Annotated in this window: 53 protein-coding genes and 1 pseudogene (2 of these 54 cut by a window edge); 17 read left to right on the top strand and 37 right to left on the bottom strand. The window is 68.2% G+C overall.

The genetic code is table 11. From position 1 onward, the window contains the following. The 5 genes and pseudogenes from C507_RS0105675 to C507_RS0105655 form a co-directional block, all read right to left on the bottom strand. Positions 1–140: the start of a sulfite exporter TauE/SafE family protein gene (locus C507_RS0105675; protein ID WP_026318872.1), read on the bottom strand. Its footprint begins 799 nt before the window's first position; the window shows 140 of its 939 coding nt (coding positions 1–140); the start codon lies at positions 138–140; its stop codon lies beyond the left edge, outside the window. Positions 141–362: 222 nt separating this feature from the next. After that, the gene (locus tag C507_RS0105670; protein ID WP_018698699.1) at positions 363–1,166 is read right to left on the bottom strand and encodes a hypothetical protein; all 804 of its coding nucleotides are present in this window, start codon (positions 1,164–1,166) and stop codon (positions 363–365) included. Further along, the gene (locus C507_RS0105665; protein WP_026318871.1) at positions 1,090–2,268 is read right to left on the bottom strand and encodes a hypothetical protein; all 1,179 of its coding nucleotides are present in this window, start codon (positions 2,266–2,268) and stop codon (positions 1,090–1,092) included. The genes C507_RS0105670 and C507_RS0105665 overlap by 77 nt, the downstream gene beginning before the upstream one ends. Before the next feature lie 244 nt (positions 2,269–2,512). Beyond that, positions 2,513–3,178, bottom strand: a complete 666-nt coding sequence (locus tag C507_RS0105660; protein ID WP_018698698.1) for a ribonuclease HII — start codon at positions 3,176–3,178, stop codon at positions 2,513–2,515. 104 nt (positions 3,179–3,282) lie between these two features. Then, a pseudogene (locus C507_RS0105655) lies at positions 3,283–4,356 on the bottom strand (PA0069 family radical SAM protein); the annotation flags it as partial. Positions 4,357–4,744: 388 nt separating this feature from the next. Between C507_RS0105655 and C507_RS20465 the strand changes: the two are divergent. Continuing rightward, a complete protein-coding gene (locus C507_RS20465) occupies positions 4,745–5,320 on the top strand; it encodes a glycosyltransferase (protein ID WP_018698696.1) in 576 nt (191 codons plus the stop codon). A 367-nt stretch (positions 5,321–5,687) separates the two neighbouring features. Then, the gene (locus tag C507_RS22265; protein WP_018698695.1) at positions 5,688–7,661 is read left to right on the top strand and encodes a cellulose binding domain-containing protein; all 1,974 of its coding nucleotides are present in this window, start codon (positions 5,688–5,690) and stop codon (positions 7,659–7,661) included. Between the two features lie 153 nt (positions 7,662–7,814). Here the strand turns inward: C507_RS22265 and moaB are convergent, their stop codons facing one another. Further along, positions 7,815–8,384 carry a molybdenum cofactor biosynthesis protein B gene (moaB, locus tag C507_RS0105640; protein WP_026318870.1) on the bottom strand — a complete coding sequence of 190 codons (570 nt, stop codon included), beginning with the start codon at positions 8,382–8,384 and terminating at the stop codon, positions 7,815–7,817. Between the two features lie 92 nt (positions 8,385–8,476). Here moaB and C507_RS0105635 point away from each other — a divergent pair, with 92 nt between their 5' ends. Both C507_RS0105635 and C507_RS0105630 read left to right on the top strand, forming a co-directional pair. Further along, positions 8,477–9,124: a ceramidase domain-containing protein gene (locus tag C507_RS0105635; protein ID WP_018698693.1), complete on the top strand. Its 648-nt coding sequence runs from the start codon at positions 8,477–8,479 to the stop codon at positions 9,122–9,124. Between the two features lie 94 nt (positions 9,125–9,218). Beyond that, the gene (locus C507_RS0105630) at positions 9,219–11,516 is read left to right on the top strand and encodes an NADP-dependent malic enzyme (RefSeq protein ID WP_018698692.1); all 2,298 of its coding nucleotides are present in this window, start codon (positions 9,219–9,221) and stop codon (positions 11,514–11,516) included. A gap of 58 nt (positions 11,517–11,574) precedes the next feature. Here C507_RS0105630 and C507_RS0105625 read toward each other — a convergent pair whose 3' ends face one another. After that, entirely contained in the window at positions 11,575–12,591 is a 1,017-nt protein-coding gene (locus C507_RS0105625; RefSeq protein WP_018698691.1) for a KpsF/GutQ family sugar-phosphate isomerase, read from the bottom strand. Between the two features lie 328 nt (positions 12,592–12,919). Here C507_RS0105625 and C507_RS0105620 point away from each other — a divergent pair, with 328 nt between their 5' ends. Both C507_RS0105620 and C507_RS23015 read left to right on the top strand, forming a co-directional pair. Then, on the top strand, positions 12,920–14,137 hold the full coding sequence (locus C507_RS0105620; RefSeq protein WP_018698690.1) for a lytic murein transglycosylase: 1,218 nt from the start codon (positions 12,920–12,922) through the stop codon (positions 14,135–14,137). Between the two features lie 576 nt (positions 14,138–14,713). Next, a complete protein-coding gene (locus C507_RS23015) occupies positions 14,714–15,721 on the top strand; it encodes a hypothetical protein (protein ID WP_156829170.1) in 1,008 nt (335 codons plus the stop codon). A gap of 10 nt (positions 15,722–15,731) precedes the next feature. Here the strand turns inward: C507_RS23015 and C507_RS0105615 are convergent, their stop codons facing one another. The 9 genes from C507_RS0105615 to C507_RS0105575 all read right to left on the bottom strand — a co-directional run bounded on the left by C507_RS0105615 (position 15,732) and on the right by C507_RS0105575 (position 24,397). After that, a complete protein-coding gene (locus C507_RS0105615; protein ID WP_018698689.1) occupies positions 15,732–16,343 on the bottom strand; it encodes a LysE family translocator in 612 nt (203 codons plus the stop codon). Between the two features lie 185 nt (positions 16,344–16,528). Further along, positions 16,529–18,025, bottom strand: coding sequence for a 2-hydroxymuconic semialdehyde dehydrogenase (locus C507_RS0105610; RefSeq protein ID WP_018698688.1), 1,497 nt, complete (start codon positions 18,023–18,025; stop codon positions 16,529–16,531). Then, positions 18,022–18,705, bottom strand: coding sequence for a class II aldolase/adducin family protein (locus tag C507_RS0105605; protein ID WP_018698687.1), 684 nt, complete (start codon positions 18,703–18,705; stop codon positions 18,022–18,024). The genes C507_RS0105610 and C507_RS0105605 overlap by 4 nt, the downstream gene beginning before the upstream one ends. A 29-nt stretch (positions 18,706–18,734) precedes the next feature. Beyond that, entirely contained in the window at positions 18,735–19,592 is an 858-nt protein-coding gene (locus C507_RS0105600) for a VOC family protein (protein WP_018698686.1), read from the bottom strand. Positions 19,593–19,641: 49 nt separating this feature from the next. Then, on the bottom strand, positions 19,642–20,514 hold the full coding sequence (locus C507_RS0105595; protein WP_018698685.1) for a VOC family protein: 873 nt from the start codon (positions 20,512–20,514) through the stop codon (positions 19,642–19,644). 67 nt (positions 20,515–20,581) lie between these two features. Then, on the bottom strand, positions 20,582–21,565 hold the full coding sequence (locus C507_RS0105590; RefSeq protein ID WP_018698684.1) for a TRAP transporter substrate-binding protein: 984 nt from the start codon (positions 21,563–21,565) through the stop codon (positions 20,582–20,584). Continuing rightward, a complete protein-coding gene (locus C507_RS0105585; RefSeq protein ID WP_018698683.1) occupies positions 21,562–22,527 on the bottom strand; it encodes a 3-hydroxyacyl-CoA dehydrogenase family protein in 966 nt (321 codons plus the stop codon). The genes C507_RS0105590 and C507_RS0105585 overlap by 4 nt, the downstream gene beginning before the upstream one ends. Further along, positions 22,524–23,798 (bottom strand): TRAP transporter large permease, encoded by a 1,275-nt coding sequence (locus C507_RS0105580; RefSeq protein ID WP_018698682.1) that lies wholly within the window; start codon positions 23,796–23,798, stop codon positions 22,524–22,526. The genes C507_RS0105585 and C507_RS0105580 overlap by 4 nt, the downstream gene beginning before the upstream one ends. Continuing rightward, positions 23,798–24,397, bottom strand: coding sequence for a TRAP transporter small permease (locus C507_RS0105575; protein ID WP_018698681.1), 600 nt, complete (start codon positions 24,395–24,397; stop codon positions 23,798–23,800). Before C507_RS0105575 ends, C507_RS0105580 begins: the two co-directional genes overlap by 1 nt. A 259-nt stretch (positions 24,398–24,656) precedes the next feature. On the opposite strand from C507_RS0105575, the gene C507_RS0105570 reads away from it, so the two are divergent. Then, positions 24,657–25,355 carry an FCD domain-containing protein gene (locus tag C507_RS0105570; protein WP_018698680.1) on the top strand — a complete coding sequence of 233 codons (699 nt, stop codon included), beginning with the start codon at positions 24,657–24,659 and terminating at the stop codon, positions 25,353–25,355. 19 nt (positions 25,356–25,374) lie between these two features. Here the strand turns inward: C507_RS0105570 and C507_RS0105565 are convergent, their stop codons facing one another. The 6 genes from C507_RS0105565 to C507_RS0105540 form a co-directional block, all read right to left on the bottom strand. Further along, positions 25,375–25,773, bottom strand: a complete 399-nt coding sequence (locus C507_RS0105565; protein WP_018698679.1) for a hypothetical protein — start codon at positions 25,771–25,773, stop codon at positions 25,375–25,377. A 61-nt stretch (positions 25,774–25,834) separates the two neighbouring features. Beyond that, positions 25,835–26,671, bottom strand: a complete 837-nt coding sequence (locus C507_RS0105560; protein WP_018698678.1) for an HTD2 family dehydratase — start codon at positions 26,669–26,671, stop codon at positions 25,835–25,837. Beyond that, complete coding sequence (locus C507_RS0105555; protein WP_018698677.1) at positions 26,668–27,993, bottom strand: MmgE/PrpD family protein; 1,326 nt, start codon at positions 27,991–27,993, stop codon at positions 26,668–26,670. The genes C507_RS0105560 and C507_RS0105555 overlap by 4 nt, the downstream gene beginning before the upstream one ends. Before the next feature lie 391 nt (positions 27,994–28,384). Then, entirely contained in the window at positions 28,385–29,311 is a 927-nt protein-coding gene (locus tag C507_RS0105550) for a dimethyl sulfoxide reductase anchor subunit family protein (RefSeq protein ID WP_018698676.1), read from the bottom strand. After that, positions 29,311–30,078, bottom strand: a complete 768-nt coding sequence (locus C507_RS0105545) for a 4Fe-4S dicluster domain-containing protein (protein WP_018698675.1) — start codon at positions 30,076–30,078, stop codon at positions 29,311–29,313. Before C507_RS0105545 ends, C507_RS0105550 begins: the two co-directional genes overlap by 1 nt. Continuing rightward, positions 30,075–32,891, bottom strand: coding sequence for a molybdopterin oxidoreductase family protein (locus C507_RS0105540; protein ID WP_018698674.1), 2,817 nt, complete (start codon positions 32,889–32,891; stop codon positions 30,075–30,077). Before C507_RS0105540 ends, C507_RS0105545 begins: the two co-directional genes overlap by 4 nt. Before the next feature lie 132 nt (positions 32,892–33,023). Between C507_RS0105540 and C507_RS0105535 the strand changes: the two genes are divergently transcribed. Beyond that, positions 33,024–33,941, top strand: coding sequence for a LysR family transcriptional regulator (locus tag C507_RS0105535; RefSeq protein ID WP_018698673.1), 918 nt, complete (start codon positions 33,024–33,026; stop codon positions 33,939–33,941). On the opposite strand, the gene C507_RS0105530 is transcribed toward C507_RS0105535, so the two are convergent. The 5 genes from C507_RS0105530 to C507_RS0105510 form a co-directional block, all read right to left on the bottom strand. Beyond that, entirely contained in the window at positions 33,917–34,435 is a 519-nt protein-coding gene (locus tag C507_RS0105530; RefSeq protein WP_018698672.1) for a winged helix-turn-helix transcriptional regulator, read from the bottom strand. The two genes, C507_RS0105535 and C507_RS0105530, sit on opposite strands and share 25 nt — an antisense overlap. 124 nt (positions 34,436–34,559) lie before the next feature. Beyond that, on the bottom strand, positions 34,560–35,879 hold the full coding sequence (locus C507_RS0105525) for a TRAP transporter large permease (protein ID WP_018698671.1): 1,320 nt from the start codon (positions 35,877–35,879) through the stop codon (positions 34,560–34,562). A gap of 17 nt (positions 35,880–35,896) precedes the next feature. Then, positions 35,897–36,484: a TRAP transporter small permease gene (locus tag C507_RS0105520; RefSeq protein ID WP_018698670.1), complete on the bottom strand. Its 588-nt coding sequence runs from the start codon at positions 36,482–36,484 to the stop codon at positions 35,897–35,899. Continuing rightward, positions 36,481–37,524: a TRAP transporter substrate-binding protein gene (locus C507_RS0105515; RefSeq protein ID WP_040400721.1), complete on the bottom strand. Its 1,044-nt coding sequence runs from the start codon at positions 37,522–37,524 to the stop codon at positions 36,481–36,483. Before C507_RS0105515 ends, C507_RS0105520 begins: the two co-directional genes overlap by 4 nt. Positions 37,525–37,801: 277 nt before the next feature. Further along, complete coding sequence (locus tag C507_RS0105510; RefSeq protein ID WP_018698668.1) at positions 37,802–39,247, bottom strand: aldehyde dehydrogenase; 1,446 nt, start codon at positions 39,245–39,247, stop codon at positions 37,802–37,804. A 459-nt stretch (positions 39,248–39,706) separates the two neighbouring features. On the opposite strand from C507_RS0105510, the gene C507_RS0105505 reads away from it, so the two are divergent. Together C507_RS0105505 and C507_RS0105500 are read left to right on the top strand one after the other, a co-directional pair. Then, the gene (locus tag C507_RS0105505; protein ID WP_018698667.1) at positions 39,707–40,141 is read left to right on the top strand and encodes a hypothetical protein; all 435 of its coding nucleotides are present in this window, start codon (positions 39,707–39,709) and stop codon (positions 40,139–40,141) included. 367 nt (positions 40,142–40,508) lie between these two features. Then, positions 40,509–40,859, top strand: a complete 351-nt coding sequence (locus C507_RS0105500; protein WP_018698666.1) for a hypothetical protein — start codon at positions 40,509–40,511, stop codon at positions 40,857–40,859. A gap of 78 nt (positions 40,860–40,937) precedes the next feature. Here the strand turns inward: C507_RS0105500 and C507_RS0105495 are convergent, their stop codons facing one another. The 7 genes from C507_RS0105495 to C507_RS0105465 all read right to left on the bottom strand — a co-directional run bounded on the left by C507_RS0105495 (position 40,938) and on the right by C507_RS0105465 (position 48,816). Beyond that, positions 40,938–42,656: a thiamine pyrophosphate-requiring protein gene (locus C507_RS0105495; RefSeq protein ID WP_018698665.1), complete on the bottom strand. Its 1,719-nt coding sequence runs from the start codon at positions 42,654–42,656 to the stop codon at positions 40,938–40,940. A 17-nt stretch (positions 42,657–42,673) separates the two neighbouring features. Continuing rightward, positions 42,674–43,165, bottom strand: coding sequence for a MarR family winged helix-turn-helix transcriptional regulator (locus C507_RS0105490; RefSeq protein WP_018698664.1), 492 nt, complete (start codon positions 43,163–43,165; stop codon positions 42,674–42,676). Between the two features lie 293 nt (positions 43,166–43,458). Beyond that, complete coding sequence (locus C507_RS22260; protein ID WP_018698663.1) at positions 43,459–44,958, bottom strand: energy transducer TonB family protein; 1,500 nt, start codon at positions 44,956–44,958, stop codon at positions 43,459–43,461. Position 44,959: 1 nt separating this feature from the next. Further along, positions 44,960–45,430 (bottom strand): TonB system transport protein ExbD, encoded by a 471-nt coding sequence (exbD, locus tag C507_RS0105480; protein WP_018698662.1) that lies wholly within the window; start codon positions 45,428–45,430, stop codon positions 44,960–44,962. Positions 45,431–45,441: 11 nt separating this feature from the next. Beyond that, the gene (exbB, locus tag C507_RS20450; protein ID WP_018698661.1) at positions 45,442–46,179 is read right to left on the bottom strand and encodes a tonB-system energizer ExbB; all 738 of its coding nucleotides are present in this window, start codon (positions 46,177–46,179) and stop codon (positions 45,442–45,444) included. Positions 46,180–46,374: 195 nt separating this feature from the next. Next, positions 46,375–46,701 (bottom strand): heme-degrading protein HmuQ, encoded by a 327-nt coding sequence (hmuQ, locus tag C507_RS0105470; protein ID WP_018698660.1) that lies wholly within the window; start codon positions 46,699–46,701, stop codon positions 46,375–46,377. A gap of 33 nt (positions 46,702–46,734) precedes the next feature. Beyond that, a complete protein-coding gene (locus tag C507_RS0105465; RefSeq protein WP_018698659.1) occupies positions 46,735–48,816 on the bottom strand; it encodes a TonB-dependent hemoglobin/transferrin/lactoferrin family receptor in 2,082 nt (693 codons plus the stop codon). Positions 48,817–49,038: 222 nt separating this feature from the next. Here C507_RS0105465 and hemP point away from each other — a divergent pair, with 222 nt between their 5' ends. The 4 genes from hemP to C507_RS20445 are packed head-to-tail and all read left to right on the top strand — an operon-like array spanning position 49,039 to position 52,136. Continuing rightward, positions 49,039–49,230: a hemin uptake protein HemP gene (gene hemP, locus C507_RS23650; protein WP_169508949.1), complete on the top strand. Its 192-nt coding sequence runs from the start codon at positions 49,039–49,041 to the stop codon at positions 49,228–49,230. A gap of 16 nt (positions 49,231–49,246) precedes the next feature. Then, positions 49,247–50,212 (top strand): heme/hemin ABC transporter substrate-binding protein, encoded by a 966-nt coding sequence (locus C507_RS0105460; protein ID WP_156829169.1) that lies wholly within the window; start codon positions 49,247–49,249, stop codon positions 50,210–50,212. Further along, positions 50,209–51,303 (top strand): FecCD family ABC transporter permease, encoded by a 1,095-nt coding sequence (locus C507_RS0105455; RefSeq protein WP_018698657.1) that lies wholly within the window; start codon positions 50,209–50,211, stop codon positions 51,301–51,303. Before C507_RS0105460 ends, C507_RS0105455 begins: the two co-directional genes overlap by 4 nt. Before the next feature lie 5 nt (positions 51,304–51,308). After that, entirely contained in the window at positions 51,309–52,136 is an 828-nt protein-coding gene (locus C507_RS20445; RefSeq protein ID WP_018698656.1) for a heme ABC transporter ATP-binding protein, read from the top strand. On the opposite strand, the gene C507_RS20440 is transcribed toward C507_RS20445, so the two are convergent. The 3 genes from C507_RS20440 to C507_RS0105435 all read right to left on the bottom strand — a co-directional run bounded on the left by C507_RS20440 (position 52,085) and on the right by C507_RS0105435 (position 54,015). Next, the gene (locus tag C507_RS20440) at positions 52,085–52,522 is read right to left on the bottom strand and encodes an RrF2 family transcriptional regulator (RefSeq protein WP_018698655.1); all 438 of its coding nucleotides are present in this window, start codon (positions 52,520–52,522) and stop codon (positions 52,085–52,087) included. The genes C507_RS20445 and C507_RS20440 overlap by 52 nt on opposite strands. A 195-nt stretch (positions 52,523–52,717) precedes the next feature. Then, positions 52,718–53,149 (bottom strand): OsmC family protein, encoded by a 432-nt coding sequence (locus tag C507_RS0105440; RefSeq protein ID WP_018698654.1) that lies wholly within the window; start codon positions 53,147–53,149, stop codon positions 52,718–52,720. Positions 53,150–53,247: 98 nt separating this feature from the next. Further along, complete coding sequence (locus tag C507_RS0105435; RefSeq protein WP_018698653.1) at positions 53,248–54,015, bottom strand: GntR family transcriptional regulator; 768 nt, start codon at positions 54,013–54,015, stop codon at positions 53,248–53,250. Positions 54,016–54,114: 99 nt separating this feature from the next. Between C507_RS0105435 and C507_RS0105430 the strand changes: the two genes are divergently transcribed. The 3 genes from C507_RS0105430 to C507_RS0105420 all read left to right on the top strand — a co-directional run. After that, positions 54,115–54,402: a UxaA family hydrolase gene (locus C507_RS0105430; protein WP_018698652.1), complete on the top strand. Its 288-nt coding sequence runs from the start codon at positions 54,115–54,117 to the stop codon at positions 54,400–54,402. Positions 54,403–54,414: 12 nt separating this feature from the next. After that, the gene (locus C507_RS0105425; protein ID WP_018698651.1) at positions 54,415–55,596 is read left to right on the top strand and encodes a UxaA family hydrolase; all 1,182 of its coding nucleotides are present in this window, start codon (positions 54,415–54,417) and stop codon (positions 55,594–55,596) included. Between the two features lie 199 nt (positions 55,597–55,795). Then, positions 55,796–56,145: the beginning of a Bug family tripartite tricarboxylate transporter substrate binding protein gene (locus C507_RS0105420; protein WP_018698650.1), read on the top strand. The gene runs 613 nt beyond the window's last position; 350 of the gene's 963 nt are visible here — the first part of the coding sequence; its start codon is at positions 55,796–55,798; its stop codon lies off the right edge, out of view.

The following is a 56,145-nucleotide window of genomic DNA, read 5'->3' as shown; positions in this document are numbered from 1 at the left end:
CCGGAAAAGATCAGGAGCGGGGTGAGGAGAAAGCCGCCGCCGACGCCGAAGAGGCCCGAAATGAACCCCACGGCCGCACCCATCGCGAACACCGTGAACACGTTCACGGGCAATTCCGCGATTGGGAGGTAAATCTCCATAGGGTTCGCAGTGTTGCCGTCGAAACGGTGGAACTTCGGGAGGGCCGGCCGGCAGGTCGCGGATGCAGTTAAGCGCCCGGCCGGCAAGCGTTGTCAATGTCCGCGCACCATAATGGCGCGATTGGCGACGATTCGATAGCGCGACGGCGTCGCACCGTCCGGCGCGTGTTGCCGGGCCTGCGTCCCGCCCACCCGCACCGGGCAGGCGGCGGGGCGCAGGATTCAGTCTTCGCGCGGGCGTGCCTGCCGCCGGTAGCGCTCCAGGATGGCCTCGCGTTCCGTCATCGCAGGACTGCGCTTCGGCGCCTGCGGCGCGGCGGACGCACGCTCGGACGGCGCATCGGCTGCCTCCGCGCGGCGGTTGTCCTGGTCGACGGGATGGCGCGGCGCGGTGGGCACCTCGATGGCCGGCGCCCCGGCGCGCGGCCGCGCGAGCTTGGCCTCCAGCCGCTCCATGGCGTCGGCAAGCGCCTTCATGGCACGCACGTTGAGCTCGTGCGTTTCCAGCCTGAGCGCGAGCTCCTGCAAGTGGCTCTCGAAGCCGATCATGCGCTCCGCCATCTTCGGCAGATCGGAGACCGGAGCGGTCAGATCGCCGAGCATCCGCGACAGTGCCGAATGCTGTTCGGCGATCGAGGTCTCGAGGCTGGCCAGCCGCGTTTCGGCGGCATCCAGCGATCCGAGGACCGGAGAGAAATCCACCGGAGCAGCCGCGGCCGCCGCGATTGCATCGAGGCGTGAATCGAGGCTGTCGAAGCGGTCCGCCAGCGCGCCCAGCTTGCCGCCGAGGTCCTGCGCTTCCATGCGGTCGATCCGCTCGAACAACTCGTCGATCCGCTCCGAGGTCGCCCGCGCGACGTCTTCCGACCGGTTGGCGGTCTCCAGCGCCATGCGGCGGTCCTCCGCCGCTGCCGCCGCCTCGTCGGCGCTCGTCCAGCCCGCGGGCCCGTCATTTTCGGCAACGTCCGTGGCCAATTCCAGGTCGGTCTCGGCCTGGGAGGCAAGGTGGGCGTCGAGGGGCGGCAAGCAGGCTCTCGTTGGAGACGTCCTCGTTGTCGCCGTCGGTGCCCCAGGTCTCGATTTCCTCCGCCTGGGACGCATCGTCGGCGTCTCCGATCCAGGCGTCGTCGAGGGGCGCCTCTGCGGCGGCTTCGTCAAGCGGGATTTCGGCCGGAAGGCTGTCGTGGGCGACCTGCGCGTCGCGCGCTTCGATCGTCTGCGGCTCGCGCAGGCCGTCGTCAAAGGCAGGCGCCTCCGCGGCCACCATCCCGTCTGGAGTAGGCTCCGCGCTTTCTGCCGCCGTGCCGGAGACCCGGGCGCGCAGGGCGGCGAGGCGCTGGCGGAGCGAGGATTCGCCGGTTGCCGGCCCGGCCTCGGGGGCGGTCGGCGTTGCGTTCCGTGCGGTGGACGCCTTGGGCCAGGCGATGTCGGCCCAGCGCGCGTCATGCGGCTCCCCGGTCGCCGGGGCGTCGAGCGCGGCTTGCGCCTTCAGCGCCCAGCTGTCGACGCTGTCCGGCTCACGCGTCTCCTCGGCGGCTGGCGCGGCGTCCGGCGCGTTCGGATCGGCACGCCAGTCGGCGTCCCACCGCTCCGCGCGGGCATCGGCCTCGGGAGATGCGACTGTCTCCAACGGTGATGTTTCGCCCGACGCGGTTCGTCGAACGATACGGCGCGCCGGGGCTGGAGAGCTCTGGGCCGGATCCGGCCGGCTCTTGCGGAACTCGGCGATGCGCCGGGCGATCTCGCGAAAATCCGCGCCCTCGGCGAACGCCAGATCGTCCGCTTCGCGCGACGTGTCCTGTGCGTCCGCACCCGTGAGGGAGCGGTCGGCCTTTGTGGAAATGGGGGGAGGCGTCATCCAGTCCCGCGAATTGAGAGCCGAAACAAGTCGGTCGACCGTGGCGGCGATGGTGTCGACGTCGCGGTCCAGCGAACCGGCCGGCAACCAGCTGCCGGCAGCGTCGCTGCGGGAGCGGTTTTGACCCTTCTGGGCCGGGGTGGTCAAGCGGGAGACGTCGAGGTGCGGCGACGGCGACCGGGCGGCGCGCGCTGCCGGCGTTTCGGCGGGGGCGCGGGTCTTGTCCGGGGCTGGACGGCTCGATTTCGGCAGGCGGCTGAGGGCGGGCATCGGCAAGCTGCTCCGGCAATAGTCTGCTGCCCGAAGCGGCGGGAATCCGTGGATTGTCCGGGTTCGGGCTATCCCCTCTTTTCGGCCCGTCATGGTTAACGCCGGGTGAAGGTGATCGATCGGATCGTGGCGATGTCAGGGTGCCGCCGGCAAGGGCGCGACGGCCGCGAACGGCCGTCACGGGTGCCGTGTTCTCCACAGGGAAGATCGCCGGACGGCCGCCCCGTCTGGCGATCGACAGGGATCAGCCGGGTACGCCCTCGGCCCCGTCGAGGCCGAGCAGCAGACGGATCGGGCGGAAGGACCGGCGATGGTGAACGGTCGGGCCGAAGCAGGCCAGAGCCGTCTGGTGGTCCTTGGTGCCGTAACCCTTGTGGCGCTCGAAGCCGTAGTCGGGGAAGGACAGCGCCATGTGCTGCATCAGCCGGTCGCGGGTGACCTTGGCGACGATGGAGGCGGCGGCGATGGCCGTCGATTTCGCGTCGCCGTCGATCACCGCCTCGCCGGCGCAGGCCAGCCCCTTCGGTACGTCCTTGCCGTCGACGAGGGCGAGCCGAGGCCGCTCGCACAGGCCGGCGACGGCGCGCGTCATCGCCCACAGCGTCGCCTCGCGAATGTTCATGGCATCGATGCGGCTGGACGAGGCGAGCACCACGGACACGTCCGCCCGGGCAACGATCTCGGCATAGAGCGCGTGGCGTACCTGGGGCGAGAGCACCTTGCTGTCGGCCACGCCGCGGACGCTCACGCCGTGGGGAAAGGTCACGGCGGCGACAACCACCGGGCCGGCCCAGGGGCCCCGTCCGGCCTCGTCGACGCCGCACACCGGACCGCCGGCGCGCTTGCGGGCGGCGCGGTCAAAGGCGGGGTTGGGGCGGGGCGGCTTGGTCGGGGCGGCTGCGGCAGGCATCTCGGGCGGCGTCTGATTCGAGCAGGCCCCCATCTTGCCCGCCGCCGCCCGGATCGGAAACCCGGGCCGCCGACGATTCCCGCCGGCCGCCCCGGACCGCGGGCTCAGAACAGGCTGAGCTGGCAGCCGTCGCCCAGGGGCGGCTCGAAGAGATCGGTGCGCAGGCGCCGCCTCTCCGTGTTCAGCTTGAGCCGCTTCGCCGCCAGTTCGAACCGCCGCCCGAGCGTCCAGGCGTAGGGGCCGTCGCCCTTCATCCGCTTGCCGAAGGTGGCGTCGTAGTCCTTGCCCCCGTGCATGGAGCGGATGATCGAAAGGACCCGCCGGTAGCGGTCCGGATAATAGCGCAGCAGCCAGTCCTTGAAGACCTCGGAGACCTCCAGCGGCAGCCGCAGGAGCACATAGCCGGCCTCCTTCGCACCGGCCGCCGAGGCGCGCTCCAGGATGGTCTCGATCTCCGCGTCGTTGAGGGCCGGGATCACGGGCGCGACCATGACGCTCGTCGGGATGCCCGCCGCCGACAGCCGCTCCAGCGCCTCGATCCGCTTCTCCGGGGTGGCGGCGCGCGGCTCCATGGTCCGCGCGAGCTTGCGGTCCAGTGTCGTCACGGAGATCGCCACCTTGGCGAGGCCCTTGCCGGCCATCCGCTCGAGGATGTCGATGTCGCGCAGGACCAGCGCCGACTTGGTGACGATGGCCACCGGGTGGTTGGTCCGCTCCAGAACCTCGAGGATCTCGCGGGTGATCTTGTAGTCGCGCTCGATCGGCTGGTACGGGTCGGTGTTGGTTCCGATGGCGATGGTGCGGGGCTGGTAGCGCGGCTTCGCCAGCTCGCGCTCGAGTACGGCCGCCGCGCCCGGCTTGGCCGTCAGCCGGGTCTCGAAATCCAGTCCAGGCGACAGGCCCATATAGGCGTGGGACGGCCGGGCGAAACAGTAGGTGCAGCCGTGCTCGCAGCCCCGGTAGGGGTTGATGGAGCGGTCGAAGCCGATATCGGGCGAGTCGTTGCGGGTGATGACCGTGCGCGGCGTTTCCAGCCGCACCTCGGTCTTCAGGGCCGGCAGGTCGCCGAGACTGTCCCAGCCATCGTCCAGGATTTCCGTTTCGATGGGCTCGAACCGCCCGGCCGGATTGACCGCCGCGCCGCGGCCGCGCCGGCGGGCGCCGTCGATCCGGGCGCCGAAGGGGGCTGCCCCTTCGTCGTCGAGAAGGGGGGAGAACGGGGCGGGCTTCGCCGCCAGCGGCTGTCGCAGGGGGGCATTCATGGCGCCACCTCTCCGTTACCGGCGCCGCTGCTTTCCCGCAGCCTGCGCCTTCTGTCTGATCACTGTTTGTTCTCTTGTCGGCCCGTCCCATCCGCTCTCGCTTGGGATCGCATCGGGTCCGGGCATGGATGGAACAATACAGGAACAAACAGGTTCCGCAAGGGAAATGTTCCTATTCGCCGTACCCGACCGGCTGCGGGCCGGGCGCCGGCTGCGCAACAAGTGGCGCGTATTCGGCCTCCGGCGCGCAATTTGTGGACGCAACGCCCTCGCCTTGTGCGCCGCACCATGGTAAGGACTGCGAATGCTGAGCGTCATTATTCCGACACATAACAACGAATTCGCGCTCGCTCGCTGCCTCGCCGCGCTCGTGCCGGGGGCGGTGGACGGGGTTGTCGCAGAGGTCATCGTGGCCGACCGGGCCTCCGATGACGGCACCGCGCAGGTCGCCGACGCGGCCGGGTGCCGATGTCTCAGCCTCGACGCGGACCGCGACGAACGCGTGGCGGCGGCGCTTGCAGCCGTGGAGCGCGGACGCTGGGTCCTGGTGCTGGAACCGTCGGTGGCGCTGGAGCCTGGCTGGCAGAACGAAGTCGGAGGCTTCGTCGAGGCCACCGAGCGGGCGGGCCGCGCGGCCGATCGCACCGCGGTCTTCCGCTTCGGTTTCGACGAGTTTGCCCGGCCCCGCCGGATTTCCCAGGCGGTGGTCTCCCTGCGTTCCCGCCTCCTGGGCCTGCCGGTGCCGGAACAGGGGCTTTTGGCGACCCGCAAGGTGATGGCCGACGCGCTTGCCGACGGGGGGCGCGCACCGTCGCTCGAGGCCGTGGTGTCCTGGCGCCGGCTGTGCGTCCTGCGCTCGCGCGCGCTGGTCCATCCCTGATTCGGGCCGTTCCGAGCCCGCTTTACCCTCAAAATTTCCGATGATCTGACCGCGTGCCGGCCGGTGTCTGCCGCGCGCGCTGCGCAGGCTTGAGCCACCTGTGCGCGATTGTGCGCAGACTTGCGCAGAGATGCGCAGGTTCGCGCGCCGCGTGCGCGCTCGCGCAGGCCGAAACGGCGTCTCCCGCCGGGGCCGATGCGCCCCTGAAATTCCGGGGTGAGCCAGACGGCCGCCCCGGCGCGGACGGGCCGTCTCCCGGTCTTGAGTGCCCCATACAGGCCATATTCGGCGGCAAGCCATAAGGGGGTCAGTAGTTCGCGGGGGTCGTCCATCCGGGCCAGGCCACCGGCAGTGAGGGAAATGGGCAATGACGACCAACGGGGCATTCGGCGACTTTCTTGCGGCACTCCTCGCCTTCGAATCGGGATGGGATCGGGAGCGCTACGAGACGGGTGAGATCGCCGACTGGCAGCTCGACAGCTGGGCCGGTGGCGCGGTCGGCGACTATTTCCCCGACTATGCGAGCTGGGGCGACCTGACCGACGCCGAATGGGAGGCGATGGCCTACCGCTCCACCAACTCGCTCGGCTTCGTCGGCTTCCAGTTCGGCGAGGCGCTGCTCATCGACCTCGGCTACTACGAGGACGATGTCTACTACGGCAACGGCGCGGCCACGAACACGTGGGACGGCACCTGGACGGGCAAGAACGGCGCCACGTCGCTGGACGCCTTCATGACCAAGGAGGTCCAGGACCAGGCGATCCTGGATGCCTTCGGCTACAATCTCAGCGTCATCGAGAACGGGCTCGCCCAGAGCGGCGAGAGCCTGAACGACTATCTCGGCGAGACCTTCACCTACTATGACAACGGCGCCCCGATGGAGGTGACGCTGACCCTCACCGGCGTGCTGGCCGCGGCGCACCTGCGCGGCGCCTGGGGCACGCTGTCGCTGCTGCAGAGCGGCACGGTCTCCACCGACGAGTACGGCACCTCGATCCTCAAATATGTCGAGCAGTTCGGCGGCTACGAGTCGCCCACCGTCGAGGCGCTGATTGCCGGCTACGAGACCGGCGCGGACGTGGATACCGGCGACGGGCAGGGCAGTGGCGACGACACGGGCGACGGCAGCGGAACCGGAGACGCCGGTGGCGATGGCGGCACCGACGACGGCGGCACGGATGACGGTGGCGGCGCCGTGGTCGATGCCGGCGACGGGTTCGGCAGCGCGGGCGTGACGGCCGCCACCGCCGACGTGGTGATCAACTGGTCCTGGGGCGCCAACGCGGTGATCTCCGACTTCGATCCGGAAAGCTCCACGGTCTTCGTGGCGTGGATCGGCGCGGACCAGCTCGAGGTCGTCGAGACCGATGCGGGCGTGCAGTTCTCCATTCCCTCCAACCAGCAGACGATCCTGCTGGAGGGCGTGTCGCTCGCCGACCTGTCGGAGGCGAACTTCACCTTCCTCGACGCCACCGCCGGAAACGAGGTCTTTGCCGCCATCGCGGCGGCAGGCGGCGCCACAGGTGGGGACACGGGCGGCGATGATGGCTCAACTGGCGATGGCTCCACCGGCGATGGGGGCACGGGCGATGGATCGGATGGCGATGCCGGTTCGGGCGATGGAACCGGCGGCGACACCGGGACCGGCGATGGCACGGACGCTGGCGGCGGGGACGACGCGGGCGACGGCACGGGAGTCGGGACCGGTACGGGCACCCCGATGGTCTATGCCTTCACCTGGAACTGGGGCGCCCGCGAAGTCATCGACGACTTCGATCCCGAGGCCGACCAGATCGACCTGTCGGCGCTGTGGACCAGCTACGAGTCCTTCACCATCGGATCGGACGCAGACGGCAACGCCGTCATCGACCTGACGGCCATCAACAACCAGACCATCACGCTCGCGGGCGTTGACGCGGAGGCCCTTTCCGCCGGCACCTTCGTTGGCGTCAGCGGCGCCTGGCCCGGCGTCACGGGTGGGACGGGCGATGCCGGCGGCACGGACGATGGCGACGCGACCGGCGGATCCTCCGGCGACGATGCCCCGGACGGCGGCGTGGAGGCCGGGGCGGGCGTCGCGGTCGGCCTGGTGCTGGTCGATTCCTGGGGCGACACCTTCCACTTCAGCGCAACGGTCGAGAATGTCGGTGAGGCGGCGCTGGAAGACTGGTCCTTCGAGCTCGACACCGACATGGAGCTGGTTTCCAGCTGGGGCGTCGAGGCGGCGGAAAACGACGAGGGCTATGCCCTGTCGAATGTCGGCTGGAACGGCGACCTGGCCGGCGGCCAGTCGGCGGAAATCGGCTTCATCGTCAGCGGCGATCTCGACCTGCTGGTCTGAGGTCGCCCCACTCTGCCGCCACGCCGTTGCCGGCGTGGCGGGCCTTCCGTCAGCGACCCAACCCGGGGATGTCGATTGAGCGAGGCCCTTGCCATCTGCCGTTCGGACCGCCGCCTGCCCTCGTGGCGGGGCATGGCGGTACGCGCCGGGTGGTCAGGCGCTTCGGCCGCCCCCTTCCGTGGCGCCCCGGCGCAGGGACTCCGACAGGCGCGGCATGATCTCCACGAAATTGCAGGGCATGTGCCGGTAGTCGAGCTGGGCCTTCAGGATGCCGTCCCAGGCGTCGCGGCAGGCGCCCGGCGAGCCCGGCAGAACGAACACGAAGGTGGCGTTGACCAGCCCGGCGGTGGCCCGCGACTGGACCGTCGACGTGCCGATCTTGTCGTAGGACAGCCGGTGGAAGACGGCCGAGAAGCCTTCCATGTGCTTGTCGAAGAGCGGAGCGATCGCTTCCGGCGTCACGTCGCGCCCGGTGAAGCCGGTCCCGCCCGTGGTGATGACCACGTCGATCTCCGGATCGGTGGTCCAGCGGCGGACATGGCCGCGGATCTCGGCCGTGTCGTCCGGGCACACCGCGCGGTCCGCCAGCCAGTGACCGGCCTCTCCGATCCGCTCCGCCAGGGTGTCGCCCGACTTGTCGGTCTCGATGGTGCGGGTGTCCGATACGGTCAGAATGGCGATGGACACCGGTATGAAACTTCGTGTCTGGTCGAGACGGGACATGGTCGGATCTCCACGCGGCAAGGAACGTCGGAGGGGACCATGGCGCCGCGCGGCCCGGTTCACAAGCGCGGCGGGGCAGGGGAAGGCGGGCTGTGAACGAGGCGCTGGATCTCTACTGCGAGCGTTTGGGATCCGGCTTCTGGGCCGAGCCGCTGAACGCGGTGACCAATCTCGCCTTCCTGGTGGCCGCCGCGCTGGCGATCCGGGCCTGGGCCGGACGCAAGGACGACCTGCCGGTCCTGCTGCTCGCCCTGCTGACGGGCGTGATCGGCATCGGGTCCTTCCTGTTCCACACCTTCGCCACCGGATGGAGCGCCATCGCCGACGTCGCGCCCATCGCGCTGTTCATCTACGGCTTCTTCTTCCTGGCCATGCGGCGTTTCTTCGGGCTGGGGATCGGCTGGGCGTTCGCGGCGACCGGTCTCTATTTGGCGGCCAGCGTCGGCGCAGTGCCGCTGCTCGAACCGGTCTTCGGCGGGTCGGCCGGCTACATTCCTGCGCTTCTGGGCCTGGTGGGCACCGGTGCGATCCTGGCGGGGCGCCGCGATCCGCGCGCGGTGGGCCTCTTGTGCGCGGCGATGGTGTTCTGCGCCTCGCTGGCGTTCCGGATCGTGGACGAGCCCTTCTGCGCCGTCCTGCCGTTCGGCACCCACTTCATGTGGCATGTGCTGAACGCCGCAGTCCTTTACATCGCGATGATGACGGCGCTCGATCGGCCCCGGCGCCGCAAGACGGTTTGAAACGCCGGCGCGTCTTGGGCTAATGCCTGAGGCGACAGGGGCGGGCGGATCGTTTGCGCCACGCGATGCACGGCCCGGCGCCGAAGGAGACAGCATGTCGCAGATGAAGCCGTCCAGCGAGACACTCGACGAGTCCGCGCTCAAATATCACCGGGTGCCGCGGCCGGGTAAGCTCGAGATCCAGCCGATCAAGCCGCTCGGCACCCAGCGCGATCTCTCTCTGGCCTATTCTCCCGGCGTCGCGGCCCCCTGCCTGGAGATCGCCAAGGACCCCACCACCGCGCTGGATTACACCGCCCGCGGCAACCTGGTGGCCGTCATCTCCAACGGCACCGCGGTTCTGGGCCTGGGCGCCATCGGCGCGCTCGCCGGCAAGCCGGTGATGGAGGGCAAGGCGGTCCTCTTCAAGAAGTTCGCCAACATCGACGTCTTCGACATCGAAGTGGAGGAGCGCGACATCGAGCGCTTCTGCGACGTGGTGGCAGCGCTGGAGCCGACTTTCGGCGGCATCAACCTGGAAGACATCAAGGGCCCGGACTGCTTCGAGATCGAGGACCGGCTGAAGGCGCGGATGAAGATCCCGGTCTTCCACGACGACCAGCACGGCACGGCGATCATCGTCGGCGCGGCGGCCACCAACGGTCTCGCCATCGCCGGCAAGAAAATCGAGGACGTGAAGATCGTCTGCTCGGGCGCCGGCGCGGCCGCGCTCGCCTGCCTCAACCTGCTCGTGTCCCTGGGCGCCGACCGGAAGAACATCTGGGTCTGTGACATCGACGGCCTCGTCTACGAGGGCCGGGACGCCGGCATGGACCGCTGGAAATCGGTCTACGCGCAGCCCACCGACAAGCGCACCCTGGACGAGGTGATCGACGGGGCCGACATGTTCCTTGGCCTGTCCGTCGGCGGGCTGCTCAAGCCGGAGATGGTGGCGCGGATGGCGGACAAGCCGCTGGTCATGGCGCTCGCCAATCCGACGCCGGAGATCATGCCGGACGTCGCGCGCGAGGCGCGCCCCGACGCGATGATCTGCACCGGCCGGTCGGACTTCCCCAACCAGGTCAACAACGTCCTCTGCTTCCCCTATCTCTTCCGCGGCGCGCTGGACGTGGGGGCGACGGCCATCAACGAGGAGATGAAGCGGGCCGCGGTGAGGGCCATCGCGGATCTCGCCAAGGAGGAACCGTCGGAGGTTGTCGCCAAGGCCTATGGCGGCGAGACGCGCACCTTCGGCCCCGACTATCTCATCCCGTCGCCCTTCGATCCGAGGCTCATCCTGCGCATCGCGCCCGCCGTGGCGAAGGCGGCGATGGACACCGGCGTCGCGGTCCGCCCGATAGAGGACTTCGACGCCTATACCGACCGGCTGACCCGTTTCGTGTTCAAGACCGGCGTGCTGATGAAGCCGCTGTTCGCCGAGGCGAAGTCCCGCCGGCAGCGCATCGTCTATGCCGAGGGCGAAGACGAGCGGGTGCTGCGCGCCGCCCAGATCATCCAGGAGGAGGGGCTGGCCGAGCCAATCCTGATCGGCCGGCCGAAGGTGATCGAGAGCCGGGCGGAGCGCTACGGCCTCAGGCTGCGCCCCGACACCGTGGAGGTCATCAATCCGGAGGACGATCCGCGCTTCCGCGACTACTCCGATCTCTATTTCAGCCTGGTCGGGCGCCACGGCGTTACCCCGGACGGCGCCCGCACCACGGTGCGCTCCAACTCCACCGTCATCGGCGCGCTGGCGCTGAAGCGCGGCGAGGCGGATGCGCTGATCTGCGGGCTGGAGGGCCGGTTCGACGACTACCTGACCCATATCCAGGGCATCATCGGCTGCGCGCCGGGCATCGATTCCTTCGCGGCGCTGTCGATCCTGATCGGCCAGACCGGGACCTATTTCCTGGTGGACACGGCCGTCGCCGACGATCCCTCGGCGGAGGAGATCGCGGAGATGACGCGGCTTGCGGCCCGCCAGGTCCGCCGCTTCGGCACCACGCCCAAGGCGGCGCTGCTCTCCCACTCCAACTTCGGCTCGCGCGATTCCGCCTCGGCGCTGAAGATGCGCAAGGCGGTGGAGATCCTCTGGCGCACGGCGCCGGACCTGGAAGTCGACGGCGAGATGAACGGCGAGGATGCGCTGTCGGAGCTGGTGCGTGGCCGCTCCATGCCGTCCGGCCGGCTGACGGGGGAGGCGAACCTGCTGGTGTTCCCGAACCTGGACGCCGCCAACATCGCCATGACGCTGCTGAAGGAAATGACCCAGTCGCTGCACATCGGCCCGCTTCTGCTGGGCGCGGCGCAGCCGGCCTACATCGTCTCGCGCTCCACGACGGCGCGCGGCGTCGTCAACATGACGGCGGTGGCGTCGGTGGAAGCGGCAAGCCGGGAAGCGGTGGCGAAGTAGGCCGCTTGCGGTCCAGTCCCGGGCCGGGCGCGGATGGCGCCCGCCGGAGGGCGGTCGGTCAGGCGACGCCGGAACGCAGGAGATCGTGCAGGTGGAGGATGCCCACCGGGCGCGACCCTTCCACCACGAACAGCGCGGTGATCTGGGAGGCGTTGAGCCGCTCCAGCACGGTGCCGGCCAATTCGCCCGGCTCGGCGGTCTTGGGGCCGCGGCTCATCACCTCGTCGACGGTCTTGCCGAGAAGATCGGAGCCGAGATTCCGCCGCAGATCGCCGTCGGTGATGATACCCACCAGGTGCCCGAGCTCGTCGACGATGCCGAGCGTGCCGAAGCCCTTGCCGGTCATCAGCACGATGGCCTCGCTCATGGGGGTCCCGGAGGGGGCAAGCGGCACGGTCGCGCCGGAATGCATGACGTCGCGCACGTGCTGCAGCCGGGCGCCGAGCTTGCCGCCGGGATGGAAGACCTTGAAGTCCTGGGCGGTGAAGCCGCGTGCTTCCAGGAGCGCCACGGCGAGCGCGTCGCCCAGCGCCAGCATCAACAGCGTGGAGGTGGTGGGGGCCAGCCCGTGCGGGCACGCCTCGGCCACCTTCGGCAGCTCCAGGTTGACGGTCGCGGCGCGGCCCAGTGCCGAGCGGCGGCTGGACGTCATGGCGATGATCGGCACCCGGAAGCGCCGCGCATAGGCGACGATGGTGGCGAACTCCTTGGTCTCGCCCGACCAGGAGAGCGCGATGATGACGTCTTCCTCGGTGATCATGCCGAGATCGCCGTGGCTGGCTTCCGCCGCGTGCACGAAATGGGCGGGCGTGCCGGTGGAGGCGAGCGTCGCGGAGATCTTGGAGCCGATGTGGCCGCTCTTGCCGACGCCGGTGACGATGACCCGGCCCTTGCCGGCATGGATGGTCTCGATGGCCTTGACGAACTCGGCGCCGAGCCCGTTGCCGAGGGCCGCCTTGAGACCGGAAAGCCCCGCGATCTCCGTCTCCAGCGTCCGGGTCGCGGAGGCAAGCCAGTCGGTCCCGTCGGTGGCGGGGGCGTCGGACGGGGCGGGGGCGGAGGCGGACGGGGTCATGAGGGTACGGGGCCGTGGGTCTTTCGGGTCTCGGGATCGGGCGCTGCAGCGCCATCGGGCCTGGCAGAGGGCCGGCCGGGCCTTCATAGCGCGCCGGGGCACGCCCAGAAAGGGCGACACACGCAACCCTTGCCACCAATCCCGGCAACACGATGTCGGCGCCGCGCGCGTCGCGGGAGCAGGAACCGCGCTCCGCCACGCTTTCTTAACCCTGTTGTGGTTACCAGATCGTGGACCGCCGCGGCCCGTCCGACGGCTGGTTCGTGCCCGTTTCTGCCTTAGATATTGCTTCGGCCAGGCAGGAAACCGGACCGAAAAGGGACAAGCGATGGCGTTCAGAACCGCTCGATTCTCCGGCATTTCCGCGCTTGCCGCGGCAGGCGCACTCGCGCTCGCGAGCCTTGCCTCCGCACCGGCGGCGGCCGCCTCGTTCCAGCAGTGCCTGAAGTCCATGTGGCCGATGGCGCGCTCGGCCGGAATCTCGCAAGCGACCTTCACCCAGCTGACCTCGCGGCTGACGCCCGATCCCGACACCGTCAAGCTGATGGGCAAGCAGTCGGAGTTCGTGAAGCCGATCTGGGACTATCTCGATTCGGCCGTCTCCTCCTCGCGCATCACCACCGGGCGCCAGATGGCGCAGAAATATTCCAGCCAGCTCGCCAACATCGAGCGGCGCTACGGCGTGGAGCCGGCCGTGGTGCTGGCGATCTGGGGTGTGGAGACGAGCTATGGCGGCTACATGGGCCGCCACAACGCGTTGCGCGCGCTGGGGACGCTTGCCTGCGACGCGACGGACCGGCGCGACTACTGGCGCCAGGAATTCGTCACCGCCATGCAGATCGTGCAGGCGGGCCACGTCTCGGCCTCCAACATGGAAAGCTCCTGGGCCGGCGCCATGGGTCACACCCAGTTCATGCCGTCGAGCTGGCGCCAGCATTCCGCCGACTACGAGGGCGACGGCAAGAACGACATCTGGACCAACGTGCCGGATGCGCTGGCCTCCACCGCCAACTATCTGAAGAATTTCGGCTGGGAGGACGGCAAGACCTGGGGCTACGAGGTCGAGTTGCCGCGCGGCTTCGACTATTCCCTCGCCGACGAGGAGACCTGGCGCACGCTCGGCCAGTGGCGGCGCCTGGGCATCACCCGCACCCGCGGTCGGGATTTCCCGCGGCCCGGCGACAAGGCGTTCCTGATCCTGCCGGCGGGCGCCAATGGCCCGGCCTTCCTGATGCTGAAGAATTTCGAGGTCATCAAGCGCTACAACAACGCGACCTCGTACGCCCTCGCCGTGGGCCATCTCGCCGACCGGATCATCGGCGCCGGGCCCTTCGAGAAGTCCTGGCCGCGCAACGATCCGCCGCTGTCGCGCTCGCAGGTGCGCGAGATGCAGACCCTGCTCACCCGCAAGGGCTTCTCCACCGGCGGCGTGGACGGCAAGGTCGGGCCGATGACCCGTTCCGCCATCCGCGACTACCAGAAGCGCATGGGCCAGATCGCCGACGGCTACGCCTCGGTGAAGCTGCTGCAGCAGTTGAAGGGGTAGGGGGGGCGGTTCCCGCCGCAGCGGATCTCAATCCTTGAGGGCGTTTGCGCTTCACAATAAACTATGGGTTAAGCCCGTCGGGATTCGCCGGTCGTGCGACCACGAGTTGGCGCAAATGAGCACCCTGACCATTCGCGATCTCGATCCGAAAGCGAAAGAGTGGCCTTGCGTCCGCACCGCCGAGAATGGTTGGTTGGTCGAGGCGGAAGTACTGTATTATTAGTAACGTGTTCCATGTTTGCTTAGATCTCTCGCTGCAACGCGTCGCGACGTTGATCTGTGGTCATATTGTGCCTCAACGTCGGCCAAGCTACTCACTAAGTCACTCACATGCCCTCCCGTCGGCGGCTCTTCTGGTGACTGCTTCCCCTATTGCCATGGTGCTACCCAGGAGGTTGCAGTTCATAAAGGTAGGAGGAACCGGGTTGTCTCGGATTTCGCCCGTCGCTTCCAACGCTTCGACGCGTCCATCAAGCCCGCACATGTATTTTTCGCCTTAAGTATGTCGCGTTACGAAACTGATTTCTGTACTAAGATTATGAGGTTTCTTTCGGTTCTGGAACTAAGGGGGGAAAGATGGCTTCAGACAAATCAGAGCTTTCCAACGATGATTTGTTAGAAAATGCTTCTGTGGACAAGCTTCCAAGGTCTGCGCTTCAAGCGATATATCATGCGGTTACTGGGAAAACCGAAAGTCTTTCGAAGATACTTCGCGGCAATGTCGTTATTTCGGCGCAGGATTTTAATAATCTCTATGAGAGGATTTGCGATCAGCTAGAGTTGTACAATGTGGAGATGGGGCCTACTGTATCTGTGGTGGTAAAGCACGCGAGCGACAAGTCAGTAACTTATAGTTCTTGGGAGCGTTTTCAATCTCTCCGAGTCCAGAATCACGAAATAACGTCCGAAATAATTCTCCGACTCGAATTTGTTATAACCTTACCTCAGGCGCCGGGTCCTCAAAGGTGCATTATAAATGTGAACCTTGATTCATCGTTGCCTGTTTTGATCGACCGGGGTGCTGAGGAAGAAGGCGGAATTGAAGAAATTAGCTTTCTGTTCTTGGTCCGTCGTCACTGGGCTTCGGTGAAGATATCGATCGATTTCGTAGATTTCTTAGTGGCTAAGTCTTTTGTTTCAACTATCGAGGAGTGGTTTCAAACTCTCAAGAAGACGCCCAGAAAGCCTTTGAATGACTTTCTGTATAAGAAATATACTGTTATTCAGGCTGGGGTCTCTCAGCTTTCGCGCATTGGAATGGCGGCGTTTCTCTTTGGATTCTACGCATTTTCGCCGATACCCGCTGGAGTTTCTGATCTCGTTGTTTTGGCGGCAGTTGGCCTTTCAATCTGGTCAGTCATAGTTATGTGTCAGGCTTCGATTATGAGGGCGGTCCGCCGAAGGATTTCGGCCAATGTCGTCCCTTCTGTGATTCTTCTGAATGATGCTGATTGCGAGGCTTACGACGAGGTGAAAGAGGGATGGAACTCGGCTGCCATCACAATATTAGGTCTTGGGTTGACAGTATTATTGTCGATTGCTTCAAATCTAATTTCCAGCTTTTTGTATAGCTACTATTTTTAGTTTGAAATAATTATCGCTCCGCGAGCGCCAGCTTCGCGCCGAGCCCGACGAAGGCGGTGGCGAAGGTGCGGCGCATCCAGGTCATGACGCGCGGGCGGGAGATAACGTGCGCGCGGAGTGCGGCGGCAAAGATGCCGTAGAAGGCGAAGACCGCGAAGGTCAGCCCCATGAAGACGCCGCTCATCTCCAGCATGCGCGCCAGCGCCTGCGGTTCGCCCGGCGCCACGAACTGCGGCAGGAAGGCGAAGAAGAAGATCGACAGCTTCGGGTTCAGCACGTTGATGAGGACAGCCTGGACGATGGTCCGCCGGGCCGAACGCGGCGCGACCTCGGTCTCGACCCTCAGCGCGCCGGTCTCCTTCAGCGTCTGCCACGCCATCCAGAGAAGATAGGCGACGCCCAGATATTTGAGCGTCTGGAAGGCCAGCGCGCTGGTGTGCAGGAGGGCGGCGAGGCCGGTGATGGCGGCCGCCATGTGCGGGATGATGCCGAGCGTGCAGCCGAAGGCGGCGACGACGCTGGCCTTCGCGCCGCGCGACAGGCCGGAGGCCAGCGTGAACAGCACGCCGGTGCCCGGCGAGACGACCACGATCAGGGTGGTGATCAGGAAGTCCAGGCTCATGTCGGTCGTCTCCTCCCTACCGGAAGGCTGGCGGCCTCTCCGTTCGATGGATCATTCCACCCGGGGTCGCGGCCGTCCAGTGCGCCCCCGGACGCAAAACGGCGCCCCGGGGTGGGCCGGGACGCCGCTTTTCGTACACCGCAATTCCGGACGGGAAACCGGTTCCCGCTGTTCCCGGGAGCCGCTCAGAGCTTCACGCAGACATTCCGGAGCTCGGTGTAGAACTCCAGCGAGTGGACGCCGCCCTCGCGGCCGATGCCGGAGGCCTTGGAGCCGCCGAAGGCGGTGCGCAGGTCGCGCAGGAACCAGCAGTTCACCCAGGTGATGCCGGCCTCCACCTGCTTCGCGGCCCGGTGGGCGCGCGACAGGTCCTGCGTCCAGATCGAGGTCGCCAGACCGTACGGGCTGTTGTTGGCCAGCGCGATGCCCTCTTCCTCGGTGTCGAACGGGGTGAGGTGGGCACACGGACCGAAGATCTCGTCGGTGACGACGGGAGAGGTCTCCGGCAGGCCGGTCCAGACGGTCGGCTCCACCCAGTAGCCCTTCTCGTAGCCCTCGACGGTCGGCGCGCCGCCGCCGGCCAGCACCGTGGCGCCCTCGGCCTTCGCCTTCTCGTAGTAGGAGAGCACCTTGCGCTGATGTTCGGCGGAGATGGTCGGGCCCATGGTGGTGGTCTGGGCGAACGGATCGCCGAAGGCGTAGCCTCGCGCCTTCTCCGCCAGCGCCTCGGCGACCCGGTCGAAGATGCCGCGCTGGACGTAGACGCGCTCGGTGCCCAGGCAAACCTGGCCGGTGTTGGCGAAGCAGGAGCGGCCGAGGCCCTCGATGGTCTTCTCCAGGTCGGCGTCGTCGAAGACCAGCGCCGGGTTCTTGCCGCCGAGCTCCAGCGACACCGGGCGCACGCCCTTCGAGGCGGCCGCCATGATCGCCTCGCCGGTGACGGTCTCGCCGGTGAAGGTGATGGCGTCGACGCCGGGGTGGGTGGTCAGGAACTCGCCGGCGCTGCCGGGACCGAAGCCGTGCACGACGTTGTAGACGCCTTCCGGAATGCCGACCTCGTTCATCACCTCGCCGAGCAGCGTGGCGGTGGAGGGGGTCTCCTCCGACGGCTTGACCACGACGGCGTTGCCGCAGGCGAGCGCCGGCGCGACCTTCCAGGTCATCAGGAGCAGCGGCAGGTTCCACGGGCAGACCACGCCGATGACGCCGCGCGGCATCCGGAGCGCGTAGTTGAGCGCGCCGGCGCCATCCGGCGTCGGCATCTCGAAGGTCTCGGTGCCGATGGTGGTGATCTGGTCGGCGAAGACGGCGAAGTTCGCCGCGCCGCGCGGGATGTCGATGTGGCTGGCCAGCGAGGCCGGCTTGCCGGTGTCGCGGATCTCGGCCGCGAGGAACTCGTCGAAGCGGGCGGTGATGCCGTCGACCAGCCTGCGCAGGAGGGCCACCCGGTCGGGCACGCTCATGCGGCCCCAGGGGCCGGAGAGCGCCTTGCGGGCAGCCGTGACGGCGCGGTCGACGTCGTCGGCGGACGCCTCGCTCACCAGCGAGACGACCGCGTCGCTCGCGGGAAAACGGTTCTCGAAGGTGGTTCCGCCACCCTCGACGAACTGGCCGCCGATGAAGTTGTGCACGCGGGGAAGGCTGGCGGTGGCGGTGCCGGCGGCGCGGGTCGCTTCGTTCATCGGGAAAGCTCCGGATCTCCAGACGTCATGTGGTCCCACATGCGCTCGAAGATCATGCCGGCCTTGGTGGCGCGGGCCCTGGCGGCTTCGAGCGGAACGGTGGGGGCGGTATCGGCGAGCCCGGCCTTGAGGGCCTCCAGCTCGACGCGGCAGCAGTCTTCCAGGTACCAGGCGAGCACGACGGCCTCGATCAGGCTCTCGCCGGCGGTCACGGCGCCGTTGCCGCGCATGAGGACGCCGGCGTTGGGGCCCATGGTCTCCGCCACGCCCTTCGCCTTTTCATCGTCGCGGATGAGCTGAATGTCGTTCCACAGCGGCACGCCGGGGGCGAAATAGGTGCCGAAGCCATGGCGGGGCTTCGGCGCATGGGCGAGGGCGGCGAGCGCCATGACGTTCTGGCCCATGAAGCGCACCACGCCGCCGGCCTCGGGCCGGTTGCGGTAGATGTGCTGGTGGATGCGGACCTCGCCGAGGACGCCGTCCGGCAGCGGGCCGTGAACCGGCACCTTCGTGCAGGCCTCGCCGACTTCCACCAGCGCCATCGGTCGCGCCGGACAGACCAGGAAGCTGTCGGCGTCGAGGCGCAGGGAGCAGTGGCCGTAGGCGTGGACCAGGTTGTGGTTGCCCAGCGCGCGGGCGGCAACGCGGACCTGCCGCGCCGCTTCGGTTTCGTTCGTCATGTCGATCCTGTGTCGGCCTGTCTCGGTGTCTAGTCTTCGAACGCGGCGATGCGGGGTCGGGAGCCCCACTGGCAGAAGCCCACCGGCTCGAACGGGAACTGGCGATCGCGCCACATCGGCTCGTCGTGGATCTCGCAGACGCCGGTGGAGTATTCGAAGGTCATGCCGTCCGGGCCGGAGAAGTAGAGGAACTGCGCCGACGAGGTCGGGTGGCGGCCGGGCCCGAAGGTGATGTTGATCTGGCGGTCGCGCAGGTGGTTGAGCGAGCGCTGGATGTCGTCGGTGGCCTCGACCTGGTGGTTGATGTGCTGGATGCCCGGCTTGTGGAACGGGAACAGCGCGATCGAATGGTGGATCGAGCCCAGTCGCATCAGCGGCGCGTCGCCGATCCGGTCGGAGACGCGGGCGTTGCAGACCGTGGTCCAGAACTTCTCGTCGCGGGCAGCGTCCGTGGTGCACAGACCGACATGGCTGAAGCCGGTGATGCCGGCGTCGCGGGTGCCGTGATAGCGCTGGCCGGAATGCTCCGGCCGCACCACCAGCTCGATACCGTTGCCGGTCGGGTCGGTGAAGCGGATGAACTCGCGCACGTGACGGGTGGCGCATTCCTCCGCCGTGCCGGCATGCACCGGGTGGCCCAGCTGTTCCAGCGTCGCGGCGGCAGCCTGAAGCTCCGAGCGGCCGGCGACCTCGAAGGCGGTGACCTGCTCGTCGGGATCGCCCTCGAAATAGCAGAGCGTGTGGTAGCGGCTGTCCGACTTGAAGTGGATGGCGCCGCGGTGGCGCTCCGCCACCTCCAGGCCGAGGATGTTCACGGCGAACCACTCCGCACCTTCCAGGTCGCGGGTGCCGAGGCGGCAGTAGACGACGTCCTTGAGCTCGATCATCGGAAAATCCTCCTGGATCTCTCCATCGCCCCGACGGGCGGCACGGGGGCTAGATGGCCTCTCCCAGAAACTCCGGCTGGGTGGTCGGCGATCCCCAGGCGCAATGCGACTGCGGCGTGGACGGGAACTGGCGGGGCACGCGGCCGTCGAGGTGGGCGCCGCGCTCCATCTCGGTGCTGTAGACGAAGATCAGGTCGCGGGGGCCGCGGGTTGCCACGAACTTCTTGCCGGAGGTCGGCTGGCGGCCCGGGCCGTGCACGATGGGCAACTGCAGCCCCTGGAAGACGTAGAAATTCTGCATGACGTTGTTGATGCCCTCCACGGCGAAGTCGATGCCGAAGAGGCCGTCCCGGTCGGACGGGTAGAGGGCGATGCGGTGGTGGGCGTCGTCGAGGCGCAGATAGGCGGTGTCGCCGGCCCAGTCGGACACGGAAAGGCCCACCACGTCGGTCCAGAAGGCCTCGTTCGCGACGACATCGGTGCAGGCGATGAGGACAGACGACAGCTCGACGATGCCGGCGTCACGCGGCCCGTGATAGCGCCATCCCGAGGTGAGCGGCCGCCAGACGAACTCGACCACGAGGCCGTTCGGCGCGCGCGTGGCAATGCCGCGCTTGATCTTGCGGGCGGCGCACTGGTCGGCGTCCAGCTCCGCGCTTTCGGCGCCGGCGGCGGTCAGCCGGGCGGCCATGGTATCCAGGTCGGCATCCGTCGCGACGGTGAGGGCGACAGCGTCCTCCTCGCCGGCGGCGGTGAAACAGACGGAGTAGGCGCGGGCGTCGGAGCGGAAGAAGGCGCGGCCGTCCTCGGCGCCAGCCGGTTCCAGCCCCAGCGTGTCGCGGGCGAACACGGCGGGCGCGTCGAGCGCCTCGGTCTTCACGCGCACATAGCGCAGGTCTCGGAAGGTCACCGTCTCAGCCATCGCTCACAATTCTCGCATCCGGGGAGAGGGGTGGCCCCGCGCTGGGCGGGGCCACCGGTCCGTCTCGTCAGTTCTTGATCGTCTCGGCTTCCGCCTCGAGATCAACCAGCATCGGCGACTTCTCGCGCCACGTCGCGTACCAGTCGTCGATGGCGTCACCGAAGAAGGCGCGGTCGACGGTGAGCACCGGCACGTCGGTGCCCTTCAGCTTCGCCAGGTAGTCGGCGTCGATGTCGGCGTAGGAGGCGACGAGCTCGTCCAGGAACTTGGCGAAGGCATCATCCACCTTGGCGCGGTCGCCCTCCGGGATCTGCTGCCAGCTACGGCCCGAGGCCACGGCGATCATCGGGAACATCATGTGGTTGGATTCGATGATGGTGCCGGCGTGGTCGTAGTACTTGGAGTTCCAGGTCCCCTCGAAGTCGATCTGCATGCCGTCGACCTGGCCGTTGGCGAAGGCGTCGTAGAGCGCCGGCAGCGGCATCGGGGTCGGGGCGGCGTCGAGCTTCTTCCAGAAGTCCAGCTCCGGCGCGAACGGGATCGTGCGCACCTTCTTGCCGGCGATGTCGTCGACGGTCTCGATCTTGTCGGCCATGACGATCTGGCGCATGCCGGCCATGCCGTAGCCGAGGCCGACGAGGCCGAACTGGTCGACCTGGTCGAGCAGCTTGTTGGCCGTCTCGCCCTGCAGCAGCTGGCGCGCGCCGGCCACGTCGTCAACGATGTAGGGCGCCAGGAAGATGCCGTAGTTGGGATCGCGGTTGGAGAACTCGCCGAGCGTCAGGAAGGCGAAGTCCAGGGCGCCGGTCTGCAGCTGCTGTAGCATCTGCGCCTCGTTGCCGAGCTGGCCGCTCGGGAAGATGAGGATGTTGACGTCGCCGTTGGTCTCTTCCTTGAGCGCTTCGGCCATTTCGGAGGCCGTGATCGTCCACTGGTGCGACGGCGGGGTGATCAGGCCGAGCCGGTAGTCCTTCGCGTCGGCCGGGCCGGCGGCAACGACCAGCGCCGCTGCGGCTGCCGTAAGCGAGGCAAGGGTGAGAAGGGTCTTCATGCAGTTCCTCCCTGAGTGTCGGATCCGGTCTTCGGATCCTTGTTGGCGTTGAGACAGTCGATCAGATCCAGCATCACGCGGTCGCGTTCGGCCGCGATGGCCTCGGGCGAGCGCCCGTCGGCGATCTCGGCCATGCCGTCGGTGAGGATGGCGCGGGTTCGGGCGTCGAGGCGGGGCGCGCCGAGGCTGTCCCACCAGCGCTCCACGTCGTCGCCGAGATCGTCGAGAAACTTCGGCAGGCCGGCGGAGCCGCCCGCGAGATGGAAGATCGTGGTGGGGCCGATGACGGACCAGCGGGCGCCAAGCCCGGCGGTGACGGCAAGCTCGGCGTCCTTCACCGATGCGATGCCCTCGCTGGCGATGTTCACCGCCTCGCGCCACAGCGCCGCCTGCAGCCGGTTGACCAGGTGGCCGGGGGCTTCCTTGCGCAGCCGCAGCACCACCTTGCCGAGACCCTCGTAGAAGGCGGCGGCGCCGTCGAGGAGGGCCGGGTCGGTGCGGGCACCGGTGCCGATCTCCACGGTGGGCATCAGGTAGGGCGGGTTGCAGGGATGGGCGAGGATCATCCGCCCGGGATGGGCCATGCCCGCCTGCATGTCGGTGACGGACAGGCCCGACGATGACGAGGCGATGACGGTGGTTGCCGGGATCGCGGCTTCCAGCTCGGCGAGCGCGGTGCGCTTGATCGCCATGCGCTCCGGCAGCGCCTCCTGAACGAAATCGGGCACGAAGGGCAGGTCGGCGACGCGGGCGACGTGAACCGGCGGCCGGCTGGTGGCCACCGGGTGGCCGAGCCGTTCCAGCACCGGGCGGGCGGTGTCCCACGTCTCGGCGAGGCGGTGGGCGACGGTCGCGTCGGGATCGACGACCACGGCGTCGTGGCCGGCGGCGGCGAACAGCACCGCCCAGCCGCAGCCGATGGTGCCGCCGCCGATGACGGCGATGGAGCGGGTCTCGCTCATCCAAGCAACTCCTTCAGGCCGATGGAGAGCGGCGGGAAGATCGACAGGAGGACGATGACGATCGCGGAGGCGGCGAAGAAGGGCACGATCAGCCAGGCCAGCCGTTCCGCCCGGACGTTGCCCATCAGCGCGGCGGTGAAGAGGCCCGTGCCAACCGGGGGCGTGAGCAGCCCGAGGGTCAGGTTGAGACAGACGATGACACCGAACTGGAACGGGTCGATGCCGTAGGTCTCGATGGCCACCGGCAGGAGCACCGGCACCACCAGGATGATCGCCGGGATCGGGTCGGTGATCATGCCGAGGCCGAGCAGCAGCACGTTGAGAAGCAGGAGGAAGACCAGCGGCGAGGAGGTCAGCGATTCCAGCCAGGCGGCGACCAGCGCCGGCAGGTTCTCGAAGGTGATGACCCAGGAGAAGACCTGGGCGGCGGCGATCAGGAACAGCACGATCGCGGAGTTGCGCGCTGCCCGCACGAAGGCCGGGAACAGGTCCTTCACGCTCATGTCGCGGTAGATGAACAGGCCGATGAGCATCGCCATCAGGCTGGCGATGGCGGCCGCCTCGGTGGGCGTGGCGATGCCGCCGAGGATGGTGCCAATGATGATCAGCGGGATCAGCAGCGCCGGGATCGCCTCCCAGAAGGCCAGGGCTCGGCCCTTCAGGCTCATGGCCTCGGTGGTGGGGAAGGCGTGCTTGTGGCCGAGCCAGGCGATGACGACGACGAACACGGCGAACAGGATCAGGCCCGGCACCACGCCGGCGATGAACAGGTCGCCGATCGGGATCTGCGCGATCACGCCGAAGATGATGAACATCATCGAGGGCGGGATGATCGGCGCCAGCACGCTGCCGGCGGCGGTGATGGCCACGGAGACGTCGCGCGGATAGCCGGCGCGCTCCATCTCCGGCACCGCCATCTTCGACATGATGGTGATCTGTGCCACCGCCGAGCCAAGGATCGACGCCATGAACATGTTGGCGACCAGGTTCACGTAGGCGAGGCCGCCCTTGATGCGCCCGAGCAGCGCCAGCGACAGCATCATCAGGCGGCGGCCGATGCCGCCGGAGTTCATCACCTCGCCGAGCAGGATGAAGAGCGGCAGCGCCAGGAGGCCGTAATTCTCCAGCCCGCCGAACATCTGCTGGGCGTAGGACTGGAGGAGGACGGTGTTGCCGCTCGCCATGATGTAGATGAGCGCGGTGGCGGCCAGCGCGAAGGCAATGGGGAAGCCGATGGCGATCAGCGTGACGAAGGAGCCGGCGACGAACATCAGGCGGTCTCCTGCAGGCTGGTGACGCTGTTGGACAGGTTGCGCGCGGCGTGGATGAACAGCGTCAGCGCGGCGTAGGGCATGACCAGCCAGAACCAGACCTTGCGCATGCCGATGGTGGTGGTCGGCTCGCTGTAGATGAAGTTGAAGGTGGTGCTGGAGAAGGCGCGCAGGCTTTCCGCCGCCATCACGGTGAGCGGGTCGAACCAGCGCCAGACGATGAAGCCGAGGGCCGCGACGAAGACCAGCACCAGCGCGTCGACCACGACCTGCAGGGCCGCGCGGCGTTTCGGCGGCAGCGCGTCAGGCAGCAGGGTGACGGCGATGTGCTCGCGGCGGGGAAGGGCCGCGGACGATCCCATGAAGGCCGCCCAGATCATGGCGTAGATGGCCAGCTCGTCGATCCAGATCACCGGCGTGCCGAAGGCGCGGGTGAACGCGTTGGCGATCAGCAGGCAGAAGATCGCGCCGACGAGGGCGCCGGCCAGCCACGAATCGAGGGTGGCGACGCCGTCACTGAGCCGCGTCAGCCAGCCGGTGCGCGCGGGGCGGGGCGCGACGGACCCGCTTGCGTCCACGTCGCTCACGACCGACGCCATGCCGTCTCGGCCCTGATCGGGTCCCTGTCCATGCCGCATCCCTCCCTGAGTTTCTGGTTTGCCTTGTCCGGGCAGCGGGTCTGACGGAAAAATATCAAAATTTTCCGGCTGTCAATCCGATTATCGAGATTGAAGGGGTGCAGCCTCTTTTCTAGAAATAGCGTAGAAGGGATGGGGCCGCGCGGGTGCACCCGCCGGTTGCCGACCATTTGGCGCGCCCGGGTCACCGCCGGACGGCGCGTCGCGCAGAGGGCGTCGAATGAACGACATCGTGCTCAACGGCCGCTATGACGGCCCGGAGAAGACGCTCGCCGAGCGGGCCTACCGGCTGATCCGAGAGGATATCGTCGCCGGCGTGCTCGAGCCCGGCCTGAAGCTGAAGATCACCATGCTCCAGGACCGTTACGGGCTGGGCGCGGGGCCGCTGCGCGAGGCGCTGGCGAAGCTCTCCAGCGACCAGCTGGTCGAGCTGGAGGGACAGCGCGGCTGCCGCGTCGCGATGATGTCGATGAAGGACGCGCGCGAGATCGGCGACCTGCGCAAGGTGCTCGAGGCGCAGGCGCTGCAATTCTCCATTCCCGCCGGCGACGACGCCTGGGAGGCGGCCGTCATCACCGCCTACCACCGGCTGGAGCAGATAGAGCGGCGGATGAACCAGGGCATCAACGACCTGCCGGAGTGGGAGCTGCGCAACCACCAGTTCCACAAGGCGCTGGTGGCGGCCTGCGATTCGCGCTGGCTGCAGTGGATGCGCCAGCTGATGTTCGACCAGCACGAACGCTACCGGCGGCTGTCGCGGATGAAGACGGTGATGACCCGCGACATCCACGAGGAGCACAAGGCGCTGTTCGAGGCGGCCATCGACCGCGACGCCGCCAAGGCGGTGGCGGTGATCGGGGTGCACGTGCAGCGCACCACCGATGCGGTGCTGATCGCGCTGACGGAGCAGCGCGACTGAAGGCGGCGGGAGTGCCGCGTCAGCCTGCCGGGGTGGCGTCGATCTTCTTCGTCAGCGCGTCGCGCCATTCGATCGCCGTCTCGCGGCTCATGGCGAGATCCACCACGTTGCCCTTGCGGTCGGTGAGCTCGGTGTGAACGACGCCGGTCGGCCCGGACTGGGCGGCGACCGCGGCGACTTCCATGCCCTCGGCCAGGTTGGCCGGCACTGCGAACATGGCCCGGTAGTCCTGGGATTCCAAAAGCGCGGCCTGCAGCAAGTTGGCCAGCGCGTCGACCCGTCCGGGGCTCATCAGCAGGCCCTGCTGGCTGTCGTCGGAGAGCTTCACCAGCGCGACGAAGCGGCCGTCCGGCGTGTGGCCCCCGCCCAGCACCTCGGTGATCTCGAAGGCGTCGACGTTCATTTCCTCGTCGGACATTGTGGCTCTCTCCCTGTGGCGATGGCCCAGCCTCGCGGCAACGCGCCGCCGTGTCGAGGCCTCAGGCGAAGGTGGCGGTCGCCTGCATGTGTAGCGTGCCGTCCATGCCGATCGTGCGACAGGTGCCGTCGTCCGATCCCGCGACCGTCAGCGTCCGCTCGGCGATCGCCGCCGAGATGCCGCGATAGGCGAAGCGCGCAGGCGCGCGGCCGGCCCGGTGGGCGGCGTAGTTCAGGAGCAGCGTCGCCTGGATCGGGCCGTGCACCACGAGGCCGTCATAACCTTCCACGTCCCTGGCGTAGGGCAGGTCGTAGTGGATCCGGTGGCCGTTGAAGGTGATGGCGGAGTAGCGGAAGAGCAGGGTGGACGGCGTGTCCACGCTCCAGGTCTCTCCATTGGTGTCGGCCGCCGCGTCCGTCTCCGGTCGCGGGCGCGCCGGCGGTCCGGCTTCCCGGTAGACGATGTCGTGGCGCTCGCGAACCGCCAGGCCGCGGTCGGTCAGGTAGTCGTGGTCGACCGCTACGAACCAGAGCTCGCCGGTTCGGCCCTGCTTGCGGGTGATGTCGGCGATGGTGGTCACCCGCCGGACCCGGTCGCCGACGCGCAGCGGATCGTGCAGCTCCAGTGTGCCGCCCGCCCACATGCGGCGCGGTTGCGGCACCGGCGGCAGATCGCGGGAGAGTGAAGGGTGGCCGTCGGGTCCGAGTGCGTCCATCGGCGCGATGGCCGGCGCCAGGCACCAGTGGATGCCAAGCGGGGCGACACCGTCCGGCTGAGCTGCGAGATGCGGCGCGAAGACCGCCCGGAAGCTTGCGTCGAGGCGCTCGGCGACGACGTCCTCGCTCTCGCAGGTGCGGCCGATCCAGTCGGCGAACGGGCGCTCGCCCGCGCCGGTCACGCCGCGCTCCGGCCGGACCGGCTGGCGGCGCCCGCCGCGAACAGGCCGAGCGAGGCGACGGGGCGGTCGGAGGCCAGGTCGAGGATGGCGGCCATCAGCGCGTCTGCAGCGGCGGGCTCAAGTCCGCCGCCGGTGAGAAGCAGACGCGCCTTGGCGGCCATCTCCCCGGCATCGAGCGGATTGTCGGGATCGCCCTTTGCCTCGTGGCGGGTGGCGGTGAGGACGCGGCCGTCTTCGCTCGTCACCTCGATGGTGGCGCCCCATGCGGCGGGATAGGCCCGGTCGAGGGTTGGGTCGATGGCGAGCGAGACGCGAGCGCGTAGATCGGAGAGCCGGTGACGTGCCGGGCCGTCGAAGCTTTCCTGGGTTACCGAGCCGTCGAAAAGCGCCGCGGCGACGCAGTGCTGCAGCGAGAATTTTGCACCGTAGGGCTCGTGCGGATCCGGCCGGTCGCAGACATCGAGAGCGGCGCGGTAGGTGGCCACGCGGACGTCGCGAATGGCCGCGCCGCCGAGATCGGCGTGAAGCGACAGGGCTGCGTCGATGGCCGGATGCGTGTGGCGGCAGCACGGCCATGGCTTGATGGAGGTCTCCGTCAACGCCCACGGCCGGTCCGGGTCGGCGTTTACGGCGGCCGGGTCGGGATCCGGGCAGAGGCCGGCGAAGAAGCCCTTCTCGCCCTCCAGGATCGTCGCCGGGCCGGTGAAGCCCTCCTCGGCCAGAAGGGCGGCGAGCACGCCGGATTCGGCCGCGCGCGCGGTATGAAGATGCTTGCTCATGGCGCCGGCGGACAGAAATTCCCACAGGCCGGAGGACTGGGTGCCGGCATTGCCCAGCGCCCAGACGGTGCGGTCCTCGTCGAGGCCGAGAAGCCGAGCTGACGCCATCGCCGAGCCGAACGGGCCGCAGGTGGCGGTGTTGTGCCAGACCCGGTAGTGGGCCTTGCCGACCGCCATGCCGACCCGGCAGCACGCTTCGTAGCCGGCCAGAACGGCGGCGAGGAAGGCGCGGCCGCCGAGGCCGCGGGCACAGGCGATGGCCCAGGCGGCGGGGATCACCACCGAGCCCGGATGGGTGACGGAGTCCCGGTGGAGATCGTCCATCTCGAGGATGTGGGCGAGACCGCCGAAGTGGAAGGCCTGGCGCGCCGTATCGCCCGAGCCGGGCGGCGCGACGGCGGTGAGGATGCGGGCCGGCTCTGTGCCGTGGGCGCCGAGGGCGCAGGCGACGGTGTCCAGCACGAACAGGCTGGCACGCTCCAGATCGGCGTCGGCGAGGACCTTGGCATCGATCAGGCGGACGAGGTCCCGGGTGAGGCTCATTGGCGGGCTCGCTTGAACAGGGGTCGGTGCGGCCGCGATCATCGGCGCGCAAGCCCGTCCCCGCAACCCCGGCGGTACCGGGGGCGGGCTCCAGCCGGTCTTCCTTTCGCGGGCGCCGTGAGCGGCTCTGGCTCTTTGTGGTGACGCACTTCTGGACGGAAAACCGGTTCCGGCTTTGCCTGGAAACGCGTTCTTTAGCCGCAATCGCGGACGGAAAGACGGAAAACCGCAAGAGCACTTTTCCTGCGATTGCTTGAACCAGCGCGCGACCGCGCGCCGGCCGGTCAGGCCGCCCACCCGGAGCCGGTGAGCGATAGCGAGCTCGGCGCGAGGGGATTATTCAGTCGCGTTTCCGGACGGAAAACCGGTTCCCACTTTTCCTGGAAACGCTTCAGGCGCGCTGGCCGTAGTAGAGCCCGACCACGTGCTGGGCTTCGGCGAAGAACAGCCAGCGCGAGGCGGCGACGCCGGCAAGATGCACCGGCACGGCGAGAAGCAGCAGCGGCCAGGCGGCCGGCACGGCGAGCGCGATTGCGCACAGGACCAGCGGCACGGCGAAGCCGAGCGCCAGGGCGAGCTTGCGCAGGGCTTCCGCGCGCTTGCGGCCGATCTGGAAGACCATCTCCCGCATCAGGTAGTTCGGCGCGGTGTGCGGCGCCTCCAGCAGCCGGACCCGGCCGAGATGCGGCAGGCCGATGGCGGTTTCCGGGCTCGAACCGTCGGCGTCGAGGCGGGTTTCCCGCGCCTTGGTCGACCAGACCAGCCACATCGCCGTGGCGACGAGGATCATGACCGTGGCGACCCAGAAGGGCACGCCGCCGGCCGGCCCGGAGATCGGAGCAAGGGCTGCAAGCGTCAGCGCGCCGCCGGCCAGTCCCAGCGCCACGAACAGCGGCGAGGTCGGCGGCTTCGACCAGCGCGGCACCGATTTCAGGCAGCCGTAGATCATCGACGTGCAGACCACGCAGACCACCGCCAGCACGGCGGCGGGGATGCCGAGCCAGGGCGTGCGGACACCGAAGAAGACCCACAGCAGGGCGTAGAGGCCGAAGACCGTCAGCGTGACGATGGAGGCGACGCCCTCGCGCGACAGCCACGACGAACGCCATTGGGAGAGCGCTCGCCAGGCGCGCTGCGGATTGCCCAGGTGCCAGAGCGACGCAAACAGGCCGATCGAGGCGAAGCCGAGCGCCAGACCGCAGGCGAGGAGCGCGAACCAGAACCCGTCCGGGCCGAGGCCGAGCCCCAGCCAGGCCATCAGCCCGAAGCCGATGCCGGACAGGGTGGTGAAGACGATGATGGAGGGGGCGGGATGCATCAGCCGAGCCTTTCCAGGGCCCGGTCGAGCCAGCTGAGGAAGCCTGCTGTCTCGGGTTCGGCAAGCGCCACCAGGTCGATGGAGTCCGGTGCGTCGATGTCGGCCTTGGGCCGGGGCGGCAGGTAGCGGTTCACCGGCTTGGTGCCCTGTTCGGGCATCAGCTCCACGCCGCCACGGGCCTCGACGAGCCTGGAGACGTCGGAGGTTGGATCGGCGAGATCGCCGAAATGGCGGGCGTTGGCCGGGCAGGTGCGCACGCAGGACGGCACCCGGTCCACCTCCGGGATATTGTCGTTGTAGATCCGGTCGACGCAGAGCGTGCACTTCTTCATCACGCCGGCGTCGTGGTCCATTTCGCGGGCGCCGTAGGGACAGGCCCAGGCGCACAGGCCGCAGCCGATGCAGGCGTCCTCGTTGACGAGCACGATGCCATCGGCGGAGCGCTTGTAGCTGGCGCCGGTGGGGCAGACGGTGACGCACGGCGCGTCGTCGCAGTGCAGGCACGACTTCGGGAAGTGGACGATCTGCGCGGCCGACGCCGCGCTGCCGCAGCGGCTTTCGGACGGCGTCACCTCGAAGGTGTGGATCCGGTTCAGGAAGGTGCCGGACGGCGCGGCGCCGTAGGGGTCCTGGTCGGAGAGCGGCGCGCCGTAGCCGCCGGTGTTCCACTCCTTGCACGCGATCACGCAGGCGTGGCAGCCGACGCAGGTGTCGAGATCGATGACGAGGCCGAGCTTCTTCTCGGTGGTCTGCGGAAGGGTGGTCATGTCCATTCCTCCCCGTAGGCGATGTCGTCGGGCCCGACGCCGACGGGCGATTGCTGGGCCGGCATGTGCGGCTCCGACCAGGGGCCGGGCTCGGCCTTCTCGATCTTCACGCGCAAATCGTACCAGGCGGCCTGGCCGGTGATCGGGTCGGAATTCGACCAGCGCTGGCCGTCGCCCTTCGGCGGCAGCAGCTCGTGGATCAGATGGTTGAGCAGGAAGCCCTTGGTGGTCTCCGGGGCGTCCTTGTCGAGCGCCCAGGCGCCGGAGCGCTTGCCGATGGCGTTCCAGGTCCAGACCGTGTGGGAGTTGACCGCGTCCATGCGGGCGATGGGCACCTTGATCTTGCCGTGGTGGGAGGTGAGCCAGACCCAGTCGCCGTCGACGAGACCGTGCGTCTCGCAGATCGAGCCGGGGACGTAGAGCGGGTTGCGGCCGTGGATCTGGCGCAGCCAGGCGTTCTGCGAACCCCAGGAGTGGTACATGGCGGCCGGGCGCTGGGTCAGCGCGTGGATCGGGAAGCCATCGACCATCGCGCCCTCGAAGGGCGGATACCAGGCGGGAAGCGGGTCGAACGTCTCCAGGATGCGCTGGCGGAGATTGTCCGGCGGCTGCCGGTCGCCGTAGCCCTTGGCGGCGAGGCGGAACTTCGCCATCGGCTCGCAGTAGAGGTTGAAGACGTAGTGCTGCGGCGCGTCGAACAGGCCCATCCCGACGGCCCAGTCCTGGTAGGCCTTGTTGAACGGCTTGAAGAACTGCGCCTCTTCCGGGATGTGGGCGGTGTAGAAGCCGCCATTCTCGATGTAGCGATCGAGCTGTTCCGGGTTGGGCGCGCCGCGCCCGGGCCGGTCGTCGTCCTTGCGCCAGCCGGCGAGCGGGCCGATGCCCGGCCGGCGCTCGTGGTTGACGATGTAGTCGGCATAGTCGCGGTAGGCGGGCGAGCCGTCGTCCTTGACGAAGCCGGGAAGTTTCAGCCGGGCACCGAGATCGATCAGCGCCGACTGGAAGCCGCGCACGTCGCGGTCGGGCTCCACGACCGGCCAGCGGATGGCGTCGGCGGCGGCATCCGGTTCGGAGATCGGCCGGTCCAGCAGCGAGATGCAGTCGTGCCGCTCAAGGTAGGTGGTGTCCGGCAGGATCAGGTCGGCGTAGGCCACCATCTCCGACGAGTAGGCGTCGGAATAGATGATCTTCGGGATGACGTAGGAGCCGTCCTCGTTCTGCGCCGACAGCATCTCCATGGTGCCGCGGGTGTTCATGGACGAGTTCCAGGCCATGTTGGCCATGTACATGAACAGGACGTCGATGCCGTAGGGATCGCGCGCATGGGCATTGGCGATCACCATGTGCATCATGCCGTGCGCCGACATCGGCGCTTCCCAGGTGAAGGCCTTGTCGATGCGCTTGGCGGTGCCGTCGTCGTCGATGGCCAGATGCTCCGGCCCCATCGGATAGCCGAGATGCGGCCCGTCCAGCGGCTTACCGGGCGTGACGCCGGAGTGCGGCTTTGGATGGCTCTCCACCGGCTTCGGATAGGGCGGCTTGAAGCGGAAGCCGCCGGGCGTCTCCACCGAGCCGATGAGGAGCTGCAGGACGTGCAGGGCGCGGCAGGTCTGGAAGCCGTTGGAATGGGCCGAGATGCCGCGCATGGCGTGGAAGGAGACCGGCCGGCCGATCATCTTGTCATGGTGGACGCCGCGCATGTCGGTCCACGGCTGGTCGATTACCACCTCTTCCTGGAAGGCGGCGTGGGCGATCTCGGCGGCGAGGCGGCGGATGGTGGTGGCGGGGATGCCGCAGGCGTCGGCGACGGTGTCGGGGGCGTATTCGTCCGACAGAACCTTCTCCGCCATCAGCTCGAAGACGGGCCGCGCGGTGCGGCCGTCGGGCAACGTGACGGTGCCCTTCACGGCGGGGGCTGCATCGCCGTCGCTGGAGGCGCGCACGGCACCGGTCTTGCGGTCGAGGACGAGCGGCGTGCCGTCGCCGTCGCGGGCGATCAGGCCCTCGCTCTCGCCTTCGTCGGCGACGATCAGCCAGGGCGCGTTGGTGTAGCGGATCAGGTAGTCGAGATCGACGTTGCCGGTGCGCATCAGCTCGCGCGCCAGGGCAAGGATGAACAGGCCGTCGGTGCCCGGCGTGATGCCCACCCATTCGTCGGCGATGGCGTTGTAGCCGGTGCGGACCGGGTTCACGCCGACGATCTTGGCGCCGTTGCGCTTGAGCTCGGCGAGGCCGAGCTTGATCGGGTTGGAATCGTGGTCCTCGGCGACGCCGAAGATCATGAACAGCCGCGAGCGCTGCCAGTCCGGCGCGCCGAACTCCCAGAAGGCGCCGCCCAGCGTGTAGATGCCGGCGGCCGCCATGTTGACCGAGCAGAAGCCGCCATGAGCGGCGTAGTTGGGGGTGCCGAACTGCTGCGCCCACCAGGAGGTGAGCGACTGGCTCTGGTCGCGGCCGGTGAAGAAGGCGAGCTTCTTGGGATCGCTCTCGCGGACCGGCTCCAGCCAGTCCACCGCCGTCTGCAGCGCCTCCTCCCAGGAGATCTCCCTGAATTCGCCCGAGCCGCGCGGACCGGTGCGGATCATCGGCGCGCGCAGCCGGGCCGGGGAGTAGTGCTGCATGATGCCGGCGGAGCCCTTGGCGCAGAGCACGCCCCGATTCACCGGATGGTCGCGGTTGCCCTCGATGTAGCGAACCTTGTCATCGCGCATGTGCACGTTGATGCCGCAGCGGCAGGCGCACATGTAGCAGGTCGTCCGGCGGATCTCGTCGGAGACCTTCGGTGACAGGGCGATCTTCGGCTCGACCGTCATGCGTCCTCCCAGCCGCGCGCTCTTCCGGCCGTTGGTATGTGACAGGCGCGTGACTTAGAGCATGTCCAGAGTGAACTAATCGATCCAACGAATTATTCTTGTCGTTTCGATCGATTGCGTTTCTATAGTGCCATGACGCTCGACCAGCTGAAGATTTTCGTCGCCGTCGCCGAGCGCGGCCACGTCACCCAGGCGGCGGAAAGCCTGCGCATGACGCAGTCCGCGGCCTCCGCCGCCATCGCCGCGCTGGAAAAGCGCTACGGCACCACGCTGTTCGACCGGATCGGCCGGCGCATCGAGCTGACCGAGGCCGGCCGCCGGTTCCTGCCCGAGGCCCGCGCCGTGCTGGAGCGCGCTGCGGCAGCGCGCTCTGTGCTGGAGGATCTCTCCGGGCTGACGGTGGGCGCCATCTCGCTGGCCGCCAGCCAGACCATCGCCACCCACTGGCTGCCGCGCCGGCTCGCCGCCTTCCACACCGCCTATCCGGGCGTGCGGCTCGACGTAACCATCGGCAACACGCGCCAGGTGGAGACAGCGGTGGCCGATGGGGCGGTGGATGTGGGGCTGGTGGAAGGCGAGACGCGCCACCGAGCGCTGGTGCGTCAACCGGTGGACGTGGACCGTCTGGTGCTGGTGATGGCGTCGGGGCAGGCGGCGCCGTTGCGGCTCGGCAGTGGCGGCATCGACCTGAAGACGATTCCGTGGGTGCTGCGCGAGAGCGGGTCGGGCACGCGTGAGATCTTCGAGGGCTTCGCCCGGTCGGAAGGCTTCGATCCGGATGCGCTCGGCGTGTTCCTGGTGCTGCCGTCGAACGAGGCGGTGCGCGAGGCGGTGGAGGCCGGGGCCGGCGCGACGATCATTTCAGAGCACGTGGTCGCCCGCGACATCGCGGAGGGCCGGCTGACCGCGATTCCCGTCGATCTGCCGGTGCGCGAGTTCGCCCTGGTGCGCCACCGAGACCGCTACCAGAGTGCCGCGCAGAAGGCGCTTGTCGGCGTGCTGGCGGAGCGGGAGGCGGACGCGGGTCAGGGTCCGGCCTTTTCGGCCTGACGCGCCAGCACTTCCTCGTAGGCAGCCTGAAGCCGGGCCCGCACGGAGGCGTCGGGGTTGGCCGGGCCAGTCGGGGTGCCCAGATGCTCCGCCCGCAGCTCGTCCATGAAGGCGTCGAGAAGCTCCGGCCCCCCGGCGTTCAGCACCCGGGCACGAATGGCCAGATCCTCGCTCACGGGCAGGTGCCGCAGGCCCCAGACGCTCATGGCGGCGAAGACGGGCAGCAGCTCGATGCCCTTCTCCGTCAGGCTGTAGAGCGCCTTCTGCTTGTGGCTGGGATCGTCGCTGCGGGTGAGGATGCCTTCCTCCGTCAGCCGCTTCACCCGCGCCGCAAGGATGTTGGAGGCGATGCCTTCCTCCGAACGGGTGAGCAGTTCGCGGAAGTGCCGCCGCCCGCCGAAGACGATGTCGCGGATGACGATCAGGCTCCAGCGGTCGCCCAGGACCTCGAGCGTCAGATTGATGGGACAGCCGGAACGGTGTGCGTCGGACACGAAAAGCCTTTCGGAAAACCGATTGCATTATGAAATCGGGATCGCGGAACCGCAACCGATCGCGGCATGCGATCGGACCGCGGCCCGCTGTCGAGAGGCAACGTCGGGGTCGGGCTGCCCTGCGCTAGTTCAACAGGCGCGGCAGAAGCAGGGTGATCGCGGGGAAGGCGATCAGGATGATGATGCGCACGATCTCGGAGGCGAAGAACGGCATCACCCCCTTGAAGGTCTGGCGCATGGGCACGTCGCGGGCGAGCGAGTTGATGATGAACACGTTCAATCCCACGGGTGGCGTTATCAATCCGAGCTCCACCGTCACCAGGATGACGACGCCGAACCAGATCTTGGTCTCGTCGGGGCTGAGGCCGAAATCGAGGCCCGCGATCACCGGCCAGAAGAAGGGGATCGCCAGGATGACCATGGACAGCGAGTCCATGAGGCAGCCGAAGATCAGAAAGACGACGATGACCAGCGCCAGGATCTCGTAGGGGCCGAGGCCGCTGGTGTGCAGGAATTCCGCCGCCGCCTGCGGCACGCCCGCCCGCGCCATGAAGATCTTGAGGAGCTCCGCGCCGAGCAGGATCAGGTAGATCATGCCGCTCATGCGGGCGGTGTCGAGAAGCGAGGTGCGGAACGACGCCCAGGTCAGCTTGGAGCGGACGATGCCGTAGAGCGCGACCAGAAACACGCCGATGGCGGCGGCCGGCGTCGGGTTGTAGATGCCGCCGTAGATGCCACCGATGACGATGCCGAAGATGACGATGACCGGCGCCAGACCCAGCGTCGCCGACCAGAGCTCGCGGGCCGGCACCCTTTCGCCCTTCGGTCCGGCGTCGGGGACGAAGCGGACATAGATGGCGATGGTCAGGAGGAACATCAGCAGCGCCAGCAGGCCCGGGATGAGCGCTGCGGCGAACATGGTGACGATGTTCGTCTCCACGATGATGGCGTAGACGATCAGCACCACCGACGGCGGGATGAGGATGCCGAGCGTGCCGCCGGCGGCGATGGTGCCGGTGGCCAGCGACGGAGCGTACTTGTAGCGGCGCAGCTCCGGCAGGGCGACGGAGCCCATGGTGGAGGCCGTGGCCGTGGACGAGCCGGACAGCGCGCCGAAGCCGGCGCAGGCGGCGATCGCCGCCATGGCCACGCCGCCGGGCAATCGCCCGAGCCAGGCATTCGCCCCCCTGAACAAATCGCGCGACAGGCCGGTGTGGGTGGCCAGTCCGCCCATCAGGATGAACAGCGGCAGCACCGACAGGTCGTAGTTGGAGAACTGCGCGTAGGCGAGATCCTTGAGCTGGTTGAGCAGCACCAGCGGGCCCGACTGGATCAGCGTGCCGCCGATGCCCACGAGGATCATCGTGTAGGCGATGGGAACCCGGATCGCGATCAGGGCGAGAAGAACGACCAGGCCGAGCAGGCCGAGCGCGAGACTGTCCATGGGGCGGGCCTAGCGAGCTATTCGGCGATCTGGAACGGGGTGCGATGGGTGAACGGAACCTGTCCACGCGCGGCCCGGTAGCCGTCGATCAGGGTGATGATTGCGGCGATCAGGAGCAGGAGGAGGGACGCCAGGATCGGCGGGAACGCCGTCCACAGCGGCAGCCCCAGCACCGGCGTGACCTCCAGCCACTTCACGTAACCCCACATGCCGAACCACATCTGGCGCAGCAGCAGCAGGGCGAAGCAGATGGCGAAGATGGCCGAGAACGCGCCCATCAGGGCCTTCGTGCCTTCGCTCATGCGCTCGGTAAAGATGTCGACGGTCACGTTGGCGCCGACGAGCTGGCAGTAGGGCAGGAACATGAAGATCACCACGGCGATGAAGTGCTTCATCAGCTCGTGGTCGGCCGGGAACGGTGCGCCCAGCACAAGGTTGGAAACGGCGCTGGCCGTGGTCATGACGGCGAGGCCGCAGGCCAGCAAGCCGCCGGCAAGGGCCCACAACTCGATGGTCCGCCCCAGGACCGCGATGGTCCTGGCGACGGGGGTGTCGGGACGCGGCGGCAGGGCCGCCGCGTCCGAAGCGGGCGTGTTCGCGCTCACTGCTTGTGCTTTTCGATCGTCTTCTTGGCGGTATCGACGAGCGCCTTGGCGTCGAAGTCGTCGCCCTGCTCCTCGATCCACGCATTCACCACCGGGGTCAGCGCCTCGTTGAAGCCGGCCATCTGCTCCTCGGTGAGGACGATGTGCTCGTTGCCGGCGTCGACGGCGATCTGGATGCCCTTGTCGTCGGACGCGCGCCAGACTTCGGCGACCTTCTTCAGCCACTCCTCGTCGGAGTTCTTGTTGAAGATTTCCTGGATGTCGGCCGGCAGCGAATCCCACTTGTCCTTGTTCATGGACACCTGGAAGACCGTCGTGCCGAAGCGGTTCGCGTCGGGACCCTCGATCTGGTAGTCGGTCACGTCCTGCAGCTTCAGCGGCGGGATGATCTCCCAGGGGATCAGCGCGCCGTCAACGGCGCTGGTGGCCAGCGACTGCGGCAGGTCCGGAACCGGCATCGTCACCGGGGTCGCGCCCATGGCCTTCACCACGGCGTTGCCGGTCGGGCCGGGCACGCGCAGCTTCATGCCCTGGGTGTCCTCGACCGAGTGAACCGGCTTCTTGGCGGTGTGGATCGCCTGGCCGGCGTGCACGTGGTTGAAGAGCAGGTGAACGCCCTCGTACTCGTCGGCGAGATATTCGTCGTACATCTCGCGCATGGCGAGATTGGTGGCGGCGATATCGTTGGTGAACACCGTCGGCAGCTCGAACGCCTCGGAGCGCGGGAAGAGGCCCGGCGTGTAGCCGTTCACGGTCCAGACGATGTCGACCACGCCGTCAGCCACCTGGCGGAACAGCTGCGGCGGGGCGCCGCCGAGCGACATCGACGGATAGATCTCGATCTCGATGCGACCGTCGGAGTCCTTCTCGATGGCCTCGGCCCACGGCTCCAGCATCTGCGTCTGAGCCGGCGACTTCGGGCTCAGGAAATGGTGCAGCTTGAAGGTATACTCAGGATCGGCGGCAGAGGCGGGGCTCTGCATCATCACCGCCGCGCTCAGCACGCCCGCCGTGGCGAGCAGGAAATGTCTTCTTTTCATGTCGCGTTCCTCCAGAAACATGGATGGCCACCGTCGGGGTGGCGGTCTGCGGCCACGTCGTTGCGTGGCGGTTCTCACAGGTTCGTTCCCGTGACTTTTCACTGAATCCGGACCTGTGTCCAGAATGGTTTAACTGCAAACGAAATCGATATTTTTCCCGGTCGAGGCGCCTCAACCTAACGCGGATCGCGTGCAGGGAAAGGCGACCGGTGTGAACAGTGCGTTCGCGATTTGGGACCGGCCGCACCGGACCCGTCGGGCGGTGCGGCCGGGCCGATCAGAACGGGTAGTGCTGGCCGGGATCCTCGACCGTGATCCAGCGCAGCTCGGTGAACTCGTCGACGCCGGCCTTGCCGCCGAACCGGCCGTAGCCGCTCGACTTCATGCCGCCGAACGGCATCTGGGCCTCATCGGCGACCGTCGGGCCGTTGACGTGGCAGATGCCGGCCTCGATCCGCCGGGCGACGGACAGCGCGCGCTGCACGTCCTGGCCGAAGACGGCGGAGGACAGGCCGTACTCGGTGTCGTTGGCGATCCGCACCGCGTCGTCGACACCCTTGGCGCGCACCACGCAGACCACCGGACCGAAGGACTCTTCGGAGTAGATCCGCATGTCCGGCGTCACCTTGTCGACCACGGTGGCCGGCATGATGGTGCTGTCGGTGGCGCCGCCGGTGACAAGCTCCGCGCCCTTGTCGAGGGCGTCCTTCACCAGCGCGTCCACCTTCTCGACGGTGGCCCGGTCGACAACGGAGCCGAGCACAACGTGACCGGACGGGTCGCCATGGGGCAGGGCGGCGGCCTTTTCGCCGAAGCGCTTGACGAATTCGTCGGCGATGCTCTCGTCGACGACGATCTTCTCCGTCGACATGCAGATCTGGCCTTGGTTCATGAAGGCGCCGAACGCCGCGGCGTTCACCGCGCCCTCCATGTCGGCGTCATCGAGGATGACCAGCGGCGCCTTGCCGCCAAGTTCCAGCAGGACCGGCTTCAGGTGCCGTCCGGCCTGCTCGGCGATGATCTTGCCGACCCGGGTGGAGCCGGTGAAGTTGATGCGCTTCACCTTCGGGTGGGCGATCAGGGCGGAAACCACTTCCGGCGCGTCGTCGGCGGAATGGGTGACGACGTTGACCACACCTTCAGGCAGGCCGGAGTCCGTCAGCACCTTGCCGATCAGCCGATGCGTCGCCGGGCACATTTCCGAGGCCTTAAGGACAACGGTGTTGCCGCAGGCGATCGGCAGGGCGAGCGCCCGCACCGCCAGGATCACCGGGGCGTTCCACGGCGCCATGCCCACCAGCACGCCGACCGGCTCGCGCACGGCCATGGCCATCGTGCCGGGCTTGTTGGACGGGATGATCTCGCCGGTGATCTGGGTGGTCATCGCCGCGGCCTCGCGCAGCATGTTGGCCGCCAGCATGACGTTGAAGCCGATCCACGGGCCGGTTGCGCCGGTTTCCGCCATGGCCGTCTTGATGAATTCCTCGGTCGCCGCGTCCAGCGCGTCGGCCGCCTTGTTGAGCACCGCGCGGCGCGCGGCGGGCGCCGTCTGCGACCAGTCGGGGAAGGCGGCGGCCGCAGCCTCGACGGCCTTGTCGACGTCGCCCGTCTTGCCGGCGGGCGCGCGGGTGGCGACGTCGCCGGAGACGGGGTTGCGCCGCTCGAAGACGGCGTCGTCCGCCGCGGGCGTGTCGGCGCCGCCGATCAGCATCGTGATGTCCATTCGATTACTCCTTGTTCTACGGAATGGCCGCCCATCGTGGCCGCGAGCGGCGCGAGGCGCGAAACGGGAGGTCGGGTGCGTTGGTGCGGCGGTGAGTGTCCGATCGCAACGGGGTGCGACGGCGACGGCACAACACGGACGATGGGAACAAACGGATCGCGCTCGCCACCGTTCCACGGCGACGGGAAGACCGGACCAACGCGGCGACCGAGCATGGCGGTACCGACAGGCCGGCGGCCACGTCTGCAAAGGCGGACACGATGGCGAGACCCTCCCAGAAACGCCGGGGATCGTTCGATCGATCCTCCGCTCGGCGCCCGCGGTCGCTATCGGGCGCGTAATCTAGTTTGTAATCAAACATTATTGTGGGGCGAAACTCAAGGCTGAATTCGGACGTTGTCATGCGACCAATAGCGGGTGCGGGGCCCGAATTGGGCGCGCGGAAGCTTCCGCTTGCGCATGCGGTTCGCAGCGGGTCTTCTGCGCGTCGTCGAGCACAGGAAAGGGCAGGGCGTGGGCTTCATTGCGAACAAGGCGCGTCCGTGGGCGCGCACGGCGGCGATGGGTCTTGCGGCTTGCGTCTGGCTGGCTGCCCTCTCGGGGATCGCAAGCGCCCAGGAGCTTCCCTTTCTCGGCCGATACGGGCTGGAGCCGGGCTGCGCCGGTGAAACGGTGCGCCTCTCGCAGACCCGGCTGGTGATCGCCGATCTGGTCTGCAAGGTCGCGGAGATCGACAGCACCGAGACCGGCACCTTCGAGTTTTCCCTCTCCGAATGCGTCCAGGACGGCGAGCCCACGCGCGGCAATGCCCTTTTCGGCTATGCCATCGACGGGGACGCCGTCGCGCTCTCCTTCTGGGGGCCGATCATCCCGGTCTTTCGCTGCGAAGGGTAGCCGGTCGCACGGGCCGCGGCGGCTGGCGAGACCCCGGGTCTCGACGCCGGCTGTCCGTGCCGACCCCGCCGGGCTTCACTGAAATTTAACCCTATCGTCAAGCTTCCCGAAACCTCGTGCATTTGCATGGAATTGCGGGCCGCCGATCCGCGCCTGACGGCCTACAGCCGCGCGGTGACGGCAAACTGACACAAAAGATCCAAGGGGTTCCTGCCACATTCAGCGAACAGGGCAGGTGCGGAAGAGGCTTACCGCCACGCCCTGCAAGCTGTCGCTCTGGCTCAAGAATCCGGCTCCGCAACGGAACCCGGACAGGGCAGGGGTGCGTCACGATCTGTTCTATTCAGGAACAAATTGGTAGAGATTGATGAGTTCAGGTGAAAACCGGTTTCGCGTTCATCTCGAGTGCGAGGCCTGCAACCGCCATGGCGAGGCGCAGGCGCACGAATATGGCGGTTGGTCGAACACGCATCGCGACGTCCGGGTCCACTATCATGATGTTTCGCCAGGCTTCGTTGCGCTGTCGTCGGGGGGCGGCCACGAGGGCTACGACGTCGCCTGCGGCCATTGCGGCAAGGACGCCCGCATCCGCCGCGCGCGCCACGTTGCCTGGCATGCGCAGCAGCTCGTGGATCCGGCACCGGCGTTCGTGCCGCGCAGCTTCTGGGAAGTCGCGACGAGCGGCTTCCGGCAGCGGGCCGTCGAGAACGACTGGTAGCTGACCGGTCAGCCGGTCCGGGCCGCGGGCGAAAGCCCGGCTGCCCGACCGGGTAGGGGCCGTGGCCGTCGGCGCAGCTCAGAGATGGCTGAGCCAGACGTCGAGCACGGCGGAGCGCTTCTCGGTGCGCACCACCTCGAGCGCTTCCGCAACCGCCGCGTCGAGATCCTCCGGACGCTCCACCTTCCGCGCCCAGGCGCCACCGGCTGCCGCCGCGATGTCGGCATAGGCCGGCGAGGGGTCGAACGACAGGTCGAGGTCGTTGGCCTTGGAGGCGTAGCCGTCCGGATGGACGGAGAGCGCGGAGAAGCGCGGCGCCTTCCAGCCCCGATTGTTGTAGACGACCTGCAGGAAGGGCGTCTGGTACTTCGCCGCCATCCAGTGGACGGTGGAGGGAATGGAGAACATGTAGCAGCCGTCGCCGGAGAGCGCGACGACGGTCTTCTCGGGCGCCGCCAGCTTGGTGCCCACCGCCGCGCCGCCGTTCCAGCCGAGCGAGCCGCCGCCACTGGCGAAGTAGGAGCCCGGCCGCGTCATCCGCATGTGGTTGGCGATCACCGTGTAGTTGGTGATGCCCTCCGACAGCACGATGGTGGTGTCCGGGTCGATATGCCGGCGGACCGTGGCCGTCAGATATTCCGGCGTGATCAGGCCCTCGGGCTGGGCGGCCTGGGCCTCGATCTCGGCCCGGCGCCGGTCGCTCGCAGCGGCGTAGTGCCTGCTGCGCGCCTTCACGGCCTTCGCGTCCGGCTTGCGCGCATCCAGCGCGGCGTTGAGCTGGGCGAAGGCGGTCTGCGCGTCGGCACGCACGGATTCCTCCGCGCCGATATACCAGAGCGGCATGTTCTCCTTCAGCGGATCCACGTCGATGTGGACCACGGGCGTGCCCTCGGACGGCTTGTTGTGGCTCGGGATCCACGGCACGTCGCTGTCCACCACCAGCACGAAGTCGGCCTCGGCCAGCGCCTCGTTCTGGAAGGGCTCGTTCCACTGGTTGCCGAGATAGAGCGGGTGATCGTGCGGGATGTTCAACGCGCTGGGAACGGATTCGTGCACGCCCATGCCGACCCGCTCGCAGAAGCGCACCAGCTCCGCCACCGCGTCGGGATTGCGGCCGGCATAGGACGTGACCAGCAGCGGCCGCTCGGCCTTCTCCACGTGGTCGAGGATGCGGCCGATGGCAGCCTCCGTCAGCGCGCCCGGGTCGACCGGGCGCCACTGGCGCGGATCGATGGTCACCGGCTCGGCGATGTCCGCCTCCATCACCTCGCGCGCGCCCATCAGGTAGACCGGGCCCTTCGGATCGGTGGAGGTGAACTGCAGGGCGCGGTGCACGACCTGCTTGATGTTGGTGCCGGTGCGAATCTCGGTGTCGTACTTGGTGTAGCCGCGGATGATGCCGCGCTGGTCGTGGACGTCCTGGATCCACTGGATGAACTCGTTGCGGCTGCCCTTCATCTCGCCGTCCTGGGTGAAGGGCGAGGCGCCGGCGAAGATCAGCATCGGCACGTGGCCGCGCGCGGCGTTGTGGACCGCGCCGGCCAGCGCCTGGGTGCCGCATTCCACGTGCACGAGCACGAGCTGCGGCTTGCCGGTCACCTGGGCGTAGCCGTGGGCGGCGCTCATCCCCACCATCTCATTCGGCGAGGTGATGACGGCGGGGATCTTGCGGCCGGATACGCGCGCCTCGGCGATCGCCTCGATCAGCGCCGGATGGTCGCTGCCGAAATTGGCGAAGATGCAGGAGATGCCGGCCTCGTCGAGGGCCTCCAGGAAGGCGGTGCTTGTGGTGTACATGGGGGGAGCGCGGGTCCTCAGTCGAGCAGGGTGACGATCCGGCGGAGCGCCTGGATCAGCTCGTCCTTCCGCTCGCCGACAATGGCGTCGAGTTCCGTGTCGTGGGCGGCGGCGGACTTGGCCAGCATGGCGAGCTTTTCTTCCCCGTCGGGGGTGAGGAACAGCGCGTAGCTGCGCCGGTCGCTCGGAATGGCGCTGCGCCGGACGAGGCCGTCGCGCAGCAGATCCCGAAGGACGGGCGTGATCGTCGACTTGTCACGGCCGGAGGCGCGCGACAGGGTGATGGGCGTGATGCCGGGATTGTGGTGGATCAGGGTCAGGACGGCGTACCAGCCGGGGCGCAGGTCGGTCTCGCCCGTATGGCGCTTGAAGGCCTTGAACGAGGCGTTCTGGGCAAGCCGCAGATGAAAGCCGACCGCGCTGGCGAGGGAGCCGAATTCGAGCTGCTCGTCAGTCCCCAGAGGCGATCGGAGGGCGGTGTCGTCCTTCGCGTCTGCGGGCTTGTCCATTGCGATCGCTTCGTTCCTGTCCGGGCGATTTACCGGGCCCGATGACCGGCCGGCCGGCGTCTGCCGACCCGGCGCCGTCGCGGCAACCGGAGCGGGCAGTCCGCCGTTCCGCAACGGTTCAAGCTATATGGCACTATCAGGAAACCCGCAACTAGTTTTGCTTCAAACCATTTGGTTTCGAAGGACTCTTCGCGCGGCGGCCGGACCGCGTGGCGTGCGGCCCGAACGGCGTCAATGAAAAGGGCGCCCGACCCATGCCGGACGCCCGCTGCCTGTCGCAGGCTGGCGCCGTTTCAGCGCAGGGTGAAGCTCATCGGCACGGTGAACGACATCCGGCTGGTGCCGAGCTCCTTCGGGATCGGCGGCACGCGGGCGCGCTGCACCGCCTGAACCGCGGCCTGGTCCAGCGCCGGGTTGCCGGAGCTGCCGGCCAGCCGCGCCCCCGTTATGCCGCCCCCGGCGGAGATGCTGAACGACACGCGGGCCACGCCCTGGGCGGGACGCGCGCGCGCCGGGTAGCGCTTCTGGCGCTCGATGGCCCGACGCACCTGCTGCTGGTAGGTGGCTTTCGCCGCGGCCACCGCCGCCCGCGAAGTGGCCTGGCGGGCCTGCGGGGCCGGCTTGCCGCGCCGGGTCTCGGTCTTCCGTGGTTCGGCCTGCTGGGCGACCTTCTTGCGCTGCCCGCGCCGGCGCTGCTCCGCCTCCCGCCGCTCTTCGGCCCGGCGTGCCTCGGCCCGACGCGCTTCTTCCCGCCGCGCTGCCTCGCGGCGTTCCGCCTCGCGCTGCTCGGCGGCAAGACGCTGGCGCTCCTGCTCCAGGACCGCGCGCATCTCCTCCGTCGGTTCGGGCCTCGCCTGCGGCAGCTCGAAGGCACGCGCCTGCTTCTGCTCCACCATCTCCGGGGTGGCCAGCGGCTCCGGCGGCGGCTTGGGCAGCGGCAGCGGCGGGCCTGTGGCGACAACGGTCTCGCTGGTTTCGTCCGAAGGCGCGGCCTCCACCGGCAGCTCCGGTGCCGGCATCTCCTCCACGACCTCGGTCTCGACCGGCTCCTCCGGCTCGATCACCGGCTGCGGCTCGTCCTCGACGATTTCGGGGTCTTCGGGGAGCGGAGGCTGCTCGACCACGTCCGGTTCGGGCTCCGGCTGGGGTTCGGGTTCCGGTTCGACGACCTCCTCGGGCTCGACGGGCTCCGGCTCGGGCAGCGGCTCGACCACTTCCTCCGGAACGGGCTCGGGGTCCGGCTCCGGCTCGACGATCTCCTCCGGTTCAGCCGGTTCCTCGACGGGTTCGGAAAGCGGTTCCTCGACCGGGGCTTCCGCGACCTCGACCTCCTCGGGCTCGGGCTCTGGAAGCGGTTCCGGTTCGGCCACCTCCTCCGGCTCCGGCTCCGGCTCGGGCTCGGGTTCGGCCATCTCCTCCGGCTCCGGCACCGGCTCCGCCTCGACCGGCGGCTCTAGGGCGGTCTCGTCCTCGACGGCCTGCTCGGCGCCGGGCTCCTCGATGACCTCGGGCGGTTCTTCCACAGGCATGGAGGCACTGGCGCCGGCGGCGTTGATGACGTCGGCGTCGTCGGCGGTGGGTTCGTCGATGGCCTCGATCGGCGGCAGGTCTACGAGGATCGCCGGCTCCATGGCTGCCACCTCGAGCGGCTCGCGTTGAGGCGCGAGCGCGATCGCCGCCAGCGCCGTCGTGGCGGTCAGCACCACGAGGAAGCTGGCGGTCCAGCCGAGGCCGCGCGCCACTGTCGTGCCGCGGGAGGGGATGTGGGGATCCGGGGAGGCGGATCTGGCCATGTCACTCCTGTCCGGTTTCGCTCGGTCCGGTCGCGATCGGATCCGGCACGGCGGCGGGGGCGACGGAATCGAGGCCCACCAGGGCGATCTTGAGGTAGCCGGCGTCGCGGAGCTGGTTCATGGCTCCGATCACGTCCTCGTAGCGCAGCGTGCGGTCGGCCCTGAGATAGATGCGCGTTTCGCGGTCCCCTTCGGTGGCCTCGTCGAGGGCCGGGGATAGCGCGGCCGCCGCGATCGGATCGTTGCCGAGATAGAGCGAGCGGTCCTCGCGCATCGTGACCACCACGGGCGTGTCCGGGCGCGCCGTCTTCGCGGCGTTGGATGTCGGCAGGTCGACGCCGACGTCCACGGTGGAGAGCGGGGCGGCGACCATGAAGATGATCAGGAGCACGAGCATCACGTCGATGAACGGCGTGACGTTGATCTCGTGGGTTTCCTGAAGTTCGTCGCCTTCGGTCGGTTTGATGGCCATGGCGGGGCGTCCTATTCGGCCGCGATGGCGTAGGCCGGGGTGGGCGCGCGATCGAGGTCCCGGCCCAGGAGCCGGAGGATCGCGGCGGAGGAATCGCCCAGAAGTGCCCGGTAGGCGGCGATGCGGCGCGTGAAATGGTTGTAGATGACCACGGCGGGAATGGCGGCGACGAGGCCGAGCGCGGTGGCCAGCAGCGCCTCGGCGATGCCGGGCGCGACGACGGCGAGGTTGGTGGTCTGGGTCTCGGCAATGCCGATGAAGGAATTCATGATTCCCCAGACCGTGCCGAACAGGCCCACGAAGGGGGCGGTGGACCCGATCGTGGCCAGCACGCCGGTGCCCTGGGTGATGCGCCGGGCCGCGGCGGCCTCCAGGCGCACGAGACGGCTTTCCGCCCGTTCCTTGATGCCGGCGGCGGCGAGACCCTCCGACTGGTTCAGCTCCTCCTCCGCTGCGGCCACCAGCCGGGCCACCGTGCCACGCCCGCCGAGGGCGTCGCGGGCGTCCGCCAGGGTGCGGGCCGACGAGACGCGGGCCAGGGCGCGCCTGGAGCGCGCCAGCGAACCGGCGAGTTCGAGCGTCTTGAAGAGCCAGACCGTCCACGTCACGAGAAAGGCGAGGACGAGACCGATCATCACCGCCTTGACGACGATGTCCGCGGCCATGAACATCCCCATGGGGCTGAGGTCGTGGCCCATGTCCCCGGTGGGAGCCCACGCCTCCATCTGCGAAAACAGCATCTCGTCCATGAACCTTCAGAACCCTGTTAGCGCCGAAACCGGGGCGGTCGGCATCGTCTGCCGTCCGCCCCGGTTCGCGACCGGTTGGTGATGTCTGGGTCGGAGCCGGCGGAGGGTCAGGATCTCCGCCGGCCGCCGTGGTACCCGTCCGTCAGCGACGCGTTGATTGCATCCGCGGCCGGGTGATGCGGGCCTCGCCCGGTGTCAGGCGCCGACCTTCGGCGTGACGGTCTGCAGGATCTCGAAACCCTCGAACTCGGGATGGCCCATGTAGAGCACCTTGCGATCACCGGCGCCCTTGTGTGCATCGCGGAAGGACTGCGAGCGCGTCCAGGCCTCGAAAGCGTCCCGCGACTCCCAGATCGTGTGCGAGGAGTAGAGGGTGTGATCCTCGTGCTCGGGACCCTTCAGAAGGTGGAACTCGACGAAGCCGGGTTCCTGATCGATATGGACCTCGCGGCCGAGCCAGACCTGCTCGAACGCGCTCTCCTCGCCGCGCAAAACCTTGAAGCGGTTCATGGCGATAAACATTAGATCGGAATCCTTCTAATAAACAGCGTTCGATTAGTTGAGCTTGCCGCCAAGGCGCAAGTCGAGGGTAAGCTTTGCGTTGAGGCCCGGAGCGGCTTCAGCGTCCAGGAACGGCTGATAATACGTATCGAACACGTTGTCGATATTGAGACCGACGGAGACGCGGTCGTCCACATTGTAACTGGCAAAGAGATCGAGCAGCGCGTAGGCGTCGGACTCGAGGCCGGGCGAAACCTTCTCCTGGGCGGCGACCAGGCTCAGTCGGCCGCCGGCGGTCAGCTTCTGCTCAAGGGCGCGGAAGCCGCCGGAAAGGATCAGCCGGTCCGGCGGGATCGTGTCGAGGTCGCTGCCGGTCTCTGCATCGGTGCCCCGGGCGATGGTTCCCGACAGGCCCGCGAACCAGCGGCCCGCGTCGTAGTCGATGCCGGCCTCGAAGCCCCACAGGTTGGCCTGGCTGATGTTCTCGTACTGGTAGCAGAAGGGCGGAGACGAGCAGGTCGCGCCCGGACGGAACGAGAAGGGCACCACGACCGCGCCGATATAGTCGTCCACCTGGTTGTAGTAGCCGAGCACCCGGGCGCGGATGCCGTCACCGTCCTGGATCACGTCATCGAAGCGGAAGTTGACGCCGCCTTCGAAGTTGTGGGCGGTTTCCGGCTTCAGGTCGGCGTTCGGCAGGAAGGTGAAAGGCGGGGCGCCGCCGACGGGCGGATGGGTGCCGGTCCAGGTGGTCTCGGTGAGCGAGGGCGCGCGGTAGGCCTCCGCGTAGGTGCCGAACACCGTGATCCAGTCGGCCGGCGTCAGGCCGACGGTCAGGCGCGGCGAGAGATGGTCGCCGGAGCTGGTCGTGCCCTGGCCATCCATGTCGTAGCCGTCGAACCGCAGGGCGCCGATCACGTCCAGCATGCCGATCGTCATCTGGTCCTGGATGTAGGTGCCGTAGACGTTGCGGCTGCCGGGCGGGGTGAACTCCTCGCCGCTGGAGAACGGGTCCGGATCGGAGGTCTTCACCTGGTCGCGGAACGCGTCGGCGCCGTAGGTGATGGCGTGATGGGTCTGGCCGAGCATCACCCGGGAGGTGTTGAAGACGTCGACGCCGGTGGTCTCGATCTTGAACTCGCGCTCGGAGCCGAGGCTCGGCCGCGGGAAGTAGTTCGGCACGCCGACGATGGTCTGATCGGTCTTGGTGGAGGTGTAGTAGACCTGCGCGGAGAGGTCGAAGAAACGGTCCTCCGGCCGCTGGTAGCGGTATTTCAGCCGGTAGGTCTCGGTGGTCGTGTCGGTGTCGTAGACGGTGCCTTCGCCCTGGTCGTAGGTGGCGTTGTAGAGGATGCCGGTGGCGGTCAGCTCATGGCCGTCGGCCGGCCGGGCCCGCGCCTCGAAGAGGCCGGACTTCAGATCGTAGCCGGAATTCGGGATCTTGTTGCCGGCGCCGTCGGTGTAGTCGCTGTAGCTCGCCCAGGTGCCGGCGGCGACGGCATCGAATGCCGTGCCGACACGGGCCGCGACCTCGGCGTGGCCGTTGAGGCCCTTGCTGTTGGTCTCGTAGCGGCCCTTCAGCCGGCCGGCGACGTCCTCGCCCGGCTTCAGGACGTCATCCGCGGTCAGGGTGCGGAAATCCACGACGCCGCCGATGGCACCGGAGCCGTAGATGGTGGAGACGGGGCCGCGGGTCACGTCCACCGAGCGGATCATCTCCGGGTCGATGTAGAACATGCCGTTGGCGTTGTGGCCGGAGCGCTGGAAGTTCTGTCGGGCGCCGTTGATCATCACGTTGACGCGGCCGAAGTCCTGCAGGCCGCGGATGTTGATGGCCGTCGCCGGGTCGTCGGCGTTCTCGTCGGTCCAGACGCCGGGCAGCGTGTCGAGGACATTGGAGACGCGGCTCGGGGCGAACTCCGTCTCCATCGTGTCGCGATCGACCACGGTGGACCCGGAGAGGGCGTCGTAGGGCGCGCTTTCCGTCCGGGTGGCCGTATGCGTCGTGACGGTGATCGTTTCCAGGGCGACGGCGTCCTGCCCCAGGACCACGGCGTCCTGTGCCTGTACGTGTCCCGTCAGAACGAGAATGGATGCGGAGGCGAGGAGCACGCTCCTCGAAAGCCCGAGTGCCATCGGCCAGCCCTTCTGAATTGTCAGTCGTTGACGCATTCGGCTGGCTGGCTGGAGCGCTGGACGCGGTTGCTGGCTTGCCTGATTTTTGTTGCGAGCGATTCCGAACTGCTACGCGTTGCGGACCGTATGAATATGGACTAAACGAGTCAACAATCATGCGGCGCACAGGTTGCGTTGACCCAAAAATGTGTCGCGTTTGCAACAACTTGGAAGGATTCCATAGTGGCGGACCAGAGGTCCGAAGGCAGTCATTCGCGAAGCGTCCCGGCCAGTCCCTCCGAAGGGCGCGGAGACCCTCCTCGCTGGCGGGTCGAGGAGATTTGCGGACCGGGCGGAGAGGCCCGCATCGAACTTGACGGAGACGTCTACCGGCTCCGCATCACGGCGCGTCGGCGCCTGATCCTGACGAAATAGCGACAGCGGTGAGGACATGACCAATCGACCGACCGGTCCCGGCGCGGGACGGCAGCCGGATCCCCGGCGCATGATGGCCCTGGCGGCGGGCGCGGCCCTGGCCGCGGCGCTTGTCGCGGCTCCGGCCCAGGCCGGCGAGGTTGCGAGCCTGCCGGAGTGTTCCGCGCCGGACGCGCGTCTCGACACCAGCCGCATCGTCTCCATCGGCGGGACCGTGACGGAAATCCTGCACGATCTCGGCGCCGACGACAGCATCGTCGCGGTGGATACCACCAGCCTCTACCCGCCGGAGATGCTGCGCGAGAGGCCGAATGTCGGCTACATGCGGGCCTTGTCGGCGGAGGGCGTTCTGTCCATGTCGCCGTCGCTGCTTCTCGTGACGGAAGGGGCCGGCCCGCCCAACGTCATCGACGTCCTGAAGCGGGCCTCGGTGCCCTATGTCACCATCTCCGACGAGGCGACGCCCGAGGCCGTTGCCGACCGCATTCTCCGCATCGGGCAGGTGGTCTGCGCGGAGGCGGCGGCCGCCGAACTCGCCGAAACCGTGACGGCGCGCTTCGCGGCGCTGGAAACCGCCGTTGCCGCCGTCGACGAGCCGAAGCGGGTCCTCTTCGTGATGTCGGTGCAGAACGGCCGGCCGATGGTGGGCGGCACGGACACCGCGGCCGATGCCATCATCCGGCTTGCCGGCGCGGAGAACGCGGCGGCCTCTCTCGAAGGCTACAAGCCGATGAGCGACGAGGCGGTGCTGGAAGCCGCGCCCGATGCCCTCCTCATGATGGAGTCCGGCGCCCACCGCAGCGGCGATGTGCTGGCCGAACCGGCCTTCCGCCTGACGCCCGCGGCGGAGACCGGCACCCTTGTGACCATGGACGGGCTGCTGCTTCTCGGGTTCGGTCCGCGCACCCCGATGGCGGCCGCACGCCTGGCCGAGACCCTCTATCCCGGTCTCGACACGGGCGAGGCGGGCGTCCAGCCGTGACGGCGGTCGCAACCGGTTCGATGCGCCAGGCCGTATCGCGATCCGTCCGACCGTCGCGGCCGCTGGTGATCGGCGCTGCAGCGGTGCTGCTGGCGGCTTCCGCCATCCTGTCGCTGGCCATCGGTGCGACCGGCATCAGCCTCGACGCGCTGCCGCGGGTGATTGCGGGACTGTTCGATCCGGCCATAGCAGCCGACCCGGCAGCGATTCGCGAGCGCCTGGTGCTTCTCGAGATTCGCCTACCACGCACCGTGCTCGGCGTTCTGGTCGGCGCGGCGCTCGCCGTCTCCGGCGCGGTGATGCAGGGCCTGTTCCGCAATCCGCTGGCCGATCCGGGCCTGATCGGCATCTCCAGCGGCTCTGCACTGGCAGCGGTCTCGGTGATCGCGCTGGGCGACGGCCTGCTCGCTCCCGTGGTGCAGCTTCTCGGACCCTATGCGGTGCCGGCCTGTTCGTTCGTGGGTGGCCTGGTCGCCACCGTCGTGCTCTACCGGATCGCCACGCGTGCCGGGTACACCTCCATCGCGACATTGCTCCTGGCCGGTATCGCGCTCGGCGCCATCGCCTCGGCGATCATCGGTATCATCATTTTCGGCAGCGACGACCGGGAACTGCGGGACCTCAATTTCTGGATGCTCGGCAGCATCGGTGGCGCGACCTGGCCGAAGATCGTCGGCACGCTGCCCTTCTTCCTCGCCTGTCTCGTGGCGCTGCCCTACCTGTCGCGGGTGCTGAACGCGTTCCTGCTGGGCGAGGCGGAAGCCGGCCATCTCGGCGTCTCCATCGAGACGGCCAAGCGGATCGCCATGTTCGCCGTCGCCTGCGCGGTTGGGGCGGCGGTGGCGGTATCCGGCGTGATCGGCTTCGTCGGCATCGTCGTGCCACACATCATCCGCCTCATCACCGGGCCGGACCACCGGGTGGTGCTGCCGGCCAGTGCGCTCCTCGGTGGTGCGTTGCTTCTGGTGGCGGATGTCGGCGCGCGCGTCATCGTCGCGCCGGCGGAACTGCCGATCGGCATCCTCACCGCCCTGATGGGCGCTCCGTTCTTCCTGTGGCTGCTGATGCGCCGCCGCGGCGGGCTGGGGTAGGCGACATGCTGACCGTGACCGATATCGGGGTCCGCCGTGGCGGACGCTGGCTTCTGCAAGATGTCTCGCTGAGCGCGGAGCCGGGGGCGCGGATCGCCATCCTCGGACCCAACGGGGCGGGTAAGTCCACCCTGCTCAAGGTGATGACGGGTGAGATGACGCCCGACACGGGCGACGTGGCGTTCGACGGGGAACCGCTGGCGAGCATCCCGCGCGCCCGGCTGGCGCGCCGCCGGGCGGTGCTGCCGCAATCGTCGATGCTGACCTTTCCCTTCACGGTGCGCGAGGTGGCGGCCCTCGGCATCACGGTGCCGGCCTTTCCGCTCGACCGCGCCTCGCAGGAGCGAATCGTCGAGCGGGCCATCGCCGTGGTCGGTCTGAAGCGGCTTGCCGATGCGACCTTCGACACGCTGTCGGGCGGCGAGAAGCAGCGGGCGCAGCTCGCGCGCGTCCTGTGCCAGCTGTGGGCGTGCGCGGAGCAGGGGCCGGCCCCGCACCTGTTCCTCGACGAGCCGACGGCCAGCCAGGATCTCGCCCATCAGCTCGCCATTCTCGACGTCGCCACCGCTCATGCGGAGCGGGGCGGCACGGTGATCGCGATCCTACACGACATCAACCTCGCCGCCGCGTGGGCGGACCGGCTGGTCATCCTCAGCGAGGGACAGGTCTACGCCGATGGAACGGCCGCGCAGGTGGTGACGGAGGCGATGCTGGCGGATGTGTTCCGCGTCGTGCTGTCGCCGGGAACGGTGCCGCCGACGGCCGTGCCGTTCATCCTGCCTCAGACGGCGGTGCTCTTGGAGGACCGCGCCTTGGTTTCCTCGGGAGGGTGAGGCTGGACCACCGTCACGTCCTGTCCCTCGATGAAATCGGACAGGAAGTGGCCGTCCAGATGCGCCAGGAACGCCTCCCAGGCACCGTCCATGAGCGGAATGATTCCATCGGAACTGGTGTCGCGGGTCTCGAATGATTCGAGGGCGCGGACTGCCGCGCCGATGGAGATCTCCGCCGGATCCCGCGCCAGACGCACGCCGCCGCTGCGGCCGCGGGCGGTGATCACGAGATCGGTTTTCGTGAGCATGTTCACGAGCTTGAAGGCGTACGCCTCCGGAATCCCGGCCAGACTCGCGATCTCCGGGATCGGAGTGAGGTCGGGATGGTGGCGGCCGCACCAGACGAGAATGCGAATCGCATTGTTGGTTTGTTGGGAAAGTCGCATCTGAGCCTTCGCGCGTGTCGCATCATCGAGTCTAGTCGAAGTCTTGTGTCGGGTCGATAACGCAGCGCCCAGAGGGCTCCGACGGCCGATCACAAAAGACGGATCGGTGCGATCCGGCAACGCTGCCCACGCGGGGATGGCTCGGAACCGCCGCGGCCCGAGCCGGCCGCGGCGGGGCTTCCGGGCGCCCTGGGCTCAGCCCTCCAGGGTCGCGTCGAGGGTGATCTCGGCGTCGATCACCTTGGAGAGCGGACAGTTCTCCTTCGCGGTGGTCGCGAGCTTCTGGAAGGTCTCGTCGTCCGTGCCGGGGACCCGCGCCGTCAGGGTGAGGTGCACCTTGGTGATGGCGAAGCCGCCGTCGACCTGGTCGAGCGAGACCTTGGCCGTGGTCTTCATCTCGTCGGCGGTCAGGCCCGCCTCGCCGAGCACCAGCGACAGCGCCATGGTGAAGCAGCCCGCGTGGGACGCGCCCAGGAGCTCCTCCGGGTTGGTGCCGGGGCTGCCCTCGAAGCGGGTGTTGAACCCGTAAGGCTGGTCGCTGAGCGCGCCGCTCTCGGTGGAAATCGTGCCGCGGCCATCCTTGAGGCCGCCGGACCAAACGGCGGAACCGGTACGATTGATCGTCATGGAAGTGCCTTTCTGGTCATGGGGCGGGGGATGCCCCTGCACGCCGTAGATGACGTCCGTTGCCGCGCCTTCAATGGGGCGCGCGCCGCACGAGCCCGTCACCGCATCTCCGAGACATAGTGGAAGCCCTCGGTGGCACACAGGCTGAGGCGCCATTCCACCGGGTCGCCCATCACAGAAAAGGCGGTGCGCTCGATGGCCAAGAGCGGCGCACCCTCGGAAAGCTCAAGCCGCCGGGCGGCGTCCCGGTCGGCACCGACCGCCTTCAGCCGCTCCGAGGCGCGCGCGATGCTGATGCCGTACTGGTCTGCGAACAGGCCGTAGAGGTTGTTGGGCAGGTCGCGCCGGTCCTCCAGGCCCGGAAAGAGCCGGGCCGGCAGCGTCAGGCACTCCGCGATCACCGGTCGTCCTCCGAGGCTCCGCGTGCGCAGGATGCGCAGCACAGGCGTATCGGGATCCAGCCCCAACGCCTCCGCCTCGGCGGTGCCGGCAGTGCCCGGCCGGACCGATTCCACCTCGCTCTCGGGAAAGACGTGGCTGCCGTCGTCGCCGGTCATCCGAAAGAAGTGGAACAGCACGCGCTCGTCGTCCTGCTGGGCGACGAAGGTGCCGCGCCCCTGCCGGCGCACGATGAGATTCTCCGCCGCCATCGCGTCCAGCGCCTTGCGCACGGTGCCCTGGCTGACGGACAGCGTGGCGGCCAGCTCCTGCTCGCTGGGCAGCATCGCGCCGGGCGCCCAGAAGCCGTCGGCGAGGCGCCGGGTAAGCAGGTCGCGCACCTGCTTGTAGAGCGGCCGGAAGCCCGGCGACCCTTCCGGATCGGCGATTAGCTGGGGCGTGATCCCCGCGTGTTCCGCCCCTTTCATGCCCGGCTCCTCTTCGGCGTTGACATTCGCTCTCGTATCTTATGTCTTATATAAGACCTGTCCGAAACCATAGATCATATTAGCGGGAGTTGAAACGACATGAGCGCTCCGCACCTCCTGGTGCATGACAAGGCCGACAATGTGGGGGTCGTCGTCGTCGAGGACCTCAAGGCCGGCACCGACATGCTGTGTGTCGTCACCGAGGACAATTCGGATTTCCACCTGACGTCGAAGAACGACGTGCCGATCGGGCACAAGATCGCGCTCAAGGCGATCAAGGCCGGCGACACCGCGATCAAGTACGGTCAGGACATCGGCAAGTTCATCCAGGACGTGGAGGAGGGCGGTCACGTCCATGTCCACAACCTCAAGACCAAGCGCTGGTAGGGAGGCGAGACCATGGCTAACGCTTACGGCGACCAGACTTTCCTCGGCTATCGTCGCGAGAACGGACGCGTCGGCGTCCGCAATCACGTCGTGATCCTGCCGGTGGACGACATCTCGAACGCCGCCTGCGAGGCGGTTGCGAACAACATCAAGGGCACGATGGCCCTGCCGCACGCCTATGGCCGGCTGCAGTTCGGCGAGGACCTCGAGCTGCATTTCCGCACCATGATCGGCACGGGCGCCAACCCAAACGTGGCCGCCGTGGTGGTCATCGGCATCGAGCCGGGCTGGACCCAGGTCATCGCCGACGGCATCGCCAAGACCGGCAAGCCGGTGGCGGCGTTCTCCATCGAGCAGAACGGCGACCTGAAGACCATCATGGACGCCTCGCGCGCCGCCAAGGAGTTCGTCCACTGGGCGACCGAGCGCCAGCGCGAGGAGTGCCCGATCTCCGATCTCTGGGTCTCCACCAAGTGCGGCGAGTCGGACACGACGACGGGTCTCGGCTCCTGCCCGACCGTCGGCAACATGTACGACAAGCTCATCCCGCACGGCATCTACGGCTGCTTCGGCGAGACCTCCGAGCTCACCGGCGCCGAGCATCTCTGCGAGGCGCGCGCGGCCAATCCGGAAGCGGCGAAGAAGTTCAAGGCCACCTGGCAGGCCTACATGGACGAGGTGATCGAGCCGTTCAAGACGAGCGACCTGTCGGAATCCCAGCCGACCAAGGGCAACATCGAGGGTGGTCTGACGACCATCGAGGAAAAGGCCCTCGGCAACCTGGAGAAGATCGGCCGCGAGTGCTCCTATATCGACGTGCTCGAGCCTGCCGAGGCCCCGGCCAAGGGTGCCGGCCTCTACTTCATGGACACGTCCTCGGCCGCGGCCGAGTGCGTGACCCTGATGGGCGCCGCCGGCTACGTGGTGCACACCTTCCCGACCGGCCAGGGCAACGTCATCGGCAACCCGATCGTGCCGGTGGTGAAGATCACCGCCAACCCGCGCACGGTGCGCACCATGTCCGAGCATGTCGACGTCGACGTGTCCGGCATCCTGCGCCGCGACATGACCATCTCCGATGCGGGCGATGCCCTCATCGACACGGTGGTGCGCACGGCCAACGGCCGCGCCACGGCGGCGGAGGCCCTCGGCCACCGCGAGTTCGTCATGACGAAGCTCTACCGTAGCGCCTGATCCAGACCATCCGCCCGGGCCGGCGACGGCCCGGGCGTTCTCACGACAGCCGTCCGGAAATTAGCGGTTTCTTCCGCAAGAGAAGACCGCGACAATCAAATTCCCCAGAACGGGGCAACAAAGGCATGCCCTTCGGCGCAAGACCGACGGGCGCGCGATAAGAACGACTGCGTTTCCATAGTCTTTGGGAGGACCCGAGATGAAGAACTGTCATCGCCTGATCGCGGCCGGCCTTGCGCTGGCCTTCACCGCCGGTGCCGCGAGCGTGGCTCAGGCGCAGGACTTCCCCGACAAGTCCGTCGACTACGTGATCCCGTTCGGCCCGGGTGGCGAGTCCGATATTTCCGCCCGTCTCCAGCAGCCCTACTTCAAGGAGAAGTACGGCCAGGACATGGTCATCTCCTACAAGCCCGGCGGCGGCGGTGCCGTGGGCTGGTCGCAGCTCAATTCCTCCGATGGCGACGGCTACACGGTGATGGGCATCAACCTGCCGCACATCGTGATCCAGCCGGCCACCAAGGACGTCGGCTACACCACCGACGACGTGAC

Source organism: Amorphus coralli DSM 19760, assembly GCF_000374525.1.
Lineage (GTDB): Bacteria > Pseudomonadota > Alphaproteobacteria > Rhizobiales > Amorphaceae > Amorphus > Amorphus coralli.
This window is presented reverse-complemented; position numbering and strand designations above follow the sequence as displayed.

Coding starts and splice junctions, on each gene's coding strand:
- C507_RS0105665 (WP_026318871.1), bottom strand. CDS start 2,268: ATGCCCGCCCTCAGCCGCCTGCCGAAATCGAGCCGTCCAGCCCCGGAC.
- C507_RS0105660 (WP_018698698.1), bottom strand. CDS start 3,178: ATGCCTGCCGCAGCCGCCCCGACCAAGCCGCCCCGCCCCAACCCCGCC.
- C507_RS20465 (WP_018698696.1), top strand. CDS start 4,745: ATGCTGAGCGTCATTATTCCGACACATAACAACGAATTCGCGCTCGCT.
- C507_RS22265 (WP_018698695.1), top strand. CDS start 5,688: ATGACGACCAACGGGGCATTCGGCGACTTTCTTGCGGCACTCCTCGCC.
- moaB (WP_026318870.1), bottom strand. CDS start 8,384: ATGTCCCGTCTCGACCAGACACGAAGTTTCATACCGGTGTCCATCGCC.
- C507_RS0105630 (WP_018698692.1), top strand. CDS start 9,219: ATGTCGCAGATGAAGCCGTCCAGCGAGACACTCGACGAGTCCGCGCTC.
- C507_RS0105625 (WP_018698691.1), bottom strand. CDS start 12,591: ATGACCCCGTCCGCCTCCGCCCCCGCCCCGTCCGACGCCCCCGCCACC.
- C507_RS0105620 (WP_018698690.1), top strand. CDS start 12,920: ATGGCGTTCAGAACCGCTCGATTCTCCGGCATTTCCGCGCTTGCCGCG.
- C507_RS23015 (WP_156829170.1), top strand. CDS start 14,714: ATGGCTTCAGACAAATCAGAGCTTTCCAACGATGATTTGTTAGAAAAT.
- C507_RS0105615 (WP_018698689.1), bottom strand. CDS start 16,343: ATGAGCCTGGACTTCCTGATCACCACCCTGATCGTGGTCGTCTCGCCG.
- C507_RS0105610 (WP_018698688.1), bottom strand. CDS start 18,025: ATGAACGAAGCGACCCGCGCCGCCGGCACCGCCACCGCCAGCCTTCCC.
- C507_RS0105605 (WP_018698687.1), bottom strand. CDS start 18,705: ATGACGAACGAAACCGAAGCGGCGCGGCAGGTCCGCGTTGCCGCCCGC.
- C507_RS0105600 (WP_018698686.1), bottom strand. CDS start 19,592: ATGATCGAGCTCAAGGACGTCGTCTACTGCCGCCTCGGCACCCGCGAC.
- C507_RS0105595 (WP_018698685.1), bottom strand. CDS start 20,514: ATGGCTGAGACGGTGACCTTCCGAGACCTGCGCTATGTGCGCGTGAAG.
- C507_RS0105590 (WP_018698684.1), bottom strand. CDS start 21,565: ATGAAGACCCTTCTCACCCTTGCCTCGCTTACGGCAGCCGCAGCGGCG.
- C507_RS0105585 (WP_018698683.1), bottom strand. CDS start 22,527: ATGAGCGAGACCCGCTCCATCGCCGTCATCGGCGGCGGCACCATCGGC.
- C507_RS0105580 (WP_018698682.1), bottom strand. CDS start 23,798: ATGTTCGTCGCCGGCTCCTTCGTCACGCTGATCGCCATCGGCTTCCCC.
- C507_RS0105575 (WP_018698681.1), bottom strand. CDS start 24,397: ATGGCGTCGGTCGTGAGCGACGTGGACGCAAGCGGGTCCGTCGCGCCC.
- C507_RS0105570 (WP_018698680.1), top strand. CDS start 24,657: ATGAACGACATCGTGCTCAACGGCCGCTATGACGGCCCGGAGAAGACG.
- C507_RS0105565 (WP_018698679.1), bottom strand. CDS start 25,773: ATGTCCGACGAGGAAATGAACGTCGACGCCTTCGAGATCACCGAGGTG.
- C507_RS0105555 (WP_018698677.1), bottom strand. CDS start 27,993: ATGAGCCTCACCCGGGACCTCGTCCGCCTGATCGATGCCAAGGTCCTC.
- C507_RS0105550 (WP_018698676.1), bottom strand. CDS start 29,311: ATGCATCCCGCCCCCTCCATCATCGTCTTCACCACCCTGTCCGGCATC.
- C507_RS0105545 (WP_018698675.1), bottom strand. CDS start 30,078: ATGACCACCCTTCCGCAGACCACCGAGAAGAAGCTCGGCCTCGTCATC.
- C507_RS0105540 (WP_018698674.1), bottom strand. CDS start 32,891: ATGACGGTCGAGCCGAAGATCGCCCTGTCACCGAAGGTCTCCGACGAG.
- C507_RS0105535 (WP_018698673.1), top strand. CDS start 33,024: ATGACGCTCGACCAGCTGAAGATTTTCGTCGCCGTCGCCGAGCGCGGC.
- C507_RS0105525 (WP_018698671.1), bottom strand. CDS start 35,879: ATGGACAGTCTCGCGCTCGGCCTGCTCGGCCTGGTCGTTCTTCTCGCC.
- C507_RS0105515 (WP_040400721.1), bottom strand. CDS start 37,524: ATGAAAAGAAGACATTTCCTGCTCGCCACGGCGGGCGTGCTGAGCGCG.
- C507_RS0105510 (WP_018698668.1), bottom strand. CDS start 39,247: ATGGACATCACGATGCTGATCGGCGGCGCCGACACGCCCGCGGCGGAC.
- C507_RS0105505 (WP_018698667.1), top strand. CDS start 39,707: ATGCGGTTCGCAGCGGGTCTTCTGCGCGTCGTCGAGCACAGGAAAGGG.
- C507_RS0105500 (WP_018698666.1), top strand. CDS start 40,509: ATGAGTTCAGGTGAAAACCGGTTTCGCGTTCATCTCGAGTGCGAGGCC.
- C507_RS0105495 (WP_018698665.1), bottom strand. CDS start 42,656: ATGTACACCACAAGCACCGCCTTCCTGGAGGCCCTCGACGAGGCCGGC.
- C507_RS0105490 (WP_018698664.1), bottom strand. CDS start 43,165: ATGGACAAGCCCGCAGACGCGAAGGACGACACCGCCCTCCGATCGCCT.
- C507_RS22260 (WP_018698663.1), bottom strand. CDS start 44,958: ATGGCCAGATCCGCCTCCCCGGATCCCCACATCCCCTCCCGCGGCACG.
- exbD (WP_018698662.1), bottom strand. CDS start 45,430: ATGGCCATCAAACCGACCGAAGGCGACGAACTTCAGGAAACCCACGAG.
- exbB (WP_018698661.1), bottom strand. CDS start 46,179: ATGGACGAGATGCTGTTTTCGCAGATGGAGGCGTGGGCTCCCACCGGG.
- hmuQ (WP_018698660.1), bottom strand. CDS start 46,701: ATGTTTATCGCCATGAACCGCTTCAAGGTTTTGCGCGGCGAGGAGAGC.
- C507_RS0105465 (WP_018698659.1), bottom strand. CDS start 48,816: ATGGCACTCGGGCTTTCGAGGAGCGTGCTCCTCGCCTCCGCATCCATT.
- C507_RS0105460 (WP_156829169.1), top strand. CDS start 49,247: ATGACCAATCGACCGACCGGTCCCGGCGCGGGACGGCAGCCGGATCCC.
- C507_RS20445 (WP_018698656.1), top strand. CDS start 51,309: ATGCTGACCGTGACCGATATCGGGGTCCGCCGTGGCGGACGCTGGCTT.
- C507_RS20440 (WP_018698655.1), bottom strand. CDS start 52,522: ATGCGACTTTCCCAACAAACCAACAATGCGATTCGCATTCTCGTCTGG.
- C507_RS0105440 (WP_018698654.1), bottom strand. CDS start 53,149: ATGACGATCAATCGTACCGGTTCCGCCGTTTGGTCCGGCGGCCTCAAG.
- C507_RS0105435 (WP_018698653.1), bottom strand. CDS start 54,015: ATGAAAGGGGCGGAACACGCGGGGATCACGCCCCAGCTAATCGCCGAT.
- C507_RS0105430 (WP_018698652.1), top strand. CDS start 54,115: ATGAGCGCTCCGCACCTCCTGGTGCATGACAAGGCCGACAATGTGGGG.
- C507_RS0105425 (WP_018698651.1), top strand. CDS start 54,415: ATGGCTAACGCTTACGGCGACCAGACTTTCCTCGGCTATCGTCGCGAG.